The sequence below is a fragment of the Paenibacillus thailandensis genome, from assembly GCF_042685365.1.
GTDB classification, from domain to species: domain Bacteria; phylum Bacillota; class Bacilli; order Paenibacillales; family Paenibacillaceae; genus Paenibacillus_AP; species Paenibacillus_AP thailandensis.
On the sequence record NZ_JBHUMY010000001.1, the window covers coordinates 528731 to 586401 of the forward strand.

Annotated in this window: 52 protein-coding genes and 1 riboswitch (2 of these 53 running past the window's edge); of the genes, 11 read left to right on the forward strand and 41 right to left on the reverse strand. The window is 54.6% G+C overall.

What is annotated here, in order from left to right:
• From ACFSW5_RS02370 to ACFSW5_RS02390, 5 genes are all read right to left on the reverse strand, one after another.
• On the reverse strand, nt 1-1089 hold the 5' portion of the coding sequence (locus ACFSW5_RS02370) for an FAD-binding protein (protein ID WP_379269331.1). Its footprint begins 540 nt before the window's first position; only the first 1089 of its 1629 coding nucleotides appear in the window; the start codon lies at nt 1087-1089; its stop codon lies beyond the left edge, outside the window.
• 76 nt (nt 1090-1165) lie between these two features.
• Nucleotides 1166-2068 carry an ABC transporter permease gene (locus ACFSW5_RS02375; RefSeq protein WP_379269333.1) on the reverse strand — a complete coding sequence of 301 codons (903 nt, stop codon included), beginning with the start codon at nt 2066-2068 and terminating at the stop codon, nt 1166-1168.
• A 17-nt stretch (nt 2069-2085) separates the two neighbouring features.
• Complete coding sequence (locus ACFSW5_RS02380) at nt 2086-2898, reverse strand: ABC transporter permease (RefSeq protein WP_379269336.1); 813 nt, start codon at nt 2896-2898, stop codon at nt 2086-2088.
• 123 nt (nt 2899-3021) lie between these two features.
• A complete protein-coding gene (locus tag ACFSW5_RS02385; protein WP_379269338.1) occupies nt 3022-3798 on the reverse strand; it encodes an ABC transporter ATP-binding protein in 777 nt (258 codons plus the stop codon).
• A 417-nt stretch (nt 3799-4215) separates the two neighbouring features.
• Entirely contained in the window at nt 4216-5232 is a 1017-nt protein-coding gene (locus tag ACFSW5_RS02390; protein ID WP_379269340.1) for an SDR family oxidoreductase, read from the reverse strand.
• 213 nt (nt 5233-5445) lie between these two features.
• Between ACFSW5_RS02390 and ACFSW5_RS02395 the strand changes: the two genes are divergently transcribed.
• Nucleotides 5446-6399, forward strand: coding sequence for a D-2-hydroxyacid dehydrogenase (locus tag ACFSW5_RS02395; protein WP_379269342.1), 954 nt, complete (start codon nt 5446-5448; stop codon nt 6397-6399).
• Between the two features lie 164 nt (nt 6400-6563).
• Here ACFSW5_RS02395 and ACFSW5_RS02400 read toward each other — a convergent pair whose 3' ends face one another.
• The 5 genes from ACFSW5_RS02400 to ACFSW5_RS02420 form a co-directional block, all read right to left on the reverse strand.
• On the reverse strand, nt 6564-7463 hold the full coding sequence (locus ACFSW5_RS02400) for a transglutaminase family protein (protein WP_379269344.1): 900 nt from the start codon (nt 7461-7463) through the stop codon (nt 6564-6566).
• The gene (locus tag ACFSW5_RS02405; protein WP_379269346.1) at nt 7460-8458 is read right to left on the reverse strand and encodes an alpha-E domain-containing protein; all 999 of its coding nucleotides are present in this window, start codon (nt 8456-8458) and stop codon (nt 7460-7462) included. The genes ACFSW5_RS02400 and ACFSW5_RS02405 overlap by 4 nt, the downstream gene beginning before the upstream one ends.
• A gap of 21 nt (nt 8459-8479) precedes the next feature.
• Nucleotides 8480-9940 (reverse strand): circularly permuted type 2 ATP-grasp protein, encoded by a 1461-nt coding sequence (locus ACFSW5_RS02410; RefSeq protein ID WP_379269348.1) that lies wholly within the window; start codon nt 9938-9940, stop codon nt 8480-8482.
• 211 nt (nt 9941-10151) lie between these two features.
• Entirely contained in the window at nt 10152-11153 is a 1002-nt protein-coding gene (locus tag ACFSW5_RS02415; protein ID WP_379269351.1) for a protoglobin domain-containing protein, read from the reverse strand.
• A gap of 295 nt (nt 11154-11448) precedes the next feature.
• Complete coding sequence (locus ACFSW5_RS02420; RefSeq protein WP_379269353.1) at nt 11449-13344, reverse strand: PrkA family serine protein kinase; 1896 nt, start codon at nt 13342-13344, stop codon at nt 11449-11451.
• A 241-nt stretch (nt 13345-13585) separates the two neighbouring features.
• On the opposite strand from ACFSW5_RS02420, the gene ACFSW5_RS02425 reads away from it, so the two are divergent.
• Nucleotides 13586-14293, forward strand: a complete 708-nt coding sequence (locus tag ACFSW5_RS02425; RefSeq protein WP_379269355.1) for a DUF2161 domain-containing phosphodiesterase — start codon at nt 13586-13588, stop codon at nt 14291-14293.
• 350 nt (nt 14294-14643) lie between these two features.
• On the opposite strand, the gene ACFSW5_RS02430 is transcribed toward ACFSW5_RS02425, so the two are convergent.
• The gene (locus ACFSW5_RS02430) at nt 14644-14889 is read right to left on the reverse strand and encodes an AbrB/MazE/SpoVT family DNA-binding domain-containing protein (protein WP_379269358.1); all 246 of its coding nucleotides are present in this window, start codon (nt 14887-14889) and stop codon (nt 14644-14646) included.
• Nucleotides 14890-15016: 127 nt separating this feature from the next.
• Nucleotides 15017-15481: a tRNA (uridine(34)/cytosine(34)/5-carboxymethylaminomethyluridine(34)-2'-O)-methyltransferase TrmL gene (trmL, locus tag ACFSW5_RS02435; protein ID WP_379269361.1), complete on the reverse strand. Its 465-nt coding sequence runs from the start codon at nt 15479-15481 to the stop codon at nt 15017-15019.
• Between the two features lie 198 nt (nt 15482-15679).
• Here trmL and ACFSW5_RS02440 point away from each other — a divergent pair, with 198 nt between their 5' ends.
• A complete protein-coding gene (locus ACFSW5_RS02440) occupies nt 15680-16402 on the forward strand; it encodes a response regulator transcription factor (protein WP_379269365.1) in 723 nt (240 codons plus the stop codon).
• A 200-nt stretch (nt 16403-16602) separates the two neighbouring features.
• On the opposite strand, the gene serC is transcribed toward ACFSW5_RS02440, so the two are convergent.
• Nucleotides 16603-17688 (reverse strand): 3-phosphoserine/phosphohydroxythreonine transaminase, encoded by a 1086-nt coding sequence (gene serC, locus ACFSW5_RS02445; RefSeq protein ID WP_379269367.1) that lies wholly within the window; start codon nt 17686-17688, stop codon nt 16603-16605.
• Nucleotides 17689-17824: 136 nt separating this feature from the next.
• Here serC and thpR point away from each other — a divergent pair, with 136 nt between their 5' ends.
• On the forward strand, nt 17825-18409 hold the full coding sequence (thpR, locus tag ACFSW5_RS02450; protein WP_379269370.1) for an RNA 2',3'-cyclic phosphodiesterase: 585 nt from the start codon (nt 17825-17827) through the stop codon (nt 18407-18409).
• Nucleotides 18410-18751: 342 nt separating this feature from the next.
• Here thpR and glnA read toward each other — a convergent pair whose 3' ends face one another.
• From glnA to liaF, 10 genes are all read right to left on the reverse strand, one after another.
• Nucleotides 18752-20176 carry a type I glutamate--ammonia ligase gene (gene glnA, locus ACFSW5_RS02455; RefSeq protein ID WP_379269373.1) on the reverse strand — a complete coding sequence of 475 codons (1425 nt, stop codon included), beginning with the start codon at nt 20174-20176 and terminating at the stop codon, nt 18752-18754.
• A gap of 245 nt (nt 20177-20421) precedes the next feature.
• Nucleotides 20422-21483 (reverse strand): 3-deoxy-7-phosphoheptulonate synthase, encoded by a 1062-nt coding sequence (gene aroF, locus ACFSW5_RS02460; RefSeq protein ID WP_379269375.1) that lies wholly within the window; start codon nt 21481-21483, stop codon nt 20422-20424.
• Nucleotides 21484-22065: 582 nt separating this feature from the next.
• On the reverse strand, nt 22066-23028 hold the full coding sequence (locus tag ACFSW5_RS02465; protein ID WP_379269378.1) for a 4-hydroxy-3-methylbut-2-enyl diphosphate reductase: 963 nt from the start codon (nt 23026-23028) through the stop codon (nt 22066-22068).
• An 18-nt stretch (nt 23029-23046) separates the two neighbouring features.
• Nucleotides 23047-24564 (reverse strand): sensor histidine kinase, encoded by a 1518-nt coding sequence (locus tag ACFSW5_RS02470; protein ID WP_379269380.1) that lies wholly within the window; start codon nt 24562-24564, stop codon nt 23047-23049.
• A gap of 6 nt (nt 24565-24570) precedes the next feature.
• Nucleotides 24571-25245: a response regulator transcription factor gene (locus ACFSW5_RS02475; RefSeq protein ID WP_379269829.1), complete on the reverse strand. Its 675-nt coding sequence runs from the start codon at nt 25243-25245 to the stop codon at nt 24571-24573.
• A gap of 85 nt (nt 25246-25330) precedes the next feature.
• Entirely contained in the window at nt 25331-26962 is a 1632-nt protein-coding gene (locus ACFSW5_RS02480) for a S1C family serine protease (protein ID WP_379269383.1), read from the reverse strand.
• Between the two features lie 522 nt (nt 26963-27484).
• The gene (locus ACFSW5_RS02485) at nt 27485-27895 is read right to left on the reverse strand and encodes a YugN family protein (protein ID WP_379269385.1); all 411 of its coding nucleotides are present in this window, start codon (nt 27893-27895) and stop codon (nt 27485-27487) included.
• Between the two features lie 66 nt (nt 27896-27961).
• Nucleotides 27962-28627, reverse strand: a complete 666-nt coding sequence (locus tag ACFSW5_RS02490; protein WP_379269387.1) for a response regulator — start codon at nt 28625-28627, stop codon at nt 27962-27964.
• A complete protein-coding gene (locus ACFSW5_RS02495) occupies nt 28617-29657 on the reverse strand; it encodes a sensor histidine kinase (RefSeq protein WP_379269390.1) in 1041 nt (346 codons plus the stop codon). Before ACFSW5_RS02495 ends, ACFSW5_RS02490 begins: the two co-directional genes overlap by 11 nt.
• 7 nt (nt 29658-29664) lie before the next feature.
• Nucleotides 29665-30726 carry a cell wall-active antibiotics response protein LiaF gene (gene liaF, locus ACFSW5_RS02500; RefSeq protein WP_379269392.1) on the reverse strand — a complete coding sequence of 354 codons (1062 nt, stop codon included), beginning with the start codon at nt 30724-30726 and terminating at the stop codon, nt 29665-29667.
• 295 nt (nt 30727-31021) lie between these two features.
• Between liaF and ACFSW5_RS02505 the strand changes: the two genes are divergently transcribed.
• On the forward strand, nt 31022-32314 hold the full coding sequence (locus ACFSW5_RS02505) for an ammonium transporter (protein WP_379269395.1): 1293 nt from the start codon (nt 31022-31024) through the stop codon (nt 32312-32314).
• 102 nt (nt 32315-32416) lie between these two features.
• Here ACFSW5_RS02505 and ACFSW5_RS02510 read toward each other — a convergent pair whose 3' ends face one another.
• From ACFSW5_RS02510 to metA, 15 genes are all read right to left on the reverse strand, one after another.
• Entirely contained in the window at nt 32417-32791 is a 375-nt protein-coding gene (locus ACFSW5_RS02510) for a hypothetical protein (protein ID WP_379269397.1), read from the reverse strand.
• 183 nt (nt 32792-32974) lie between these two features.
• Nucleotides 32975-33103: a hypothetical protein gene (locus ACFSW5_RS02515; RefSeq protein ID WP_379269399.1), complete on the reverse strand. Its 129-nt coding sequence runs from the start codon at nt 33101-33103 to the stop codon at nt 32975-32977.
• Between the two features lie 64 nt (nt 33104-33167).
• Nucleotides 33168-33746: a 3D domain-containing protein gene (locus ACFSW5_RS02520; protein ID WP_379269401.1), complete on the reverse strand. Its 579-nt coding sequence runs from the start codon at nt 33744-33746 to the stop codon at nt 33168-33170.
• Nucleotides 33747-33801: 55 nt separating this feature from the next.
• Nucleotides 33802-35739 (reverse strand): threonine--tRNA ligase, encoded by a 1938-nt coding sequence (gene thrS, locus ACFSW5_RS02525; protein ID WP_379269404.1) that lies wholly within the window; start codon nt 35737-35739, stop codon nt 33802-33804.
• Between the two features lie 444 nt (nt 35740-36183).
• The gene (locus ACFSW5_RS02530) at nt 36184-37122 is read right to left on the reverse strand and encodes a putative sporulation protein YtxC (protein WP_379269406.1); all 939 of its coding nucleotides are present in this window, start codon (nt 37120-37122) and stop codon (nt 36184-36186) included.
• Nucleotides 37123-37239: 117 nt separating this feature from the next.
• Nucleotides 37240-39411 carry an outer membrane protein assembly factor BamB family protein gene (locus ACFSW5_RS02535; protein ID WP_379269409.1) on the reverse strand — a complete coding sequence of 724 codons (2172 nt, stop codon included), beginning with the start codon at nt 39409-39411 and terminating at the stop codon, nt 37240-37242.
• A 165-nt stretch (nt 39412-39576) separates the two neighbouring features.
• Complete coding sequence (gene allB, locus ACFSW5_RS02540) at nt 39577-41031, reverse strand: allantoinase AllB (RefSeq protein ID WP_379269411.1); 1455 nt, start codon at nt 41029-41031, stop codon at nt 39577-39579.
• Between the two features lie 79 nt (nt 41032-41110).
• Nucleotides 41111-42229: an ABC transporter substrate-binding protein gene (locus ACFSW5_RS02545; RefSeq protein ID WP_379269413.1), complete on the reverse strand. Its 1119-nt coding sequence runs from the start codon at nt 42227-42229 to the stop codon at nt 41111-41113.
• Between the two features lie 76 nt (nt 42230-42305).
• Nucleotides 42306-43163: an ABC transporter permease gene (locus ACFSW5_RS02550; protein WP_379269416.1), complete on the reverse strand. Its 858-nt coding sequence runs from the start codon at nt 43161-43163 to the stop codon at nt 42306-42308.
• Complete coding sequence (locus tag ACFSW5_RS02555) at nt 43160-43915, reverse strand: ABC transporter ATP-binding protein (RefSeq protein WP_379269418.1); 756 nt, start codon at nt 43913-43915, stop codon at nt 43160-43162. The genes ACFSW5_RS02550 and ACFSW5_RS02555 overlap by 4 nt, the downstream gene beginning before the upstream one ends.
• 130 nt (nt 43916-44045) lie before the next feature.
• On the reverse strand, nt 44046-44720 hold the full coding sequence (locus ACFSW5_RS02560) for a GntR family transcriptional regulator (protein WP_379269420.1): 675 nt from the start codon (nt 44718-44720) through the stop codon (nt 44046-44048).
• A gap of 434 nt (nt 44721-45154) precedes the next feature.
• Nucleotides 45155-46291 (reverse strand): cyclic dehypoxanthinyl futalosine synthase, encoded by a 1137-nt coding sequence (gene mqnC, locus ACFSW5_RS02565; protein ID WP_379269422.1) that lies wholly within the window; start codon nt 46289-46291, stop codon nt 45155-45157.
• Nucleotides 46292-46545: 254 nt separating this feature from the next.
• On the reverse strand, nt 46546-47712 hold the full coding sequence (locus ACFSW5_RS02570) for a trans-sulfuration enzyme family protein (RefSeq protein WP_379269424.1): 1167 nt from the start codon (nt 47710-47712) through the stop codon (nt 46546-46548).
• A 3-nt stretch (nt 47713-47715) separates the two neighbouring features.
• Nucleotides 47716-48876, reverse strand: a complete 1161-nt coding sequence (locus tag ACFSW5_RS02575; RefSeq protein WP_379269427.1) for a PLP-dependent transferase — start codon at nt 48874-48876, stop codon at nt 47716-47718.
• A 26-nt stretch (nt 48877-48902) separates the two neighbouring features.
• The gene (gene metA, locus ACFSW5_RS02580) at nt 48903-49820 is read right to left on the reverse strand and encodes a homoserine O-acetyltransferase MetA (RefSeq protein WP_379269430.1); all 918 of its coding nucleotides are present in this window, start codon (nt 49818-49820) and stop codon (nt 48903-48905) included.
• Nucleotides 49821-49945: 125 nt separating this feature from the next.
• Nucleotides 49946-50052, reverse strand: a riboswitch (SAM riboswitch).
• 221 nt (nt 50053-50273) lie between these two features.
• Between metA and ACFSW5_RS02585 the strand changes: the two genes are divergently transcribed.
• From ACFSW5_RS02585 to ACFSW5_RS02605, 5 genes are all read left to right on the forward strand, one after another.
• On the forward strand, nt 50274-50420 hold the full coding sequence (locus tag ACFSW5_RS02585) for a hypothetical protein (RefSeq protein WP_379269432.1): 147 nt from the start codon (nt 50274-50276) through the stop codon (nt 50418-50420).
• 89 nt (nt 50421-50509) lie between these two features.
• On the forward strand, nt 50510-51445 hold the full coding sequence (gene corA, locus ACFSW5_RS02590; protein WP_379269434.1) for a magnesium/cobalt transporter CorA: 936 nt from the start codon (nt 50510-50512) through the stop codon (nt 51443-51445).
• A gap of 162 nt (nt 51446-51607) precedes the next feature.
• On the forward strand, nt 51608-52510 hold the full coding sequence (locus ACFSW5_RS02595; protein ID WP_379269437.1) for a LysR family transcriptional regulator: 903 nt from the start codon (nt 51608-51610) through the stop codon (nt 52508-52510).
• A 79-nt stretch (nt 52511-52589) separates the two neighbouring features.
• On the forward strand, nt 52590-53399 hold the full coding sequence (locus ACFSW5_RS02600; protein ID WP_379269439.1) for a histidinol-phosphatase: 810 nt from the start codon (nt 52590-52592) through the stop codon (nt 53397-53399).
• 276 nt (nt 53400-53675) lie between these two features.
• Nucleotides 53676-53984, forward strand: coding sequence for a winged helix-turn-helix transcriptional regulator (locus ACFSW5_RS02605; RefSeq protein ID WP_379269442.1), 309 nt, complete (start codon nt 53676-53678; stop codon nt 53982-53984).
• Nucleotides 53985-54186: 202 nt separating this feature from the next.
• Here ACFSW5_RS02605 and sdhB read toward each other — a convergent pair whose 3' ends face one another.
• Genes sdhB through ACFSW5_RS02620 form a run of 3 tightly spaced genes read right to left on the reverse strand, consistent with a single transcriptional unit; the run spans nt 54187 to nt 57432 of the window.
• Nucleotides 54187-54951: a succinate dehydrogenase iron-sulfur subunit gene (gene sdhB, locus ACFSW5_RS02610; RefSeq protein WP_379269445.1), complete on the reverse strand. Its 765-nt coding sequence runs from the start codon at nt 54949-54951 to the stop codon at nt 54187-54189.
• Between the two features lie 21 nt (nt 54952-54972).
• Nucleotides 54973-56721: a succinate dehydrogenase flavoprotein subunit gene (gene sdhA, locus ACFSW5_RS02615; RefSeq protein WP_379269447.1), complete on the reverse strand. Its 1749-nt coding sequence runs from the start codon at nt 56719-56721 to the stop codon at nt 54973-54975.
• Between the two features lie 39 nt (nt 56722-56760).
• Complete coding sequence (locus ACFSW5_RS02620) at nt 56761-57432, reverse strand: succinate dehydrogenase cytochrome b558 subunit (RefSeq protein WP_379269449.1); 672 nt, start codon at nt 57430-57432, stop codon at nt 56761-56763.
• A 223-nt stretch (nt 57433-57655) separates the two neighbouring features.
• On the opposite strand from ACFSW5_RS02620, the gene ACFSW5_RS02625 reads away from it, so the two are divergent.
• On the forward strand, nt 57656-57671 hold the 5' portion of the coding sequence (locus ACFSW5_RS02625) for a LysR family transcriptional regulator (protein ID WP_379269452.1). It continues 881 nt past the right edge of the window; 16 of the gene's 897 nt are visible here — the first part of the coding sequence; the start codon lies at nt 57656-57658; its stop codon lies off the right edge, out of view.

A 57671-nucleotide genomic window follows, 5' to 3' on the forward strand; every position in this document is an offset into this window, starting at 1 on the left:
GCTGCCGCCTCCCGTGAAACCTCCGCAGATCAGCTCCCGGGTCGCCGCGTCTCCCGCCGCGTACAATCCCGGCACCGAGGTGGCGCAGCTTTCGTCGACGATCCGGATGCCTCCCGTTCCGCGGACGGTTCCTTCCAGTCGCAGCGTCACCGGGAACAAATCGTTAAACGGATCGATGCCCCTCCGGTCAAACGGCAGGAAAAAGTTCGTCTGATTGACGCGCAGCAGCGGCTTCAGCTCCTCGGATGCCAGATCGAGCTTCGCGTAAACTTGACGGCCTTCCATCAGCTTGCGGGCGATAACCGAACGGCCCCGCTTCGAACCAGCGCCTTCGACGGGAGTTCCGTCCTCGTAATAAAAGGAAGCATACGAATAAAATGCGGTTTTCGTTACGGAGGAGAAGGTCGGGCAAATGGCATAAGCGTTCGAAAACTCCATTCCCGACAGTTCGGCCCCCGTCTCGGCCGCCAGCAGATAGCCGTCGCCCGTAAGCACGTTGCAGCCCAGCGCTTTGCTCAGAAAGGCGCAGCCGCCCGTCGCGATGACGACGGCTCCCGCTTCGACCATCCAAGGCGTGCCCGTTTGAATCTGTACGCCGGACGCGCCGCCAACGCCGTATTCGTCGACAAGCAGCTCCAGCGCAGGGCTGTGGTCCAAAATTTTTACTCCCGCTTTTTTTGTCAGCTTGCGCATCAGCTTCATATATTCGGGTCCTTGCAGCCCCCTCCGGTGAGGACTGCCGTCATCCTCTTTCGGAAACGGATATCCCTCGTGCCCAAGCCGGTTCATATTTTCGTAAGTCTTCTCCAGCACCCGGTCCATCCACCGGTGCTCCGCCAGCCGGCCGCCCATCTCGTACCGGCTCGCTTTCGCTTCCTCGCGCAAGCGGGCGTCGGGCTTGACGTACCATACGCCGGTCCCGGAAGGAGCCGTCGCTCCGCTCGAACCGCAATATCCTTTATCCGCCAAAACCACCTTTGCCCCTTTGGCGGCCGCCGAGACGGCAGCCCATGTTCCCGCCGGCCCGCCGCCGAGCACCAAGACATCCGCCTTTAACCGTATCGACCCGTTTACCGTTCCGATTGCCATGACTTGAGTCCTCCTCGCGTTTATAATCGTTTGAATATTCAGTTTCTTAACGGGACCATGCAGCAGCCCCGCAATGTTATCCCTTGTAGCTGTCGCGCCATCTCAAAAGCCGCCTCTCCAGCCCTCTCATAAGCGAGTCGATCAGCTTGCCTACGACGGCAAAAATAATAATGCCGACAAAAATGACGGTCGTTTCCGAGTTTTGCTTTGCTTCGTTAATCAGGAACCCGATGCCCGATTGCGATCCGATCAGTTCGGCCACGACGAGGCCGATCCAAGATACCGCCAGCGACGTCCTCACGCCCAGCAAGATGTCCGGAAGCGCGGCAGGCAAGACGAGCCGCGTAAGACGCCGGAACGGGCTGAAGCTTAACACCTTCGCCACCTCGAACAACTTGTTGTCGACGTTGCGAATGCCCAAAAACGTATTAATATAAAGCGGAAAAAAAGATCCGCTGACGATAATGGCGATTTTCGACGTTTCCCCGAAGCCGAACCATAAAATGATGAGCGGGGCTACCGCCAAATGCGGCACCAGCCTCAAAACTTGAATGCTCGGATCGAGCACATATTGCGCCTTACGGAACAAGCCGGTAACGATTCCAAGCAACAGACCCGATGCGCCCCCGATCAGAAAGCCTAAGGCGGCGCGTCCCATGCTGACGAGCAAATGATGCAGCAGCTGCTCGGACAGCGCAAGCGCCGCGAACGTGCGCATTATTGCGGCGGGCGACGGCAAAAACAGGAGCGAAATGAGCCCGGCGGACACGGCGATTTGCCAAAGGGCGATAACCAAAACCGGAATTGCCGCTCCCGCGGCCGCGTCTTTCAGCGCGGACGCCGCCGGCTTCGGCCGTCTTCCCGCTAACGGAAGAGGCGTCGGTTTGACCCCGCTGTATTCGCCATGATCAGAGACGGTCTCTTCTGCCGGCTCTTTCTTCGCGCGCGGGCGAACGGCCGTTTCGATCGCGTTGCTCATGTTGCCGATCTCCTTTCTTATCCGTTATACCGGTCCTTCCACCTCAGCAGCCGTCGCTCGAGCAAAGCGAGCAGCGAATCCGTAAACAGACCGAGAACCGCAAAAATAAAAATGCCGACAAATACGACGGGAGTATCCGCAAACTGCCGGGCATCCGACATCATGTAACCGATGCCGGAGGTCGAGGCGATCAGCTCCGCCACGACGAGGCCCAGCCAGGAAAGGCCTGCGGACAGGCGGGCTCCAAGCATCATGTTCGGAAGCGCCGCCGGCACGATCAGCCTGACGATTTGCTTGAAGCGGCTGAAGCCAAGCACGCGCGCGACCTCGAACAGCTTGTTGTCGACGTTACGGATGCCCAGAAACGTGTTGATATAAAGCGGGAAAAACGCGCTTTTGGCAATAATCAGCACCTTCGACTCCTCGCCGATGCCAAACCACAATATAAACAAAGGAACGACGGCCAGGCTGGGAATCATCCGAATCATTTGGATGGAAGGGTCAAGCAGCTTCTCGGTTCGCTTGAATAAGCCTACGGCAATGCCGAACGCAAGCCCAAGCGAGCCGCCTAACGCGTAACCGGACATAGCCCGAAGGACGCTAATCCGGATATTTGCCCATAAATCGCCCGTCGACGCAAGCGAAGCTGCAGTCTTCGCAATCGTATAGGGCGTCGGAAAGAGCAGCTGCGAAATATACCCGAAATGTCCAAGCGCCTGCCATAACGCCAGTACGGCGACCGGCACGATTAGCGCCAGCCCCGCGAGCGTCCATTTGCCCGGCGTCTTGTCGTGCGCTGTGCCTGCGCCGGACACGGCGGGATTGCCCATACCTATCACCGCTTTCGTATTGGAATGGTTTAATCGAAAAACAAAAGAGGCACTCTCTTTTCCAAAAAAGAGAATGCCTCCGTTCGAACGGTAGACTCGCGATACGATGCTATTCGAAATGTTTTATATGCCGGCGCCGTCCGTAAACGTCTCGTCCTCCGCCTGTTCGAACCGGCTTAATACTTTAAGGCGCAGCTCTTGGAAGGAAGGCGTCGCTTTTTTGCGCGGATACGGAAGGCCGATGGGGACGATGGCGCTGATTTCCCCCGGCCGCGGCTTCAAAATGACTACACGGTTGCCCAAAAACACGGCCTCGTCGATATCGTGGGTCACGAAAATCATCGTCGTCTTGTTAGTCCGCCAAATATCGAGCAGCGCTTCCTGCATATGCGCTCTCGTAAAGGCGTCCAGCGCCCCGAACGGCTCATCCAGAAGCAAAATTTTCGGCTTGCGGAGCAGCGCCCGGGCGATCGCGACCCGTTGGGACATTCCGCCCGACAGCTCGCGCGGATAAGCTTTTTCGAAGCCCTTCAGCTTGACGAGCTCGATCAGTTCATCGACTTTGCGCCGGACTTCCTTGTCTCTAAGCGACAAATCCGACGCGATATTTTTCTCCACCGTAAGCCAAGGAAACAGCCTATGCTCTTGAAATATAAAGCCCTTGTCGATGCCCGGTCCCGCGATCTCCTTTCCGGCGAGCCTCACCATGCCCGAATAACCGGTATCCAGGCCCGCGACGATGCGCAGCAGCGTGCTTTTGCCGCAGCCGCTCGGCCCGATGACCGTGACGAACTCGCCTTCCGCGATGTCCAGGTTCACGTCGTGCAGCGCGCGGACCGGGCCTTTGCCCGTTTCGAACGTTTTGTTTAACGCGCCGATTTCCAGCAGCGTAGCCCCCATTTCAACTCCTCCGATCGCTGAATGTAATTTCTCCAAAACAAATTCATTGGCTTGATACGGCAATGCCTCTGTTTCGTACAGTCAGCAAGGTGAACGGCAAGCGGGGCAAACGGCGTCGGGACAGCGAGAATGGCCGCTACTGTCGCGCCATCGTTTAAACCAACTTAATTCATAGGAATAATTGATATTGAATTTATCATGCTCAATGCCCGCTGTCAATAACGTTTTTAATTATTGCCGAAGACGCTGGCTAACCCAATGAATCGGCGTTCATTCCAAATTCCGCCTCGCCGTCTTCACGCTTCCGTATACGTTCTCCCCGGCTTAACAAACGAAAAGAAACCGGACGCGGTTAACCCTCGTCCGGTTTTCGATACATTCGGCATAACGCAATTATGGCCGTCGCCGTTCAACCCCTCAGCCTTTAATCGAGGCCAACGCCTGGTCCAGCGCATCAATGACCCGATCGCACCATGCGTCGAATTCGGGATCCTCGATTTGAAGCTCGGGATGCTCCAATATGTTGCTGACCGTCCGCTTGATCCCCTGATCGAGCCGCGTCGTCGCGACGAAATCGGGAACAAGCCGCTTCAGCTTGGCATTGTCGAACACGACCGAGTTGGCCTTGTCCCCGAGCAGGCTGCCCCTCAGGTCGTCTTTGCTGCAGGCGGCTAGGAACTCGGAGGAGACGTGCACCGCGTTCAGCTTGACGCCAAGCGCGTCCGCAATCGTTTCGTAAATTTGATTCCATGTGACCGTTTCGTCCGACGTGATATGCACCGATTCTCCGATCGCATGAATATTGCCCATCAGACCGATAAAGCCTTTCGCGAAATCGCTGTTGTGCGTCATCGTCCAGAGCGAGGTGCCGTCGCCGTGAATGATGACCGGCTTACCCTCCAGCATGCGTTTCGCTACCTGCCACGAGCCTTTGCCGCCGTGAACCCCGAGCGGAATGGAACGTTCGTCGTACGTGTGGCTCGGCCTTACGATCGTGACGGGAAATCCGTTGTCCCGGTATTGGCGGATCAAATACTCCTCGCAAGCGATCTTGTTCCGCGAATAAGCCCAATACGGATTCGACAGCGGCGTCCCTTCCGTAACGCGGTAATCGGACAACGGCGTCTGATAAGCGGAAGCGGAGCTGATGAAGATGAACTGCTTCGTTTTGCCGTTAAACAGCCTGAAGTCCCGTTCCAGCTGGCTTGGTTCAAACGCGATAAAGTCGGCGACGACGTCGAAGGACAGGTCGGCGATCAGCTCGGCTACGCGGTTCTCGTCGCGAATGTCCGCCTGAATGACCTTGGCCCCTTCCGGCAGCGCCCCGCTGCGGCTGCCTCTGTTCAACAGGTACAGGTCGCAGCCTTGCGACAGCAATTGCTTCGTAATCGCCATGCTGATCGTGCCCGTTCCACCAATAAATAGCGCTTTCATAAACAAACACCTCCGCCTGGTATGTAAAAAATATGAACAACGTCCACCCACTGATACCATAGCACGCTGAAGCGCCGAAGACAATCGCCCAAAAAGTTTATGCCGCCCGTCCCCGTTCTTCTGGTAAACTAGTAGCAATTGCAGTCTTATTACAGGCAAACCGCGTCAAACCGATACGCGGCTTGCAACCTTACGTACAAGGAGGCCATACGCATGAGAACGTTAATCGGAATGCACGGCTTGACCGCCGCGGAGCAGGATCGGATCAACTCGCTCGTCCCAGGCTGGCGCACCGTCTACGGAAGGCCGGACGAAATTCCGCGCGAGCTGTTCCGGGAAGCCGAAATCGTGTTCGGCTGGTGCCCGGCCGTTGCGGAGGAAGGGCTTGCGGCAGGCTCCAAGCTGCGCTGGGTGCAATCCTGGTCGGCAGGCGTCGATACGCTCCCGCTTCAAGCGCTGGAGGAGCGCGGCATTATTTTAACCGGAGCGAGCGGCGTACACCCTGTGCAAATGACCGAGACGGTTTTTGCGATGCTGCTTGCGTTCTCGAGAAACTTGCATAATGCCGTACGAAATCAAACGAATGGGAAATGGGATAAAAGCGGATCCTACGGCGAACTGGCGGGCAAAACGATCGGGATCGTCGGGGCGGGCGCCATCGGCACGGAAACGGCCCGCATCGCCAAAGCGTTCGGCATGGCGACGGTCGGCGTGCGACGGTCCGGCTTGCCTCAGCCGAATTTCGACCGGATGCTGGACGCCGGCGGACTGAACGAGCTGCTTGCGGTTTCCGACGTTGTCGTCAACATATTGCCGCAAACCGCCGAAACGTCAAAGCTGTTCGGCAAGGAGCAGTTCGCCCGAATGAAGCGGACGGCGATCTTCATTAACGTCGGACGGGGCAAAGCCGTCGATACCGGCGCTTTGGCCGAAGCGCTGCGCGAAGGCGTCATCGCGGGAGCGGGCCTTGACGTGACCGATCCGGAGCCGCTGCCGGAAGACCACCCGCTGTGGAGGATGGATAACGTCATCATTACGCCCCATATCGGCGGCATGAGCGACCGTTACAAGGAAAAGGTAACGGCGATATTCGCGGAAAATTTGCAGGCCTATTTGACCGATGGCCGGCCTGTCCGCAATGTCATCGACTATCGTAATCCTTATTAATATCCCCTCAATAGCACTTTCCCGTGCAGACGTTTGCCGAAATCTCAATAGCCAGGGCCGTTGACGGCCCTGGCTGCTTATTTTCTGTATCGGATTAAAATTCCCTCTCGCATAAGCTATTCGCTCTCTCTATCTTCCACTCTCCGCTCTCTATCCGGCTCTCTCTAGTCCTCTTCTTTTCGGACATCGACCGTTACTTTCAGCGTTTGCCCGCCGTTGCCGCGGTAAACTCCTTTTACCGGCACGATGTCTTTATAATCCCGGCCGTGCCCCAGCTTGACGTAACGTTCGCCGACCGGCGTCTCGTTGGTCGGATCGAAGCAGCACCAGCCAAGCCTCGGTACGTAAGCTTCGACCCAGGCGTGCGACGCCTGCTCGAAGTCGGCGGCGCCTCCTTGCAGATCGCCCACGAAATGATAGCCGCTCACATAACGCGCCGGCACGCGCCGCGCCCTGCAGCAGGCGATCATCAGATGGGCGAAGTCCTGGCATACGCCGCGTTTGTTTTCGATCAATTCCGCCGCTTTGGTCTTGACCGTCGTCGCTTCCGGATCGTAAACGAAATCGCCGCGAATTTTGGCGGACAGCGCCGAAAGCCATTCCAGCACGCTGATCTGCTTCTCGTCAAAGGCCGGACGCTCCGCGGTTACGCTGTCCGCGAACCGTTCGACCGAAGGGGTAACGTTCGCGTATTCCGTCGGAAGCAAAAATTCCGCGAAGCGGTTTTGCGCCTCTTCCCCTTTCAGCCACTCCCATCCCTCGCCCTGCGGGTTGCCCCGCAGAACGGCCGCTTGCGCCTCGGGCTCGGGAGCGGCATTCGTTACGACCGTCATTTGCGTCCGGATCGTTAGTCTACGGTGCGGGTCGTTCACCGAAAAGGCGTGAACCCGGTTGCCGAAATAATCCTCGTAGCTGAACAATGAGGCGTTCGGCTCGATCCAGATCGCCTGCTGGTAACAGGACTGGCGTTCGTTCGTGCACGGCGTCAGCCGGATTTCATTGACACTGTCCGTAACCGGGTTCTCGTATTCGTATTGCGTCACATGCGAGATGCTTAGCTTCACGCGGTCGCCTCCCCCATTCGAAAAAAGGTTTTGGCAAACGCCGCCCCGAGATGGCGGCTTGCATCGGCCAGATGGGCCACGATCGCACCCGCCCCGTCCAGTCGGATATCTTCGCGTTCCAGACAAGCCAAATCCGCTTTTACTTTGCCGACTTGCCGAATGATGCGCTCATGGGCGGCGCGAAGCTGCCCATCCTGCAGCTCGATTCGCCGCATATGATCCTCCAAAGCATGGATGGCGAAATAGACGGAACGGGGAAACGCGGGATGCAGGACAAGAAATTCCGCGATCGTCTCCTCCGACACCGCATCCGCGCAATATCGGCGGAAAGGCTGGTAAGCGCCAAGCGACTTCAGAACGGCCACCAAATAGGCATAACCGCCGGAAGCGTTCCGGCTCTCCAGATCCGAAGCGAAGACGGCCGCTTTCATGATCCGAAGCGTGTTCTCGGCCCGTTCGAGATAACGGCCGCATTCGATGAAATGCCATTCGTTCTCGCGGGGCATGACCGACTGTCCGAAGCCTTGGAACAATGCCGCCCATTCCTTGATCCGGCCGAATAACAAATGCGGCGATTCCCGCATCATATTTTCCGGCTCCTTGTCCCTCAGCCACAAATAAAATCCGTTAACGGCTTCCCAGAGCTCCGCCGGAACTTTCTCCCGGAGCGTCCGCAAATTGCCCCGCGCATGCTTGACGCAGCATAACAGCGAGTTCTCGTTGTCCTTGTCCAGCGCGACATAACGGAGGACGTCCTGCTCCGAATAAGACCCGTATTGCCGCTCGTAACGCTCGCCGCTGCCAAGCGCCTCCACGATGTAGGCCCATTTGACGGAAACGTTCCCGGTCGCCGCTTCCGCCGGCTCGCCGGCGCCGCCCGCCGCCCCGTCATCCGCTTGAAGATGATAATGAACGTCGATCAGCCTTGCGTGGTTTTCCGCCCGCTCCATATAACGTCCGGTCCAAAACAACGCCTCGGCATTCCGATTAAGCATTCCGATCCCCCCGTTCGTTTCTTAACGATTCAGCACCCAAGTATCCTTAACCCCTCCGCCTTGCGAGGAATTGACGACGAGCGACCCTTCCTTCATCGCGACTCTCGTTAAGCCGCCGGGTATGACATGAATATCGCCGCCGGCCATCAAGGCGAACGCCCGCAAATCGATATGACGCGGCTGCATACGTCCGTCCGCCATGACGGGCGCCCGCGACAGCATCATCGTCTTCTGGGCGATATAGCGGCCCGGCTCCTTGCGGATCGCTTCCGCGAACATGCCGATCTCCTTCGCCGTCGCGGACGGCCCGATCAGCATCCCGTAGCCCCCGGACAACGACGTTTCCTTCACGACGAGCTGCTCCAAATGACCGAGCGCGTACTCGCGGTCTTCCTTGCGGGATAAAAGGTACGTCGGCACGTTGTCCAAAAGCGGCTCCTCGCCCAAATAATAACGGATCATGTCCGGGACGTAAGCATAGACGGCTTTGTCGTCCGCCACTCCCGTTCCCGGCGCATTGGCGATGGCGACGTTGCCGGCCCGGTAAGCGTTCATCAAGCCCGGAACGCCCAGCAGCGATTCCGGGTGAAACGACAGCGGATCGAGATAATCGTCGTCGATGCGGCGGTAAATGACGTCCACTTGCCTTAAGCCCCTCAGATCGCGCAAATAAATTTTATGGTCTTTGTACACGAGATCGCGCCCCTCGACCAGATGGACGCCCAGCTGCTGCGCGAGAAACGTATGCTCGTAATAAGCGGAGTTATAGGCGCCGGGCGTCAACAGCACGACAAGGGGATCGCGGTTTCCGTTTGGTGCCAGGGCGCGGAGCGAGCTAAGGAAGCAATTCAAGCTTCTGTCGATGCTTTGGACGGATGTGGAAAGGAACAGCTCGTGGAAAATTTCGCTCATGATCGTGCGGCCTTTAAACAGGTAGGAGAAGCCGGAAGGCGACCGCAAATTGTCTTCCAGAACGAAATACCGGCCTTTCTCGTCGCGGATCAAATCGATGCCGGACGCCGTAATGTACGTCCCGAGCGGAATGTCGAGCCCGGCCATCTCCGGCCGGAAATAAACGTTGGATACGATCATGCTGCGGGGAATAATGCCGTCCGCTACGATGCGCCCGCTGTGGTAAATGTCGCGAATGAAGGCGTTAAGCGCTTGAATCCGTTGACGGATGCCGCGCTCGACGGTTTCCCATTCCTGCTTCGGGATGATGCGGGGAATGTAGTCGAACGGGATCGTCCGCTCGAGCGGGTCGCTTTGGTTCGGGCTGTAGAGCGTAAACGTGATGCCTTCCTCCATCATTCGCCGGTTAAGCGCGTTCCGGCGCAAAGCCAGTTCGGAAGGCATCATTCGATTGAACAGCCGGTGCACGGAATCGTAATGCGGACGAACCGATCCGTCTTGATCGAACATTTCGTCGTAGAAAGAACGAGAATCGTAACAATGCAATTGCGACGGTTTGGCGTAAGACATCGATGCCGCCTCCTCCGGGTAATCATCGCCGTGACGGGGTTGACGGTTAGTACCGGCAACAAAATGTTAACATTTATGACGCGATACTGCAGAAATGTACGTTTATTTAGGTTCATCATACTAAATTCTGAATTTTATGTCAATTTAATTGACACAAAAAAGAGCTTCCCTTTTGCAGAGAAGCTCCGATCTTTCCGCGCCGCCATGGCCCTTATTTGTTCAGCTGCTGCAGCTCTTTCGTCACCTTGTCCACCATGGACACGAACGTTGCCAGCTCCCTCGATTTTGCCGCCTGGTTGCGCGCCTCGACGGATGTCTGGTCGGATTCCCGCCTAACGGCGAGCAGTTTCTTCTCGATTTCCTCCAGCTTCGCCTGAATGCTCTCCTGCGCCGACTTGGAGGATGCGGCCAGCTTGCGGACCTCGTTCGCCACCACCTGGAACCCTCTTCCTTCCTCTCCCGCCCGTGCCGCTTCGATCGCGGCGTTAAGGCCAAGCAGATGCGTCTGCTCCGAAATTTCCCGAATAAGCGATCCCATCTCGGTTATGCCGTCGATCTCTTGGCGCAGCTCGCCGAGCAAGCCGTTCGTCATCTCTTGGGAATCGGACGTCGATTGGGCCGTCGCGGCGATCATTTGCGCCCCCTCGTCCATCTCCACGATCAAACCCGCCAATTGCTCGACCGCCTCCGTGACCGTCTTCAGCATGGACGTTTTCGATTCGGCCAGATCGCGGATTTGCTTCTGCTCGCATCGGTTATACGCTTCGAGCACGAATTGCGAATCGAGATTAAACATTTTGCTCAGCGCATGGACAACCTTCGTCCACTTATCCGGAATCGCCCGCTCCAGCACTTCGCACGCGATGTCCAGGTACGTCATATAAGTGCCGAGATACCATGAAGTGGACAAGCCGATGCGCGAATGGATGGAGCCGATCCGAATCCGGTTGTCGATAAACGCGTCGTCAATCACCCCGTCGGCCAGCGACAGCCAGTAGGCGCGCTGCGTTTCCTTCAGCCGCTCGATATTGCTGAACCTGTCGATCAGCTCCATCAGCTCCGGCTGGGCGCCGACGTTTTCGTAGAAACGGCCAACCACCTCTTCGACCACTTGCTCGAATACCGGCCTGCATTGCGCAAGCAGCTGAAGATCCTGTTCCGTAATTCCGGTGTATTGAAGCTGCTTCAATCGTTCGCCGCTGACAGTAATCATCTCTTTTTCCCCTTTGGCTTTTACAAATTGTTAACTCGTTCTTATCATTATATCGGAAATAGGACCAAGAACCTATAGATAACCGATAAAAAGATGCAAAGACGGCAAGGGGGCCCACCTCCCTGCCGTCAAACTTCGCCGCAAATATTAGATTGCACTCGCTAACGCATTAAAGCGAGTCGGAGTTTTCAAGCGGCAAATAAGCTTGCCGCTCGCTTGCGAAGCGAGCTCGCTCCGCAAACCGCGTCGCCCTCGCGTCTTCGCGAAATCCCCGATAAGGGTTAAGAGATTAAAATTAACGGTTCAGCAAGCTGCCGACGTACCGAAGCAATTCGTTGGCGCAGATCGGGCAATAGCCGTGTTCGTCGATCAGCCGTTTCGTCACCTCGTTCATCCGCTTCAGCTGGCTTTCGTCCGGCGTTTTGGTCGAAGTCGTAATTTTGACGATATCTTTCAAATCGGCGAACAGCTTTTTCTCTACCGCCTCCCGCAGACGCTCGTGGCTCGTAAAATCGAACTTTTTGCCTTTGCGGGAATAAGACGAGATCCGGATCAATATTTCTTCGCGGAACGCTTTTTTCGCGTTTTCCGATACGCCGATTTGCTCTTCGATGGAACGCATAAGCCTTTCGTCCGGATCCAGCTCTTCGCCGGTAAGCGGATCTTTGATTTTCGTCCAGTTGCAGTAGGCTTCGATATTGTCCAAGTAATTTTCGAAGAGCGTCCTCGCCGACTCCTCGAACGAATAGACGAACGCCTTCTGCACTTCCTTCTTCGCCAAGCTGTCGTATTCTTTCCGGGCGACGGAAATAAAGTTCAAATACCGCTCGCGCTCATCCTTCGTAATCGACGGGTGCTGGTCGAGGCCGTCCTTTAAGGCGCGCAGCACGTCAAGCGCGTTGATGCACGACGTATCCTGCTTGATAAGCGCGCTCGAAATGCGGTTGATGACATACCGGGGATCGATTCCGGTCATCCCTTCCTCGATATATTCGTTTTGCATTTCCTTCAGGTCGGCGTCCTTGAAGCCCTCCACTTCCTCGCCGTCGTACATGCGCATTTTTTTGACCAGATCCATCCCTTGCTTCTTCGTCTCCTTCAGACGGGTAAGAATCGAGAAGATGGCGGCGGACCGGAGCGCGTGCGGAGCGATGTGGATATGCCTCATGTCGCTTTGGCCGATCAGCTTCGTATATATTTTCTCCTCCTCCGAAACCTTCAGGTTATACGGAATCGGCATGACGATCATCCGGGACTGCAGCGCTTCGTTTTTCTTGTTGCTTATAAACGATTTGTATTCCGATTCGTTCGTGTGGGCGATAATAAGCTCATCCGCGCTGATGAGCGCAAATCGGCCCGCCTTGAAATTGCCCTCCTGCGTTAAGGAAAGCAGGTTCCACAAAAACTTCTCGTCGCATTTCAGCATTTCCTGAAATTCCATCAGGCCGCGGTTCGCCTTGTTTAATTCCCCGTCGAACCGGTAAGCGCGCGGATCGGACTCCGAGCCGTATTCCGTAATCGTCGAGAAGTCGATGCTGCCGGTCAAGTCCGCAATATCTTGCGATTTTGGGTCCGAGGGGCTGAACGTGCCGATGCCGACGCGGTTTTCTTCCGAGATAAGAACGCGTTCGACCAATACGTTCTGAATATCGCCGCCGTATTCGGTCTTTAAGCGCATCTGGCAGCTCGGGCACAAGCTTCCTTCGATCCGGACGCCAAGCTCGGCTTCGACTTCGGAACGCAGCTCATGCGGTATAAGATGAAGCGGCTCCTCGTGCATCGGGCAGCCTTTAATCGCGTAAACCGCGCCGCGCTGCGTCTTCGAGAACTTCTCGAGCCCTTTCTTCAGCATCGTCACAATCGTCGATTTGCCGCCGCTGACAGGCCCCATGAGCAGCAGTATCCGCTTCCGGACGTCCAGCCTTCTGGCTGAGGAATGGAAATATTCCTCCACCAGCTTTTCGATCGCCCGGTCGAGGCCGTAAATTTCCTGCTCGAAAAATTTGTACTTTTTACGTCCTCCGGCTTCTTCGATACCGTACGATTCAATCATTTCATACACACGCGCATGAGCTGTCATGGCCGGGGACGGATCTTTCTTCAACAGGTCAACATATTCTTTGAACGTGCCGGTCCATGCCAGCTTCTCGTTCTCTGTCTGATATTCCGCAATCCGTTTAAAAATGTCCATGAAGCGCCTCCTCCCATCGCATTCCGCCGTCATTTCTCCGCCCGGGATAACGATCTATCGATCTTTACGAGTGGACTCTCCAACATCAAGTGAAGTATTACATAACTATGCGTAGACAGGTCGGAAATTGACCATTATTTTTGTCCTCGATTCGCCATGATGCGACAATGCGAGACTGGTGAGCGAACCTATCCGATTTGCTATAATAATAGAATGTTTACGCCCGGAAGGAGGGCCCGAAGTGGCTGTACGCAAGGAAGAGGAGCTATACTTGCCGATTAAGGCGTTCTATGAACAACAAGGGTATATCGTCAAAAGCGAGGTGCTTCATTGCGATTTGGTCGCCATGACACCGGACGGAAGCGAAACGGTTATCGTGGAGATGAAAAAAACGTTCAATCTGGCTTTGCTGCTGCAAGGCATCGAACGGCTCCGCATCAATGACCGCGTCATGCTTGCCGTCGAGCGGAACCGCAAAAAAAGCGGGGCCCACAACCAGCGGTTCGGCGATATCGCCGAGCTGTGCCGCATGCTTGGCATTGGCCTCATGACCGTCACCTTCTTCAAGACAAAACCGGCCGTCATCGAAGTGCTGTGCGAGCCCGGAGACGAACCGGTCAGGCGCGCAAGGCCGAAACGGCAATCCAAGCTGCTGCAGGAGTTCCGGGAGCGGTCCGGCGATTACAATGTCGGCGGCAGCACGGGGCGCAAGCTTGTCACGGCTTACCGGGAGAAAGCGCTCAAGCTGGCGCATGCGATGCATGAGGCCGGTCCGTTGTCGCCGAGCCGCGCGAAGGCGTTGACCGGCAATCCGCGCTGCGCAGAATTGCTGCGGCACAACTATTACGGCTGGTTCGAGCGGATCGAACGGGGCAAGTACGGGTTGACGCCGGAAGGGACGGCGGCTTTGGCGGAATACGCCGACGTGATCGGCAAGCGGATTCCGTAATTTCATTTCCATCGTTTTCTTTTGGCGGAACGTTGGGTATAATATAGGCAGTTCAATGGAGGTGTCTAACGCGATGAGCATCAACTTTATTATCGTGATGACGGTGTTTGTGTTGATTTTGACCGCAATTTGTACTTCCTCTTACAACGACGACAAAACAAAAGGGCTTTAAGCCAAGACAAGGAGAAGCGCCGCTCCGGGCGCAACCCCGAAGGACAAGCCTTCTCCCGTCAAGGCGCTTGAACGTGCGATACAAAGAAGCCTCCGGACGCTGGGCGCGTCTGGAGGCTTCTTAGTTATTGAAGCGGCGTATAAAGGCCGCATCGTATTCGAAGGTTAGTATACGAAAACTATTTCAGATAAGCCATCTCGCTTAAACATTGCGCGCACAAGTGGCGCTCCTTGAATTCGGATACTTCGTCCATCGAACTGCAAAATACGCATCTTGGGCGGTAACGCTCCAAAATGATATGGTCGCCTTGCACTAAAATTTCCACCGGATCGCCTTCGTTCATCTGATAACGTTTGCGCAACGATTTCGGAAGCACAATCCTTCCCAGTTGGTCTACTTTTCTCACTACTCCTGCTGGTTTCATCTTTTCCACCTCTTTTTATGTCTAGATTTGCAAGCCGGCTCCAGTGAAACCTTTGCATTTAACCTTTTCGATTGCCGTTTCCCTTTTTCCTTCCCTTAAAGCCAAAAAAACTTGCCTTTGCGTATTTTTAACTCATGCCGGGAAAGCCGTTTTGCCTCAGCGCTTCAAACAATATAATAGCTGCGGAATTGGAAAGATTCAGCGATCGGACTTTGTCGGTCATCGGCATCCGGATGCTTGTCTCCGGATTGGCTTCCAGCAGCTCAGCCGGCAGCCCTTTCGTCTCCTTGCCGAATACAAAGAAATCTCCGTCCCGATATTGCAAATCCGAGTAAACTTTGGATGCGCGGGTGCTCGTGTAAAAAAAACGGCCCTCGGGATTCGCATCCAGCACTTCCTGGAACGAATCGTGATACTCGATATGTACCGCATACCAATAATCCAGTCCCGCCCGCTTCAACGTCTTGTCGTCGGTATTGAAGCCCAGCGGCCGGACCAGATGCAGATGCGTGCCTGTCGCTGCGCAGGTTCGTGCAATATTGCCTGTGTTAGCCGGAATTTCCGGCTCAACCAATACGATATGAAACGCCATTCCCTCCTATCACCTCTAACGAACTATTATACACGAAACCTGCTATGTATACGAATTAAGTCCGTTTTTCGTTTCAATGCCACTTTTTACACACGCTTAACGTTATCTTAATCTTCGCATGAATTTGGACTTCTACAATGGTGCTATCATCGAACCAACCAGTATAAGAGTGGACTTTAGAACAAAGGAGACCATGAGATGAAGAAGAAAATATTGGTCGTTGACGACGAGCCCTCCATCTCCACCCTTATCGAATTTAATTTAAAGCTTGCAGGCTACGAAGTCCGCTGCGTTCACGACGGAGAAGCCGTCTTCGAATGGCTGAAGCCGTTTCGTCCCGATTTGATCGTGCTTGATCTGATGCTGCCCAAGATGGACGGCATCGAAGTATGCAGGGAGCTCCGCAGGCAAAACAATGCCGTTCCGATCGTTATGCTTACCGCGCTGCAAGATGTCAGCGACAAAATCGCCGGCCTGGACAACGGCGCCGACGACTATATGACGAAGCCGTTTAGCCCGCAGGAGCTGATCTCCCGCATTCAGGCCATTTTCCGCCGCGTCCAGGCGCTGCCCGGTACAAGCGAAAATGCCGTATACGAGATCGGCAAGCTTACGGTGAAAGCCGAGCAGCGGGAAGTGCTCGTAAACGGCAAGCCGATCGAGCTGACGCCGAAAGAATTCGAGCTGCTCTTGTTCCTGTGCGTTCACCGGGGCAAAGTGCTGAGCCGCCAACAGCTGCTTCACGGCGTTTGGGATTACCACTTTCTCGGCGATACGCGCATCGTGGACGTGCATATTAGCCATCTCCGCGACAAAATCGAAAAAAACACGCGCATGCCGGAATATATTACGACCGTTCGCAACGTCGGGTACAAGCTCAACATCCCCGCGATGCCCGACTCGTCGATGGCGCAGGCGTAACCGCCTTGCCGGCGATCGTTACACCAGTTTCGAAAAAAAACCGCCTGGTCTTCCTTTTTGCGAAAAGGAAGACAGGCGGTTTTTAATATAAGGATTTATAAATGATTTCCTGATAATCGCCCTGTATTTCTCGTCTCGCCGAAACGGTTCTTCCTTTGACAAGGACGGCGAAGCCGTTTGTGCTTGCGCGGGAATGACGTTTAGCCGTGGCGCTTCTGGAAGTCCGCCATAAATTCTACAAGCGCCTTGCAGCTTTCAAGCGGCACGGCGTTGTAGGTGGAAGCCCGCAGGCCGCCGACGTCGCGATGGCCCTTCAAGCCCGAGAACCCTTGCTGCTCCGATTCCTTGACGAACAGCTTCTCCAGCTCCTCGGAATGAATGCGGAACGTAATGTTCATCGCCGAGCGGCTGTCCGGCTGCGCAACGCCGCGATAGAAGCCTCCGCTTTGGTCGATGGCGTCGTAAATGAGCTTCGTCTTATCGCGGTTGTATTGGTCGATTTGGGCTACGCCGCCTTTGGACTTGATCCATTTCAGCACCAGTCCCACCATGTATACGGAGAAGGACGGAGGCGTATTATAAAGCGAATTGTTTTTGGCGTGCGTTTCGTAACGGAAAATGGCCGGGATCGATTTCGGGCTTCTTTCCACGAGATCGTCGCGAATGATGACGACCGTTACGCCGGAAGGGCCCAGGTTTTTTTGCGCACCCGCATAAATGAGTCCGAATTTGCTAACGTCGATCGGACGGCTTAAAATATCGCTCGACATGTCCGCTACGAGCGGCACGTTGCCGGTGTCCGGAAATGCGGCAAATTGCGTTCCGCCGATCGTCTCGTTGGACGTAAGGTGCAGGTAGGACGCTTGCTCCGGAACGTCGATTTCCGACAGGCTTGGCATGCGCTTGAAATCGTCGGATTCCGTCGACGCGGCGATAACCGTCTCGCCGATAAGCTTCGCTTCCTTGATCGCTTTGCCCGCCCAGTTGCCCGTATGGACGTATGCGGCCGGACGGCCTTCCTGAATCAGGTTCATCGGAATCATCGCAAATTGCTGGCTTGCCCCGCCCTGCAGGAACAGCACCCGGTAGTTGTCGGGAATGCTCAGCAGTTCGCGCATAAGCGCTTGGGCTTCGTTGTTGACTTGCTCGAACAGCCCGCTGCGGTGCGACATTTCCATGATGGACATGCCTGCGCCCTCGTATTCGACAAATTGTTCCTGCGCTTGCTGAAGAACCTCAAGCGGAAGAGCAGCCGGACCGGCGTTAAAGTTATAAGCTCGTTTCATTTCCGTTACCACCTTTATCGTATTCGAATAGCGCCATAGCATGAAAATATGATATGGCTATAATAGCAATTTTAGAGCATACGTTCAATACCAACTCGTATAAAAAACGAATAAAAGTCGAACGGAGGTTAGCATTTTGTACGAAAATATTCGGATTTTCACTGCAATCGCTTTATCTGAAGACGCTCGGCGCTCCATTTCCGCCCTTGTCCCCGAATGGCAAATTAATTTATCTTTCGATCGGTGGGTATACCCCGAAGACTGGCATTTGACGCTGCATTTTATCGGAGACGTTCCCGTCTCCTCTCTCCCCCTTGTCGAAGAAGCGCTGCGAGAGGCATGCTCCGAACAACCTAACCCGTTTCAGCTGGAGATTAACGGTCTCGGAACGTTCGGGAAGCCCGATCGGCCATCGGTCCTATGGCTTGGTTTGTCGTCGCTTCCCGAAGAGCTTCCGAGGCTTCACGAGGCGCTTGGAAATACGCTGGCGGACAAGCTTGGCTTTACGCCGGAGAAGCGCCCGTACGGGCCGCATGTCACGTTAGCTCGCAAATATACGGGTGCAGCTCCTTTCCAAGACGGCCTATTGTCCGGTTTCAACGACAAGCTCAAGACGAACGCCGTCTCATGGAACGTCGACGGTATCGTAGCCTATCGTACCCATATGGGCCGCAAGCCTATGTACGAGGAGGTTGCGCGGGTCATGTTTCCCCAGGCCTAAGGCGGGTCCTGTAGGGATCCCAATTTTCGCCAATCCTCTCCAAGGACCTCCAACCACCAAATCATGATATAAACGGACTGGAAGCGTGTCCCGCAGGGACACAAGCGCTCATAGCACGAAGTGGATGGACTGGCGTCTCTGGTGAAGGTGTCGTTCCCCTTTTGGGGTGTCCAGAGGGGCAAAGCCCCTTGGGGTCCCCCTTACGACAAGGGGGATTTAGGGGGTTGGGAGCCCTTTGATTTAGAGGGTTGGGAGCTTTAGGACTCGCGCTTATCATGAAAAAACGGGCTCCCGATTGGGAACCCGCTTGGTAACATTATCATTTGTACGTATGAGTGCTGATTAGCAATCGAAGTACAGGCTGAACTCGTGCGGATGTACACGGATATCAACCGATTTCGCTTCTTGGCGTTTGAACGCGACATAGTTGTCGATGAAGTCTTGCGAGAATACGCCGCCTTCCGTCAAGAATGCGGAATCCGCTTCGAGAGCGTCAAGCGCTTCGTTCAGAGTGCCAGGCACGCTGCGGATTTCTTTCTTCTCTTCGTCGGAAAGCTCGTAAATGTTTTTGTCGTATGGACCGTAACCAAGAGCGGTTGGGTCGATTTTGCGCTTGATGCCGTCCAGACCTGCCAGCAGCATCGCTGCGAAAGCAAGGTAAGGGTTAGCCGTGGAGTCCGGCGTACGGAACTCGATGCGGCAGCCTTTAGGCGTAACGGCTGCAACCGGGATACGGATGGCAGCGGAACGGTTGCCTTTCGAGAATACAAGGTTAACCGGCGCTTCGTAGCCAGGAACAAGGCGTTTGAACGAGTTCGTGCTTGGGTTCGTCAACGCGATCAGTGCCGGAGCGTGATGCAGAATGCCGCCAATGTAGTGCATGGCCATTTCGCTCAGGTTTGCGTATGCGCCTTTTTCATAGAACAGCGGCGAATCGCCGTTGAAGATCGATTGGTGAACGTGCATGCCGCTTCCGTTGTCGCCGAACAGCGGTTTAGGCATGAAGGTCGCCACTTTGCCGTACTGGCGGGCAACGTTGTGAACGATATATTTATATTTCAGAAGGTTATCTGCTGTTTTCGTCAGCGTGTCAAAGCGGAAGTTGATTTCGGCTTGACCGGCCGTTGCAACTTCATGGTGATGGCGCTCTACGCGAAGGCCGGCTTCTTGCATCAGGCGAACCATTTCGCTGCGGATATCTTGTTGAGCGTCTACCGGAGCTACCGGAACGTAACCGCCTTTAACGCCAACTTTGAAGCCGAGGTTGCCGCCTTCTTCTTTGCGGGCCGTGTTCCAGGCAGCTTCTTCGGAATCAACCGTATAGAAGGACGTGTTCATCGAGCTTTCGTAACGAACGTCGTCGAAAATAAAGAATTCGGATTCAGGAGCAAAAAACGCTGCAGTACCGATACCAGTCGTTTGCAGGTATTCTTCCGCCTTTTGAGCGATGCTGCGAGGGTCGCGGTCATAACGCTCGCCGTCCGGCGTGTAGATGTTGCACATTACGTTCAGGGTCGGATGGTCCGTGAAAGGATCCACGTATACCGATTCCGTATCCGGCATCATAACCATGTCGGATTGCTCGATGCCGCGGAAGCCCGGGATCGAAGAACCGTCGAATGCTACGCCGTTAACGAACGTTTCCGCATCCACTTCCGTAGCGGGAAGCGTAATGTGGTGAGCGCGGCCGGAAAGGTCCACGAAGCGGAAATCTACAAACTGAATGCTGTTTTCTTTAATTGTGTCCAAAACGCTTTGAACTGACATCAGATAGTTCCTCCATTTCCGAACATTTGCTTAGTTTCGAACGTGAATTGTTCAATTTTTGTTCAAACCATTGAGGCTATTATAAAACTACGAACTTTACGCCGTCAATAGCTATGTCAGGTATTTTTTATCGGCGTGTAAGCTATACTTACAAGTTTTTGCATGCCGGTTCGGCCGACCGGCAGCAAACGTCAAAAAGACCGCAACTCCCTGCTGCGCAAGGGGTTGCGGTCCTTCAGACCGGTTTAAGCTTTCCAAGTCGCAAACGCTTCCGCGGGTTCCTTCGCCGTCGAAAATTGCTTTCCTACGATCGGAGCCAGCTTTTCCAAATCCTTCAACAGGTTGGCGAATTGGTCGGGGAACAGCGATTGTACGCCGTCTCCGGTCATCGAATTGTCCGGATCGGTATGCATTTCGATAATCAGTCCGTTGGCGCCTGCGGCTACCGAAGCTTTAGCCATCGGCTCCACCAGCTCGCGGCGGCCCGTGCCGTGGCTCGGGTCGGAGATTACCGGCAAATGGCTAAGCTGCTGCAATGCCGGAATAGCGGCCAGATCGAGCGTATTGCGGGTGTAACTTTCGAACGTTCGGATTCCGCGCTCGCAGAGCATGACATTCGGGTTGCCGCCGGCAAGAATGTACTCCGCCGCGTTCAGAAACTCGTCGTAAGTGGCGCTGAAGCCTCTTTTGAGGAGCACCGGAGTTTGAATCGTGCCAAGCTTGCGCAAAAGATCGAAGTTCTGCATGTTGCGCGTGCCGACCTGCAAAATATCCGCGTATTGCGCGCATATGTCCACATATTCCGGCGTCATGACCTCGGTGATCGTAAGAAGGCCGTGCTTTCGGCCCGCTTCGGCCATCATCTCCAGGCCTTCCACGCCGATGCCCTGGAAGCTGTACGGCCCCGTGCGAGGCTTAAACGCTCCGCCGCGCAGCACCTGGCCGCCGGCCGCTTTGACGAGGCGGGCGATCTCGTCGATCTGCTCCGGCGATTCGACCGCGCACGGTCCACCCATTACGACAAGATTGCTGCCGCCGATCTTCACGCCTTTAATGTCGATGATCGTATCGTCGGGATGGAAATCGCGGCTCGCCAGCTTATACGATTTCGATACTTTAATGACTTCTTCCACGCCTTTCATTTGACGCAGATGCTCCCTCAGCGTCGGTTCGGCTTTGCCGATAATGCCGATTACGGTACGGTCCGTCCCTCTCGACACATGCGGCTGTACGCCGTTTTTCTCAATATATTGAACGATTTCCGCAATTCTTTCTTCCGAAATATCCGGTTTCGTGATAACGATCATCGCGATCTCTCCTTTTTGTCACTTCAACGCTTATACGCTTTTAAGCTTTTATGCTTTTATCCACTAAAGAAAATATAACCGACTTTCAGCCATTAGTCAATAAGAAAAATGATGGCAGCTGATTACACCTCCATTGTTCTCCGAAATGTTCGCTTCCTCGCTTACCCGGCGGCAAGAGACGATAGCTAAATGAACTCCGGCTGCGATAAATGGCGCCGAGCCAAAAAGAACTTAGTATTACGTTATATGCGGCGAAACGGAAACGAACTGTGCAACCGTTTATCGGCTGCAAGGTTTGTGGCGATCCGATTGGCTGTAACTGCGGGGAGCGAGCTGCGTGCAGTCAAGGAAATAATAGCGAGAGAGGATAGTCAGAACGGGAAAGCGACAGTTATGATTTACCGCCCGACTGTATAGATGAAGGCATCTCGCGGTGCAAAAAAAGGCGCCCCTCAATCGAGGACGCCTTTCTCAGGTCCGCTGCGGTTCCATCGTAAATACCGGTTAACGTTTTCGGCCCGGATTACCCCGCCGCTTCAGTCGGAACAACCGGACCGAACGGTCGATGACAGGAGGTCTCGGTTACGACGATGAAGAAGCCGCGTTTTTCGTTTTAACGGCCGGCAGCAGCTTGTTGAAGTTAACGGTGCGTTTGATTTCCCATGTAGCCGGATTATTATGGTCGTATTGCTCCAAATAGGCGATGACTTCCTTCGTAATCGGCGTCGGAGTCGAGGCGCCGGACGTGACGGCAACCCTGTCGACGCCTTTCAGCCACTCTTGCTTAATCTCCGTTACGTCCGCCACGCGGTACGCTTTGACTCCGGCAATCTGCTCGGATACTTGCGCAAGCCGGTTGGAGTTATTGCTGCGCGGGTCGCCTACGACGATGCACAGCTGCGCTTCGCCGGCCTGGCTCGCCACCGCTTCCTGGCGCACTTGCGTCGCCAGGCAAATTTCGTTGTGAACTTCCGCATGCGGAAACTTCTCGAGCAGCAGCGAAATAAGATGGCGAATATCCCATTGGGACATCGTCGTCTGGTTCGTGATGATGATCCGGTCGCTGTCCAGCTCGAGAGCTTCGATTTCTTCCTCGCGCTCGATCAGATGGACATGCTCCGGAGCGATGCCCATCGCGCCTTCCGGCTCCGGATGCCCTTTCTTGCCGATGTAAATAATTTCGTATCCTTCGGCTGTTTTTTCGCGGATAAGATCATGCGTCTTCGTTACGTCCGGGCAAGTCGCGTCAACGACCGTCAACCCTTTGTCCCGGGCCTTCTTCCGAACCTCCGGCGAAACGCCGTGCGCGGTAAAAATAACGGTTCCTTTATCAATCCGGTCCAGCAGCTCCAGACGGTTAGGACCGTCGAGCGTAATAACGCCTTCCCGTTCGAAGGCTTCCGTGACGTGCGCATTATGAACGATCATGCCTAATATATGGATCGGGCGCGGCAGCTCCAAGTTTTTGGCCGTTTCAAGCGCCATGACCATGGCGTCGACAACGCCGTAGCAATAGCCGCGCGGCGATATTTTAACGATTTCCACCTTTGCTACACCTGCTTTCTATCCGTTTGGACGGTCGGTTCTTTCTATTATAGACGATTGCGGACCATCCGAAAAGGCGACCGGCAGCCAGATCGTAAACGTCGATCCCGCTCCTGCGCGGGTCTCCACTTCAACGGAGGCGTTATGCTCGTCGAGAATCCACTTGGCGATCGACAGGCCGAGGCCGGTACCGACCGTTTTGCCGCGCGATTCGTCCGCACGGTAGAACCGGTCGAAAATATGCGGCACTTCTTCCGGATCCATCCCGATGCCCGTATCCTTGACGACGATTCCGGCGTGGCCTTCTTTCGTTGTCGCGCTAAGCTCCACATGTCCTTCGGGGGTATATTTGAAAGCATTCTCGATAAATATGAAAACGAGCTGCAGCAAATAATCGTGATTGCCCCGCACCACGACGCCCTCGAGCGGGCTCAAGTCGCCGACGATCCACTCGGCATTGCGCGGAAGCAATTGCGCTCTTCGGGCCACTTCCTCCAGCAGCGGGTAAATTTCGACGTTGTCCATCTCCATCTGGTAGCCCGCGTCGGCCCGCGCAAGCGAAAGCAGATCGTTGACGAGCGTGGACATCCGCCTTGCTTCGGCGCTAATGTCCTGCATCGCTTCCAGCGACAGTTCAAGCTGCGTTTGGTCGAGAGCAAGCTGCGAATGCTTTAATTCGGCCAACCGGCCGGAACCGGACTGCTTCCACATCTTCTCCAGCAGCTCGATATTGCCCCGGATCGTCGTCAGCGGCGTACGCAGCTCGTGCGAGGCGTCGGATACGAACCGGCGCTGCATTTTGTACGACTCGTCCAAATTGTTGTAAGCGTGCTCCAGCCGAGCGAGCATGAAGTTGAGCGTATGCACAAGCCTGCCGACTTCGTCCCGCTCCGAACCTTCGAGCGGAATGCGGACGCTAAGGTCCGAGCCGCCCTGGATGCGTTCGGTCGCTTTCGTCACCCGGTCGATCGGCTGCAGCGCCTTCCGGGCGAGGAACAAGCCGAACGTAAAAGCGATAATTAACACGATCATAGACGAAAGGGTCAAAATGGTTCGCAAGTTGGCCAGCATATTTTCTTCCGGCCCCGAATAGGCCCCGACCTGCTTAAGCACCGCCAGCGTCCCGTCGCTTTTATAAAGAGGCACCTGGTAAACAAAAAAATCGAGATATTGGTTTCCGACTTTCGCTTTTACTTTTTGAAAGCCCTCCTCCAAATTTTTAGAATCTTTCGAATATGGAAAAACCATTTTGTAAGCCTGCATATTGTCGGAAGTATACACATCATTTGACTCAAAATAGACCAATTGCAAATACATATCCCTGCCAAGCTGACCGGATAACGTCAACTGCGGCACGGACAAAAACGGGTTAGATTGCAGCCCTACCTGTATCGACTCGGCCTGCTTCTTTAATTCGCCTTTCAGTTCAAAGTACGTATTCCAGTTCACCAGCACATAGATGGACACGGAAAAAATAAAGAGCGTTGCCGCCAGCAAGCTTGAATACCATAACGTAAGCCGAAGCCGAATGGTCATGAAAGATCAGCCCTCTCCGCGAAGCACGTAGCCGGTGCCCCGCACCGTCTGGATGAGCCGGCTGCCGCCGCCATCCTCCAGCTTCTGGCGGAGCATCGCGATATAAACCTCAAGCACGTTGGATTCGCCGCTGAAATCGTAGCCCCATATTTTTTCCATAATGGAATCTCGGGTCAATACGCGGCGCGGATTTTGCATAAATAAAAGCAGCAAATCGTATTCCTTGGCGGTCAGATCGATTCGTCTGCCGTCGCGGATCGCTTCGCGCGAATCCTGATCGAGAATCAAATCCTCGAAAACGATCCGGCTCGTCGATTCCTCCGGCTTCTCCGCCTTTCTCCGAAGCAGCGCCCGGACCCGGGCGAGCAGCTCCTCCAGCGCAAACGGCTTCACCAAATAATCGTCCGCGCCCAGATCAAGCCCCTTTACCCGGTCGACCACGTCGTCCTTCGCCGTCAACATCAGAATCGGCACCGTGCTTCCGCTTTCGCGGACGCGGCGGCACACTTCCCAGCCGTCCACCTGAGGCATCATCACGTCGAGCACAAGCAAGTCGGGATCATGGGTCATCAGCGTCTTCAGCCCTTCCAGCCCGTTCGCCGCCGTCGTGACTTCATACCCTTCGAACGCCAAGCTCCTTCTTAATAAGGAAATGATTTTTTCGTCGTCGTCCACGACCATCACATGAGGTCTCAACGCCAGTTTCCTCCTTTATATCGACAAACAGCGCAGAGCTGTGCGCTCTGCGCTGCCGGTTCGCTACCGATCACTCTACATTAAACTTGTTTTTGTCTCCGATTTCAACCTTCAAATCCGTCTTGTTGCCGTTCCGCAAAATGTTCAGCGTAATGGTGTCGCCTACTTTATGCTTCTGAATTTCCGTGATCAGATCCGAGGTCGAGTCAAATGTTTTGCCGTCAATGCCGAGAATGACGTCGTATTGGCGAAGATCGGCTTTATATGCCGGCGAGTTGAACGTAATGGCGGTTACGATCGAGCCTTCCGCCTTATCCATGCCAAGCTGCTTCGCAATCTCCTCCGTCACGTCCCCGAGCGTAGCGCCGATAAACGGCACCGGCTCTTTCTCCACTTCCTTGCCGTTCTTCAAGTCTTCCAGCACTTCCGTAATCGTGCTTGTCGGAATCGCAAAGCCGATGCCTTGCGCTTCCGTGCTGACGGCGGTGTTGATGCCGATAACCTCGCCTTCGGTGTTCAGCAGCGGACCGCCGGAGTTGCCCGGATTGATGGACGCGTCGGTTTGCAGCAAATGCTTGTAATTCCGCGTGCCGTCCGTATCCTGGATCGTAATCGGGCGCTCTTTGGCGCTGAGCACGCCGGCCGTAATCGTATGGTCGAAGCCGTACGGATTGCCGATGGCGACTACCCAGTCGCCAATATTGATGTCGTCCGAGCTGCCGAGCGGCAGAGTCGGAAACGCTTTGTCTCCGGTAATTTTAAGCACGGCGAGGTCGAGATCGAAGTCCGAACCGAGAAGCTCGGCGGTAAACGGCTCGTCGTAGCCTTGAACCGTTACCTCGATTTTGTCGGAATCGCCCACCACGTGCTGATTCGTCAAAATATAACCCGACGACTCAAAGAAAAATCCGGTTCCGACGCCGCTTTCTTGAAGCTGGCTGTCGCCGCCTTTCTCCTGCTCCTGCGAGGAATCCGGCACGCCGAAAAACTGGCGGAAAAACGGATCGTCCAGCAGGCTGCTGCCTTGCCGATTCGAAGCATTGACGTAAGTCGTAATTTTGACGACCGCCGGCGATGCCGTTTCGAACAGCTGCGCCAGATTATCCGGCCGCGCGGCGACGGCCGACGCATTCGTGCTGCTTGTTCCGGTCGCTTTCTCGCTGTTTGCGGAAGTCGAAGCGCCCGACAATGCCGTGTTCGCTCCGCCGAACCAGTTATAGAAATCGGAAGCCCACATAAGCGCGCCGACCAAGACGACACCGGCCAGGAACGACGCAAAAATCGAACGGAACGAAGACTTGCGTTTCGGCTCCCGCACCTGCCAGCCGCCCCGGTTGTAGTTCGGATTCGGCGTGATGCTTCTCAGCTGAACCGGAGCGGACGAAGCTGCCTGCCTTTCTTCGCCGGCATAGACGGCATCGTCATTGCCGATTCCTTGCGATTGCGCCGCCGGTTGCGGTTCGCCGCCTGCGGGACTGCCGGAAGGGCCGCCCTCCGAACGGACGGACGAATAACGGCCGTCGTTGCCCGTTAAGCCGTTCGACCCCGATTTGAAAGGACCGTAAGAATAATAATAGGAAGGCTTGCTTTGCGAATCGGAGCCCGTTTGCGTCTCGCCGCTGCCGCCGTCGTCATGCGCCTCTTCGCTGCCAGCTTGATTTTTGAAAAATTCATCGTAGTCGTTATTTCTGGAATCGCTCATCTTTAACCCCTCCGCATTCACTGACTTTGAGCTGTTGGATTCAGGTTTCTTTGTAGTTCTATCATGCACATTCTACCTTAAAACAAACTTAAAAGGAATTTAAACCAAAATAAAAAAACCTCTACCGAGGCAATTCGGGGACGAGCAGCCGCGCTTAGAGGTTGGTTTTTATGCCGATCGGAACGTTTTCACGCTGCCGCCGTAAAAACGAATCCTTCCGATGCGGTAAAAAAACCTCCATCGAGGCAATTCGGGGACGAGCAGCCGCGCTTAGAGGTAGGTTTTTATGCCGATCGGAACGGTTTTACGCTGCCGCTGTAAAAACGACTTTCCGATGCGGTAAAAAAACCTCTACCGAGGCAATTCGGGGACGAGCAGCCGCGCTTAGAGGTTGGTTTTTATGCCAATAAGAATTTGAGTTCCTGAATCACCTTGGGAACTTTCACATTCTTATGCGGTAAAAAAACCTCCATCGAGGCAATTCATGGACGAATGACCGCGCTAGAGGTTGGATTTGAGCCTTTATCGGGAAAAAGCGGCTTCGACCTCGGATAAAACGCTCCGCGCTTTATCGAGCCATGCCTGCTCCACCTTGGCGTCGGGATTGACCGGGGCCTGAAATTGGTCGAACATCGCTCCGAACAATCGGACCGAGCCTTCCGGATCGTTTCCTTCATTATACAAATGCTTCAGCACAAAAGGCTGCCCGAACCGGATCGTCGCGTTGCTGTCGCCTTCCGGATCGATATTGCCGCGGACGACGGCAAAAGGAATGCGCAGCCATACTTTATGGTTGTCGTCCAACTCGCGGTCGAAGGTGCCCTCGTTATATTCCCAGCCGCCCCCCAGCGAAAAACGATAATTGTGCAGCCGCTCCTTAGCCTCCGCAAATTCACGGACGCTTCCTTCTATAGCCGACGATATCGGGACCAATCGAATCGCTCCTTTACCTTATTAACCGAATAATAGGTAAAGTATGTCCGATTGCCGCAGCCGTTATTAGTTTTTGACCCAGCCTTTGCGGTGGGCGTATACGGCCAGCTGCGTCCGGTCTTCCAGGCCGCATTTCATGAGCAGGTTGCTGACATGCGTCTTGACCGTCTTGATGCTGATATGCAGCTCTTCGCCGATATCTTTATTCGTCCGCCCCTCCGCGATAAGCAAAAGAACTTCCTTCTCCCGCTCGGTCAATCCTTCGTCCGCGCCTTGAGCGGCATGCTGGCGCAAGCCTCTCGTCAACGCCTGCGATACGTCCGCCGTCATGACCGGCATCCCTTTAAAAGCGCCGTTCAGCGCATAAATGAGTTCCTCCGCGGAAACGGTCTTCAGCACATAGCTGACGGCCCCCGCTTGAATCGCCTCGAATACTTTGTCGTCCTCCAGAAAGCTTGTCAGCATCACCACTTTAATCGATGGATAACGGGCCGCGATCTCGCGCGTAGCTTCGATTCCGTCCATGACGGGCATCATCATGTCCATCAGAATCAGATCGGGACGCTCCTCTTCGGAAGCCGCTTCCAGCTGCTTGAGGGCATCCTGCCCGTTGGCCGCTTCGGCCACGATCTCGAAACTGGGCTCCAGCATCAAATAAGTGCGTAGTCCCGTACGAACCATATCATGGTCGTCCGCAATCATGATTTTGTACGTTCCGGCTTTAGCGTTCATGGGATAAGCTTCCTTTCCATATTTTCGGAATCGTTACCTTTACTTTCGTTCCGCTTCCCGGTTTGCTAATAATTTCGGCCGTGCCGCCAAGCTTCTGCGCCCGCTCCTGCATCGTCGACAGCCCGTACGAGGCGCGCTTCACCTCATCCGGCCGGAAGCCCAAGCCGTTGTCCTGCACCGTCATGACGATTTGCCGCTCGCTTTCGGCAAACGTCAGGCTGCAGCGGTCGGCGCCGGCATGCTTGACGACGTTCGCCATCGCCTCCTGAACGATCAGAAACAGCTGATGCTCCTTCGCTTCGGAAAGCCGCTCCTCGATGCGCCAATCCAGCTCGCCTTGAATGCCGTTCTGCCTGCAATAATCCGGGAACCATCTGTCCAGCGCTTCCCTGATCGTCCGGTTCTCCAGCTCCATCGGCCGGAGCTGGGCGATAAAGCCGCGCATTTGCTTCTGGGCCAGCGTCGACATGTGAATAAGCTGCTGCAGCACTTCCCCGGCTTTCTCTTCGTTGATTTGAAGCAGCTTGGGCAGTGAGCTTGCGGACATATGAATCGCGAACAGCTGCTGGCTGACGGTATCGTGCAAATCCCTGGCGAGGCGCTTCCGCTCTTCCAGCACGGCCGCCTCGTTGGAGGCCGCCTCGAGCATAATTTGCTCCTCGCCCGTTTTTTGCAGCCACTTCATCCGCTCTTCCAGCACGCTTGCCAGCTCGTTAAATTCCCGGTTTGCGCCTGCCGCCGCAAGCTCCCCCGTCTCGGGCAGCCGAAACTCGTAATTGCCGTTGGCCAATTGTTTAAACGCCAACTGAAACGCATCGATTCTCCGGTAGACGGTCTGGCTGAACCAGTAGCCGCAAGCCGTGCTCACAAGAAGCACCGCTCCGCCGGCGGCCCATATCGCTTGCGCCGCTCTGCCTTCGCTTACGAGAAACGACCAGACGGCAGCCCCGATCAATGCGGAGAGCATCGACGAAAGCGCGAATTTCCATATGATTTCCCACTTGCCGCTGCGAAGCAATCGGACCATCATGCTTTCGTTACCCTACCTTCGTTACGCGCACATCGCCCAGGAAAGTGCTGACGACGAGCTTGATTTTTTTGTCCGTGTCCTGATACCGGGGAGAGTGAATGTTGACCGAATGGAAAAGCCCGCCTTCCTTCTGGCCGAAAATCTTCACGTCGCCCGCAAAAGCGCTGGAAACGACCTGCACGCCGACATCCGGATCGTTCGGAATATAAACCTTCACATCACCTATAAACGTAGAAATGTTAATTTTTGTTTCGCCGGGGTTGATTTGCGCTTTGGTCAAGTCCAGCGTCGTATCTCCGATAAAATGCGAAATATTGAGCGGCTTCAGCTCCCAGTAGCCATCCCCGATATGAATGTCCCCGATAAACCCGGATTTGTTCAGGGTCCCGGGATCGTAGCTCCAATACTCTTCCTTATATGCATGCTTATGGTGATGCTTGAATTCATGCTTCATCTGCTTGACCTGATGCTTGAACTGCTTCTTCCGCTGCTTCCAATCGTACGTCTCGTCTTCATGCGCATATTCTTCGGTTCGTCCTCCCGCAAAAGGCTCCTCATCCCGCGCGCCGCTTGTCTCATCCTTCGGCCTCGTCGGGTCGGGGTGAAGCGGCGGAGCCGGAGGCACGTCGTAATCGTCGTCGAAGCGGTCGCCGAAACGTCCGTAAGGCCGCCATTCCTCGTCGTCCGGCCGTGTTTCCCTGCGGCTGGGCCGCGGCTTCCACAGCATTTTGATCCCGATCAAAATAATCGCGACAGGCCACAAATTCATGAAAATTTCGCCGAGCGACCAAGCGAACCAGCTCAGGTTATGCCCCAGAAACACGACGCCGAGCAATATAAGGAAGATACTGCCGAAAGCCGAGCCTTCCCTGGAAAACAATCCGTTAAAAAGCCCCGTCAATCCGATCAATATTAAAATAACCGGCCAGAACGTGGAGATAATATAAGCCAAATTTAAATCTCCAAGCTCAAACTGAACATATCCGGTTTGCCTGAGCAAGAACAAAACGCCGATCGCAATGACGATCAAGCCTATCATGATTCGGTTAAACGAAAACCGGCCTTTCACATGACTTCAACTCCCGTAACGTAAATTCTTTCGGTCAGACGTTCCGACGCAACGGTTTATACGTTGTTCCGGTTTAATTCCAGTATAGCCAAGGCTGTCTATTTCCGTAAGGGGACCCCCGATTGAAATCGCTCTCGGTCCAGGGACGGAGGGAACGACAGTCTTTACCAAAACCGCAAAAGAAATCATTAAAACCTTACGTATCATGTCAAGTTATAGGAGGTAAAACGTTGACTTTGCTGCCAACCCTACTTATAATGATGAACGAATTCGTCGAATGGGAGTTGTCATCATCGTGGAACTAATAGAGCTTTCGAAAGGGCTGGACACCGTCTGGGTCGTCCTGACGGCTGCGATGATTTTGCTGATGGAGGGCGGCTTCGCCCTGCTCGAAGCGGGATTCGTCAGACAAAAAAACGCGGTCAGCATCATTATGAAAGTATTTGTAGACATCGTGTTTGGCGCGCTGGTCTTTTATGCGTTCGGTTTCGCCCTGATGTACGGTGCGGACGCCGCGGGCTTGATCGGCACAAACGGCTTTATGCTGAGAGGGGACTTGTCCCATATCAGCTTGAACATTAGCCATGAAACGTATTGGCTGTTCCAATGCGCGTTCGTTATCGCCGTTATCTCCATCGTCTCCGGCGCGGTCGCCGAAAGGATCCACTTCCGCGCGTATATTTTGCTTACGATCGCGATGACCGGCTTGATCTATCCGCTCGCCGGCCATTGGGTATGGGCCGCAGGCGGCTGGATCGGCAAGCTTGGCATGATCGATTTCGCCGGCTCCGCCGTCATTCATGCGCTGGGCGGGTTCGCCGCGCTGGCCGCCGCCTTATTCATCGGGCCGCGAATCGGCAAATTCGGCAAGGACGGCAAAGCGAACATCGTGCCGCCTTCCAATCTGCCGCTCGCTTCGGTCGGCGCCTTCATATTATGGTTCGGCTGGTTTGGCTTCAACGCGGGAAGCACGTTAAGCGCAACGAACGAGTCGATCGGCCATATCGCCGTCACAACGATGCTCTCCGCAGCGGCCGGCGGAGCCGCATGCATTCTGTTCACCATGTTCCGCTACAAAAAAGCCGATCCGCCAATGGTCATTAACGGCTCGCTTGCAGGACTCGTCGGCATTACGGCCGGATGCGCCTTCGTATCCGACGGAGCCGCCATTCTGATTGGCGCCGTGTCGGGCGTTGCGATGGTGCTCGTGACCGAATGGCTGGAACGCCGGCAAATCGACGACCCTGTCGGCGCCTTTGCCGTGCACGGCGTAAGCGGCAGCATCGGCACGCTTGCCGTAGGCTTGTTTGCGTTACCGGAGCTCGCTTCCGGCGTCGGCCGCGGCTATTACGGATTGCTCTACGGCGGAGGCTGGAGCCTGCTTGGCGTGCAGGCGCTTGGCCTTGCCGTCGTCGCCGCCTGGGGGTTTCTCATGTCGTGGGCTGCCCTTTGGCTCATTAACCGCGTCGTCCCCGCCCGCGTTTCGAAGGACGAGGAGCTTGTCGGGCTGGACGTCGGCATTCACGGCGTTCCCGCATACAGCAGAGAGCACGGCTTTATCGATTTGGATCAGTTGAAAGGTAACTAGCCGCTCGGAACGTTCAACTTGGCGGCAAACGAACACAAGCCGCCCCGATCGCCGGGGCGGCTTGTGTTTTTTGGGGGGGGGGGCGACACGAAAGCCTTCATTTTATTCCAGATGGCGAGCCAGATCGTCAGGCAAACTCACCATATCTCCTGGAGCGGAACCAAGCTGAATGGCACGGGCGTTCTCCAGCTCCATCCGCAATTCCCGGACCTTCTCCATCGGCTTCTTCACAAAATGAATATACTCTACGGCCAAATGATGGTCCGGCTTCTTGCCGGATAAGAAACGTCTGAGCGTGGACATGGACTGATAAGCCCGATCCTCGGCCAGGCGGCGTTTTTCGTAACGTTCCACCATTTGCTCGATCTCTGCGATTTCTTGCTCTTTCTTGGAAATATAAGCATCGATAAAAGGCAGCACCTCGGCTGCGATTCGTCGGTTCGAAGCGTTGTATCCGGATGCTAAAGGTTCGTTCATGTCAAATCACCTATCTCAATATGTGATTAATGATTACATAAGCAATCATACAATAGAAATAGGCGATTTGAAAACTGTTTTTTTGGCTAAAAAGATGTAAGCGGCATCAACCAAGCCGCCTCCATACGGCTTCATACGCAAAGAAAGGAGCCCCTCATCAGGCTCCTTTCCGCCGGAATCCGGTCACGGATTATTGCGCCGGTCCTTTATTTTTTTCTCGACGTTTTTCGGATTGTTGCTCGTGTTCGTGTTTCCCCACACCTCTGCGACTCCGGTTAATTCGTCGAGCTTGCTGTTTTTATGTTTAGCCATGCGGCTTTCACCTCCTCGGGCGATTCGTGCGCGTAATGCCAAGGGCTCATGCTGGCGGAACCGTCTAGGACCTGACGTCATCCTGCGGGATCGGCAAACCGGCCTCGACCGCTTTATTTAAGTCGTTAAGCCGTTTTTGAGACAGCTTGCCGTTTCCGAGGTCGATGATTTTTACCGTTACCGTCCGTTTGCCCCATTGCTTGTACACCTGCTCGACCGTTTCGAAATACAGGTCGATTTTCGGCCCTTTGATGGCCGAGCCCGTATCCGCCACGATGCCGTAGCCGTAGCCGGGGATAAACAGCAAAGTGCCGATCGGAAACAGCTTGGGATCGGCCGCTATCGTCGATACCCGGTCTCGGCGGACTTTAACGCCGGAGTAGGTAATGCCGTACTGCGGATGGCCCGGGCGCTTGCCCGTCGACTCCACGCCCGCGGTATAGCCCGTGGCCACGACCGTGTATGACGCGTTCTCGTCCGGCTTGCCTGCTTCCTTGGCCTCCGTCTGTCCGTTATGGCGGACGCCGTGCGGATGGAGCGCGGAGGCCTCTGCCGACGCCGCAAAAACGGCAAACACGAGCAGCACGGCCGCCATGCGCGGCAGGCCGGTTTTTCTAACCGCAACAAAAAAGCTTGTCACCATTTGGGCAGCTTCCTCCTCAGAAGAAATCATACCCAAACGGCGCAAGCTTCATTCACTAGATTTGTTTCGTGCGGATTTCATCGTTCATGAGCGCAATCAAATCCTCGACCGGCTTCGCTCCGATATCGCCTTCGCCCCGCTTGCGGACAGATACCGTGCCCGTTTGCGATTCGTTTTCGCCGACGACAAGCATATACGGTATTTTCTCCAGCTGCGCCTCGCGGATTTTATAACCCAGCTTCTCGTTGCGCAGGTCGCTTTCGGCGCGGATGCCTCCCTCGAGCAGCTTGTCTTCCACCTCGCGCGCATAAGCCTCGTAAGCGGCCGATACCGGAATGACCCTCGCTTGAACCGGCGACAGCCACAGCGGCAGCGCGCCGGCGAAGTTCTCCAGCAGGAACGCGGTCATCCGCTCCATCGTGCTGATGATGCCGCGGTGAATGACGACCGGACGATGCTTATTGCCGTCATTGCCCACATATTCCAGCTCGAAGCGTTCAGGCAGCAGGAAGTCAAGCTGCGCGGTCGAAAGCGTCTCCTCCCTGCCGAGCGCCGTCTTGATCTGCACGTCGAGCTTCGGACCGTAAAAGGCCGCTTCGCCTTCGGCTTCGAAGAACGGCAAGCCCAGCTCTTCTACGACTTCGCGAAGCATGCGCTGCGACATTTCCCACATCTCGTCGTTCGGGAAATATTTCTCCGTATCCTTCGGATCGCGGTACGACAGGCGGAAGCGGTATTCCTTAATGCCGAAGTCCTCGTACACTTTACGGATCAAGTTCACGACGCGCGCGAATTCTTCCTTGATTTGGTCCGGACGGCAGAAAATATGGGCGTCGTTCAGCGTCATCGCGCGAACCCGGTGAAGGCCCGTGAGCGCGCCGGACATTTCATAGCGGTGCATCGTGCCGAGCTCCGCGATTCGGATCGGCAGATCGCGGTAGCTGCGCATATCGCTTTTGAACACCATCATATGGTGCGGGCAGTTCATCGGACGAAGGACGAGCTCTTCGTTGTCCAGTTCCATCTTAGGGAACATATCCTCGCTGTAGTGCTCCCAGTGGCCGGACGTCTTGTACAGCTCCACGTTGGCCAGCACCGGCGTATAGACGTGCTGGTAACCGAGCTTCTCCTCCAGGTCTACGATGTAGCGTTCCAGCGTGCGGCGGACTTTGGCGCCGTTCGGCAGCCAGAGCGGCAGCCCTTGGCCGACTTCGCGGGAGAACGTAAACATTTTCAGCTCGCGGCCTAGCTTGCGGTGATCCCGCTTCTTCGCTTCTTCGAGGAAGTGCAGATGCTCTTCGAGCTGCGATTTTTTAGGAAACGCCGTACCGTAAATTCGCTGCAGCATTTTGTTCTTCGAATCCCCGCGCCAATACGCGCCCGCCACGCTGAGCAGCTTGAACGCCTTGATCCGCCCCGTCGAAGGCAGATGCGGCCCGCGGCACAAGTCGAAAAACTCGCCCTGATGGTACATCGTAATGACCGAATCCTCCGGCAAATCTCGGATCAGCTCAAGCTTCAGGTTGTCGCCGAGTTCGGTGTAAATCGCAATGGCTTCTTCGCGGCTGACGACTTTGCGGCGGATATCCAAATTTTCTTGAACGATCTTCTCCATTTCCTTCTCGATCTTGACCAAATCTTCAGGCGTAAGCGATTGGTCCATGTCGATATCGTAATAGAAGCCGTCCTCGATAACCGGACCGATGCCCAGCTTCACGTTCGCGTCCTTGTACAGCCGCTTGATCGCCTGCGCCATCATATGCGCCGTGCTGTGACGGTATACTTCCAGCCCTTCGGGCGTTTCCACCGTAATGATGGACACTTCCGCATCCTGCTCGAGCGGCGTGTAGACGTCGACCACTTTGCCGTTCACTTTGCCGGCAATAGCGTTTTTGCGGAGTCCCGGGCTAATCGAACCGGCGATATCTTCTATCGTCGCGCCTTTTTCATACTCTCTGACCGCGCCGTCAGGCAACGTTACTTTGATGCTCATCATTTCCATCCTCCCGATAATAAATCGACTATAGCCGGCGGAGACGGCACAAAAAAAAGCACGCATCCCCGCAAAGGGACGAGTGCTTGTCGCTTACCCGTGGTTCCACCCAGCTTCAACCGCTTCCGCCCGCAGCATGCGCCGCGTCAATGACAGACCGCAGTCCTTTCCTATTCTGTAACGGGAATTCCCGGCGCAGCTTACTAACCGGACCTCTCATCCGTCCGCGTTCAACTGCACGGCTACAAAGGGGTATAGTTGCGCCGCTCCGGAGAATCTTGCAGCCGTTGGATTCTCTCTCTGGACGGACTTAAACGCAAATACATGTCTTTGTCATGGCCTTTGCTTCAAATTTCGTCTATACGCAAAATTATAGCGGCGGCGGACGGTTTGGTCAAGCGGATGAAAGCGCGGCAATCCTTTCCGGCAAGCGGCGGCGGGACTTCAGGACTGCGCATTATCCATTTCGTCCAGACGCTTGGCGCACGAGGCGCATTTCACGCATAGCTGGACGCGCCGGTCGAATATCGATTCGATCGTGCGGATGACCTGCGCCTCCGGCTGCCGGGTGTGGATCGTGATCATTTTCGGCGATACCGATATAAGCGAGCTGATGACCATGTCCTCGATATTGATTTCGGTCTCCAGCATTTCGGCTACGACCCGGTCCGTATGGGGCTTCGCCTCAAAGCGTTGAAACCGTTCGTTGTACATTTCAAACTCATGGCCGCCTTTATGAACCAAATGGATCTCGGGCACCTTCGTTTCCTGCAGGCATACGAAATATTTCAACAACGATATAAATTCCTGATATTGCTTGTCAAGCACGTATTCGTCCATGGCATACTCGACGATTTCGTTTAATTCGGACCGGTACGCTTGAAGCCGGAAATCGATTAAGCCCGTCAAATTTACGAGCGTATGCTCCCGCAAATAAAGCTCGATCTCGTCCGCTACTTTCGCCTTGCGCCGCTTGGCGTCCGCATCGCGAAACTTGACGCCGAGTCCATCCGTCTCCGTTCCGTACAGCAGGTCTTGGCAATATTTCGCAAGCACGGCCGCTTCGTTGTCCCAATTGCGGTATTTGCGCTGGATCAATCGGTTCAGAACTGCCGATTCCAGGTACGTCACGAAATATTCGGCCAAAGCTTGAGCGGCCGTGCGGTAAACGGCGGCGCCATGCTCCAGCAGCTTAAACTCAGGGAGGACGGCCCGGCAATCAATACGCCTTTTGTCCGGCGATAGCTCGAATCGAATGATTCGGGTGCCTCCCGCTTCGCGGATTGTATGTAAATCCTCGGCTGCGCGTTGGACCAGGAGATTGTGCAGCTCCCCGAGATCTCCTTCGAATCCAGAGCCCGGCATGACGGCAAACAGTTCCATGAGCTCACCCCTTTCATCCCTAACAGTATATGGTCCCGTTAAAGGGGATATACGATGAAGAAGATGGGTTGAAAGGGAGGCCCGTTCCGGTAATTCCGGCTTACGTCACTGAGCAAGCTATCCTTCCGGATTTTCCAGCCTCATGAAATATCCGTTGCCGCCGCCGATATAAAGCCCGCCCCGGTCGGCATTGATCATTCCGTTTCGCTGCTCGTTTTCGCGCAAATCCGGATAACCGAGAATGGTCATGCCAACGCGTCCTTTGAACGCCCCGTCGCTTTTGCCGACCTGCAGTAAATCGGATCCGTATGGAAACAAAACCGTGTCTTTCAGAACAAACGGCCGTGCAGCGAGTGGGTAGCCGATGTCCTGAACCGGTTCGCTCCGTATCGGCATCCGCCAAACCGGTTTGCCGTCCGACAAGCGTAAGGAAGCAGGTGCCCCGTTCCATATAAGATATATACGGTTCCCTTCTATTGCCGCGCTCCCGCCTTTCCCTTCCAGCGACCAAAGCTTTCGCCCGGCGGAGCCGTCATAAAGCTCGGTGTACGTCCGATTTTCATTATCCGGCCCAGCGCTTTGCCTCTCAATAAGCAAATAACCGTCGCCAATCGCCGTAACGCGCTCATCCTGCATCGGATAGCGGGAAAGCTCCTTTCCGCTCTGTAAATCAAGCCATACGAAATCGCGGCCGAGAAGCAGCCATTTGCGGCGTATGGGAGAAGGCCGGAATAGATCGATTTCCGGTTCCAGTACAAAGGATCCATAAACGATTTCCCGGAGAGCGGGCTCGATGTCTTCGAACGTCCATGCCGTTTTCCCCGTCATCGGGTTCAGCGCCAGCAACGTTCGGCCCTGAAGCGCAAGAACATAGGGAGCCCGCCAGCGGCTTCCGTTTAGCACCTCATACGTTTCGGAGAAACGCCTCTGCCATAAAATCGTTCCGTCCTTGTCGTTGATCGCCGTGATGCCGTCATTGCCATAAAAAACAATCGCGCCCTTCGTGCCCGCTATGCCGCTGTATTCCTCGTTCCAATCGTTGCCCGGCTCGTAAACCCATTTCACCTTTCCGTCCCGCAAGCCGACTTGCCGAAGGCGGGTAACGTATTCTTTTCGCCCGGGGTCATAGCGGGTCAGCACCGCCGCGGCATCGCCGGAGGCGGATAGAAGCGCGTCGCTCCCCCCGAAGCCGGCGTCGATCTGCCACAGCTTATCGCCCGATTCCCGGTCGACCGCAAATATGGCAGAAGCGTTATGCATTCCGCTGAAACCGCCGTCGTCGCCTTTCAAGAGCAGCGTATTCCCGTTTGCGCCCAGCAAAAAGTTGAAATTCAAATCATATTGCCGGCTCCACTTCACTTTCGGCCGCACCGACGGCGGGAAGGCGATGGCACGCCGTTCATATTGAAAAAGATCCCGGTAGAACGAATAACCTATATCTTCTTCTCCTCCCGAAGGCAGCAGCCACCTCACGCGCTCCAGCTTCCCCTGCTTGGAGAACGATGCGATCAAGTGGCCGTCCGGACGCTCATAACGCCAGCTCTCACCGGTCCGCAGCGGTTCCGGAGGACTGGTCAAGCTCTCGGACGGCTCGATTATATCGGGCTCCCCAAGCAGGACAGCCGCAGCCGCAGCCTCCATTCCGCGATACAGCATCGCTTCCGTGAAATGTTTTGCCGTCCCGGTCGGCAAGGAGGAAGATGCCGCCATCAGCCCTTCTTGCAGCTTCTCTTCCTTCTGTACGTCTACATCCCGAACCCACAGCAAATAGGGATACAAACGCCTTTCATCGGGATAAGGTCCGCGAGATTCGAGCATAAGGCCGATCCAATCGTTCCATCGCATGACGGAGAACCATGCGTTGTCGTCTCCACCCAGCTTGCGGCTGCTATTCGGCGCGATATGCATATTCGACCCGGACTTCAGCCAAATGCGCGACGGATGAACGTAATAAGCCGTCCGCGCTTCATCCGAGGCATACCATGCGGGCAGCCATACATCTCCCTGCTCAAATGATTTTGCCGCTAGAAAATCGCCGGACGCTTCCGAAACCGTATAGACGTCTCCGACTTCGCCGTAGTCATCCGCCCCCTTATCGAGTACATCCGGATTGCCGAACCATACGGGAGCGGCAGCCTTCAGCGTAACCGATTCGCCGGCCCGGAAAACCGCCGCTCCCTGAGACGCTATCGGTTCCGGCGAAGATAGGGGAAGCGTCGCAATTCCTGCAGCCGGATTCGAAAAAGGCGGGAGCGAATCGTTTGCCGTCTCCAGATACGTCTCGGACATTCTCCCGCCGCCCCAGTAATACCCGTTCCAAATCAAAATGGCGAGTGCCATAATAACAAACAGTAAACGCGATACGAAACGCCGGCCCGTCATAGGAACCCAACCCGCTTTCATCCATTTATTTACTGTTAGACGAAGACGGTTTACAAAGGTTGCGGATAAACTTTAGGTTTGTATGATCCGGTCGGAAAGGGCGGCAGATGAACGCGAAGAAAACTGTCGAGTCGTGCCCGTTTGCGATACATCCGGCTTTATCCAGCGCCCAGTCATGGGACCCGACGGACCGGCATCGGCTTCGTAAACGAACTTGCCGCGCAGCAGCGTCGCGGCCACCTTGCATTCAAACCGGAAGCCTTCGTATAAGCTATGCGGATGCCGGTAATAGAGAAGGTCCCGGCTAAGCACATAAGAGCTTTCCGTATCGATAATGACCAAATCCGCTTCGAGCCCTTGCTCGATCGCCCCCTTCCTCCCCCTCAGCCCGAAACGCCTTGCGGGGTTTTCGGATAGCAGCTTCGCCAATTGCGGAAGCGGAATGCCGCGTTTTTTCCACCCTTCGCCAATCATAAGCTCAAGCGTTTGCTGCGCGCCGGCAATGCCGCCCCATGGCCCAAAATAATTCCCGTCCGGCACGGCCTTGAGCTCGGGAGGACAAGGGGAGTGATCGGAAGCGATCATGTCGATGCGATCTTCCGCGATCAGCCTCCACATTTCCTCGCGCTCCTCGGCGCTTCTAAGCGGAGGGGAGCATTTGGCTTCTGAGCCGATGCGAACCGCATCTTCCGCCGTAAACGCCAAATAATGCGGGCACGTTTCCAGCGAAACGTCAAGCCCGCTTCGCTTCGCCTCCGTAATCAGGCGAACAGCCCCGGGCGTGCTGATATGGACAAAATGCAAGGAACAGCCTGTCTTCGCCGCCAGCTCCAACGCGTATCGCACGGCTTCCGTTTCCGCTTCGGGCGGGCGCGATTCCAAATAATCGCGCATCGTTACCGCTCCGGCCTGCTTTTTCGATTGAGCCAGCCGGGAGACGATAGGCTCGCTTTCGGCGTGCAGCGCCAATATACGGTCCATGGCTGCGATCGTTTCCATCCCTTCGACCAATGTACGGTGGTCCACGTTCAGGAAACTGCCTTCCCCGGTATCGGACGGCGCCGACAGGAACGCCTTAAAACCCGCGACACCCGCTTCCGCGAGCGGACGCAAGTCGGCTGCGTTACCGGGAACAAGCCCTCCCCACAGCGCGTAATCGACGTATGAGCCGGAATCGGCCGCCGCCTTCAGCTTCAGCCGGAGCGCCTCCTCGGTTACGGTCGGGGGGATCCCGTTTAACGGCATATCGATAAACGTCGTGCACCCGCCTGCAGCAAGCGCCGCCGATCCCGTCTTGAATCCTTCCCAATGCCCGAGCCCGGGTTCGTCCAGATGGACATGGACGTCGATCGCACCCGGCATGACGAATTTGCCGGAGGCGTCGTACACCTCCTCCGCCAACATCCTGTCCAGCGAATCGGAAACCGCCGTTATGAGCCCCCCTTTAATGCCGATATCCGCAATGACAACCCGATCCGGCAGCACAACGCGGCCTCCGGCAACAATAAGTTCCCACTCTTTAGTCATTCTGTGATCTCCTCCCCGCTGATTTTCATCCTGACGCAAACAGCCCCGGAGGTTAAAGCCGGGGCCGCCGCCAGCGCCGCTAAGGGGCAAGGCTCGAATCGATCTCCTTAAGCAAGCTCAAATCCATATAGGATGAAACTTCGGGCACGGATTGAATATTTCCGGTAGACAGCAAATAATCCATGACGCCTTGGCCGTTGCTGCCGTTTAAGAAGGTGTCGCCCGCTTCCATCGTATATACGTTGCGGCTCATAATGTCCGTCAGCTCCGCCTCCGTCAAATGAAGCTCGGGCGCGAGCAGCTTGACCGCTTCCTCCCTGTTGTCGTTAATATAAGCGGTCGCCTTGTTTAAAGCCCGAAGAATGGCTTTAATCGTATTAGGATTTTTCGCCAAGTAGTCGTCCGTTGCTTGGATGGTCGTATGGACGCTCATCCAGTTGACGTCGCCTTGTTTCTCCGGCAGCTCCGACTTGGTGCCGCTGAACAGGAAATGGCCGCCCGCGTTGATCGCTTTCGTAATAAACGGCTCCCAAGCCGCCATCGCGTCGATATCGCCCTTCTCGAGCGCAACGACCGCGTCGCTTGGCGCCAGATTCACGTACTTGATTTTGGAAGCGTCGACGCCAAGCTCCTTGGCCATGTTGTCGATGGCGATTTTGACGTCAGCCCCGCTCGGAATGCCGATCGTTTTGCCCTCTAAATCCTTCGCGCTTTCGAGCACCAGGTCTTTACCGCCGACGACGGCTTGCGTACCCGCGATTTGCGCTAGAGGAGCCACGATTTTAACGCCAATCCCGTTGGATTTCAAAATAATGTCCATAAAGTTCGTCTGAATGCTAATAGGGGCGCTGCCTCCCGATACCATCGGGCCGATATCCGGACCGCTTTCGATCAGCTGGCTCGTTACGTCCAGTCCTTCTTCCTTGAAATAACCCAACTTGTCGGCAATAATTTGCTGCGACGATATTTGTGCGTCGCGAACTCCCACCAGCGTCACCTTCGTCGTTTCCAATTCCGGGGCGCCGGTCTCGGCGCTCGCAGACTCGGTCGGAGCCGCCGAGGCCGGAGACTCGGAGGATGCCGGGGTGTTACCACCCGAGCTGCTGCCCGCGTTTCCGCCGCATGCGGTTAAGGTTACCGTAAGAATAAGCGAAGCAATTAACGACAAGCCGAATTTTCTTTCCTTTTTCTTTACCATGTCTCTCCACCCTCTACTCTTCTTTTTATGGTCTTGCCGGTAACAAAGCCGATTTCGCCATTGTTAAGCGCCGGGGTTATTTACCCAAGGCGTCGCGTATTCCTCCTTTCCGCCAAGACATCACCCTTCTCTCGACCAGCTTCAACAGCTGCGAGAACAGGCTGTACTCGAGGCCGATTAATACGATGGCCACAAACATGTTCGATATTTTAAAATAATTGCGGGCATCCACGATAATATAGCCAAGCCCCGAGCTGGCCCCCATCATTTCCGAAACGATGAGCGCCGAGAAAGCTAACCCGAGTCCTACCTGCGAACCGACCAAAATGTTCGGAATTGCCGAAGGCAATATGACCCGGGTGAAAATTTGCCGCTGCGAAGCCCCTAGGCTTGTGGCCGAACGGATGAGGAGCGGATTTACCGACTTAAGCCCATCAAGCGTATAGGTCAGCATTGGCACAAACGTCGTCCATGCGATCAGTAACACTTTCGGAAATTCTCCGATCCCGAACCAAATAATAAACAATGGAAGCAGCGCAAGCGCCGGTATCGGCCCCGTCAAATTCAGAAGCGGCGAAATCCAAAACTCGACAATCCGAAAACGGCTCATAAACATCGCGATGGCGATAGCAGTCACAGTGCCGAGCAGAAACCCTTGCGCGATGCGGAGTGTGCTGGACCATAAGCTGTCGGCGATGATACCGGTTTGCGCCAATTGCCATCCGTTACGAATGACTTCCGTCGGAGGCGGGAAAAACAGCGGATTAAACCAATGCGCCGCGATGTTCAAACGGGATAGAATTTCCCACAATAGAAAAATCGCGATATAAGGAACGAAGGAGCTGAACGTCCAAGTTTTGTTTTTGCCCCGGAGCTGCATTTGGGCGGAGTCGGCCGCTCCGGTCCGGCGGATTGCCGTTTTTGCTTGGCTCATGAGCTCACCTCCTGTACCGCTTCTTCCTCCCCGTCCATCAGGACGGATTCGATCTCGGTCATCAGCCAGCCAAACCGGCTGTCGTGGAACGACCTCGGGTGCTTCATGCCTACCTCAAGCACGGAGGCGATTTTGCCGTGCTTCATCACAACGACGCGGTCGCCGAGCGAAATCGCTTCGCTGATGCTGTGGGTGACGAACAGAACGGTGGGCTTGACCTCTCTGCATATTCGCAGAAGCTCGCGCTGCATGACGTCCCTGGTCAAAATGTCGAGCGCTCCAAACGGTTCGTCCATCAGCAGCATGTCGGGCCCGGCCGCCAGCGCTCTCGCGATTCCTACCCGCTGCTTCATCCCTCCGGACAACTCATGCGGATAATGCTTGGCATAGTCATCCAAGCCTACGAGGCTTAAATAATGCCGCGCGCGCTCTTTGGCTTCTTTTTTGTTCATCCCTTGCACTTCCGGGCCAAATGCGATATTGTCCAGCACGTTATACCACGGAAACAAGGCATGCTCCTGGAACACGACCCCCCTCTGCTTCGACGGACCTTTGACCGGCTTGCCATCTACCGCAATCGTCCCGCTATCCGGGGCGATAAAGCCCGCTACCATGTTCAGCAGCGTCGATTTGCCGCACCCGCTATGCCCCAATATGCAAACCAACTCATGAGGCTTCACCGTCAAATGAATGTGATCCAGAACCGTCCTGCCGTTAAAGCTTTTGTTCACTCCGTCCACGACCAGTTGCATGGGTTACCCCTCCCTTTTGAGCTTTCGCCCCCGTTTCTCGATCTTGCTTACGTAAATAATTGGATATTCTATTGCACTCGAAATTACATCCAAGATTGTATACAATGCACTCCCAAAAAAAGGGGATCCTTCAGGCCAGCCGCGGCTTGAAAATATCCGCAAGCGTGCCGGGCTCCTCCCAGCCTTCGCCGTAATCCAACGCTTCCTCCAGCTCTTTTAGATGAACGGCCATTAATCTGGCCGCTTTATCCTCATCGCGCGACTGGATAGCGCCGAGAATGTCTTTATGATGGTGGCAATGCGTCGGTCTTCGTTGCCCGTAAAACGCGATAATGACGTAGGAGAGCGATACGAGCTCCTCCAAATATTTGCTGTAATACGAGTTGCCGGACAGCTGCGCGATCCGGATATGGAAATCGCCCGAGATGCGGAGCGCTCCGAACAAATCGCCGCGGCCGTTCGCCTCCATCTCATCCTTCAGCATTTGTTCCAGCTGCTTGCGCTGGGTTTCGTCCATTGTGCGGCATAACCGTCTGATGGCGGCGTCTTCCACCACCCTTCTCATTTCGAATACTTCCTTCGATTCGCTGACGGTTGGGCACCATACGAAAGTGCCTTTGTAAGGAACGACAGATACAAGCTTTTCCGTCGCAAGCCGCCGAAAAACGTTACGCACCGGCGTGCGGCTTACCCCAAAAGACTCCGCGATCACCTCTTCAACCAGCTGCATGTTCGGACGAAGTCTCTGGTCAATAATGGCTTCCTTAATGGCTTTATAAATTTCCGCTTCGGAAGGCGGGATCATTGTCGATTCCTCCTCGCGCTGCCGCGCTTTGATCTGCCTCCATGGTAAAACAGCGATACCTTCACGTAAATATACATAACGCAAATTCCGCCCGTTTTAGTGAAGCCTAACGAATAATACCGCTTACATTTAGCGGATTGCACAATAAGAGGTTCTAATTTTGATGAAAATATAACATTTTTATGACACAAAACTAACACCGATACTTAGGTGGCCGTCAGACACTTTTACTCGGACAGGTCAAAGCGTGCCGAATTATCCGGCTCCTGCCAAAAACGGATCGTCTGTCCGCTACCAGCGACCGGCGGTTTATCCTTATCCAAGCAGCGGATCGGCGGCTCATCCTGTCCTCCGGGAATTCGCCCGGCGAAATATGCGAAAAAAGGCATCTCATCCGGGATAGCCCGATGAGATGCCTTGTGTCCATAATTGTATTAATTTTGCATAATAAAATCTTTCTCAACCGTGTCGCTTTCGCTGAACACTTTCAAAATTTCGTACTTCGTATTGCGCTGCGCCGGCGTCTTGCCCGCCGCCCGAATAATATCGAGCGTGGAGCTAATGTTCACCTTGTGCGTCGTACCTGCGGCCGATACGACGTTCTCCTCGATCATCGTGCTGCCGAAATCGTTGCAGCCGTAATGAAGCGACAGCTTGCCGATTTCCGGTCCCATCGTCACCCAGGACGATTGGAAATTGTCGATATTGTCCAGCATGATGCGGCTGATCGCCACCATCTTCAAATATTCTTCCGGCTTCGATTTCTCGCGCTTCATGTTCGTGTTGTCCGGCTGGAACGGCCAGCAGATGAACGCCAGGAAACCTTTCGAATCGTAGCCGTTCGCGATGCATTCGTCCTGCGCGTCCCGAATGCGCAGCAAATGCAGCGCCCGCTCCTCCATCGACTCCCCGAAGCCGTACACCATCGTCGCCGTCGTGTTCATGCCGAGCTTGTGGGCCGTCTTCATCACGTCCATCCAATCGGTCCACGAGCCCTTCAGACGGCTGATTTTTCTCCGCGTCCGGTCGTCCAATATTTCCGCTCCGCCTCCCGGCAGCGAATCAAGCCCCGCTTCGTGAAGCTGCCGAACGACCTCTTCAAGCGACAGCCCGTTCGACACATCCTTCATCTTCTGGATTTCGGCCGGCGAAAACGAGTGCATCGTAATGTCCGGAAAATGCCGTTTAATTTCGCGCAGTACATCCAAATAATAGGTGAAAGGCAGGTCGGGATTCGTGCCGCCTTGCATCAATATTTCCGTACCGCCGACGTCGACGGTTTCCTGAATTTTTTTCAAAATCGTTTCGTTTGGCAAGACGTAGCCTTCATCGGAGCCTGGCCTGCGGTAAAAGGCGCAAAACCTGCAGTACACGTCGCATATGTTCGTATAGTTAATGTTGCGGCCGACGACAAATGTCGTCACCGGCTCCGGATGGCGCCGGAGCATCAGCTCGTTGGCGACTTTTCCCATTTTTTCGATTTCGTCGGACTCCAGAAGCTGTATGCATTCCTCCAGCGATATGCGTTCGCCTTGCAGCGCTTTGTCTAGAATTGAATCGATTTGCGGCATTTTAAAAATTCCTCCCCTGCCCATAACTAAAGCCTTCTCATAAGCAGAAACGACTTGAATAGAGCGTAGCTGATAAATCCTTATGTTTACAACAATCGTAACATACTTTCCGCTCCCGTGCTAGAAGAGGGCAATTTCCGTCGTGTACAGAAGAGCTGAGGCAAGCGCGAAATCCCGGCGGATAAGCACGCGACCGCAAAAAAAGTTCCCGGCCGCAGTGTGGCCGGGAGCTTCAAAAATCCGCTATATGCGGGTCACCCGCGCAGCGCTTGTTCCAAATCTTCCATCAGATCCTCGATGTCCTCGAGGCCGACGGAATAGCGGACGAGGCCGTCCGTAATGCCGCGCTCGAGCCGGACTTCCTTCGGCATTGCGGCATGCGACATCATGGCCGGATAAGACAGGATGCTTTCCACCGCGCCGAGGCTGACGGCGACAAGCGGCAGCTTCACTTTGTTCAGCAGCCTCTTGGCCCGCTCGCCGCTGCCGACGTCGAACGATACGACCGCGCCGTACCCGGAAGATTGGCGCTCATGGATCGCCCGGCCGGGATGATCCGGCAAGCCCGGATAATAGACGCGCTCAACCTCCGGATGGCGGCTCAGCCAATCGGCCAGCTTGCGGGCGCTGCGTTCGCTATGCTCCATACGGGCCTGCAGCGTCTTCATGCCGCGCATGAGCAGCCACGACTCCTGCGGCGCAAGAACGGTGCCGAGACCGTTCTGCAGCTGCTTCAGCCGCCGGCCGGTGTCTTCGTCGGCGGCGACGGCCAGCCCGGCCAGCACGTCGCTATGCCCGCCGAGAAACTTCGTTGCGCTGTGAAGCACGACATCGACGCCAAGCTCGATCGGCCGTTGATGATACGGCGTCATGAACGTGTTGTCGAGCATCGTGAGCAGGCCGTTCCCCTTCGCCCACGCCGTCACTTCGGCAATATCCGTAATTTTAAGCGTCGGATTGGAAGGCGTCTCCATAAATACGGCTTTCGTATTCGGCTTAAGCGCCGCTTTCACTTGTTCGATATCGGTCATGTCGACGAATGTCGTCTCGATATTCATCCGCGACAAGATCGTCGTTAGAAGGCGGTATGTACCGCCGTATACGTCTTCGGTCACAATGACGTGATCGCCGGCCGACAGCAGCATGAACGCCGTCGATATCGCCGCCATGCCGGAGGCAAACGCGAAGCCGCGATGGCCGCCTTCCAGCAGCGCGATATATTGCTCCAGCGCTTCGCGGGTCGGATTGCCCGAACGGCTGTAATCGAATTCGGGCGGGTTGTGTATATCGTGATGATGGAACGTCGAAGCCTGGATAATCGGCGTGCTGGATGCGCCGGACGTTTCGTCGATCGCGCCCGCGAAATGCAGCAGCTTGGTCGCAAATCGGCGGTTGTCTTCGTTGCCGGTCATTTCGCTCATCGGTTACGCCTCCTCGACTGCCCGTTTCGCGGCCGCAAGCGCCTGCTCCAGATCGGCGATCAGGTCGTCGGCATGCTCGATGCCTACCGAGAATCGGAGCAGACGGTCGTCCACGCCGATCGCGCGCCGGATTTCTTCCGGAATGTCGGCATGCGTCTGTACCGACGGATACGTCATCAAGGACTCGACGCCGCCGAGGCTTTCCGCGAACGAAATCAGCTTAATGCTGGACAAGATATGCTCCACATAGCGGGCATCCTTCAGCCGGAACGAGAAGATGCCGGTGTTGCCCGAAGACTGGCGGTTCTGAATGTCATGCCCCGGATGATGCGGCAGCGCCGGATAATACACGTGTTCGACGGCCGGATGGGCCAGCAAATATTCGGCGATTCTCGTCGCGTTGTATTGATGGCGCTCCATCCGCAGCGCCAGCGTCTTCATGCCGCGCATGAGCAGCCAGCTGTCCTGCGGTCCAAGCACGGCGCCGATGGAATTGTGCAGAAACGCCATCTGCTGCGACAACTCCTGGCCTTTCGTTACGATGAGACCGGCCAGGACGTCGTTATGTCCGCCCAAATATTTCGTTGCGCTATGAATAACGATGTCGGCGCCAAGCTCGAGCGGCCGCTGGAAGAACGGCGTCAGCAGCGTGTTGTCCACGATCGTCAGCAGTCCTTTCGATTTCGCCCAAGCCGCGACGCGTTCGATATCGGTAATCATCATAAGCGGATTGGTCGGCGTTTCGATCAATACCGCTTTCGTATTCGGTCTACACAGCTCCGACATGGCGTCGATGTCGTTCGTATCGACGTAAGAAGCCGTTACGCCGAAGCGGCTCATAATTTTCTCCAGCAGCCGGTACGTGCCGCCGTACAGATCAAGCGATACGATCAAATGATCGCCTTGGCTGAAGTAGGCGAAAATCGTTTGCAGCGCGGCCATGCCGGAGCTGCAGGCGAACGCAGCGTCGCCGGATTCAAGCGAAGCGGCCGCTTCCTCCAGCACGGAGCGGGTCGGGCTTTTGGTGCGGGCGTAGTCAAAGCCGGTGCTTTGCCCGAGCTTCGGATGACGGAATGCCGTAGATTGATAGACCGGGAAGCTGACCGCTCCGGTCACGGGCTCGTTAACCGAGCCGATTTGCGCCAATTTGCTTTCGATTCTCATACTTAGACGACTCCCTTATCCGAATTTTAAATGCCGGCGCCAAGTTCATACGGCGTTTGCTGATAGACGTAATAGTTCAGCCAGTTGGAAAACAACAAGTTCGCATGGGCGCGCCACGTCGAACGCGGCGTTAGCTCGGGATTATCGCCCGGGAAATAATTTTTCGGCAGCTGGATATGGAGCCCCTTCGCCTTATCCCGATCATATTCGTACTTTAACGACAACGGATCGTACTCCGAATGGCCGGTGACGAATATTTGCTTGCCGTCGCGCGTGGCGACGATATAAATGCCGGATTCCTCGGACGCCGACAGTATTTCCAGCTCCTCGTTCGCTTCGATATCTTCGCGGCGCACTTCCGTATGACGGGATTGCGGCACGTAGAACAGCTCGTCGAAACCGCGCAGCAGCTGAACGTTTTGTTTCTCGACGGTATGCGGGAACACGCCGAAAATCTTCTCGTCGAGATTATATTTCGGTATGCCGAAATGATGGTACAGCCCCGCTTGGGAAGCCCAACAAATATGGAACGTGGACGTAACGTGCCGTTTGCTCCAGTCCATAATTTCCTGAAGCTCCTCCCAATAATCGACTTGCTCGAAAGGCAGCTGCTCCACCGGGGCGCCCGTGATGATCATGCCGTCGAAATATTCGTTTTTCACGTCCTCGAACGTCTTATAGAACGTTTCCAAATGCTCGGAAGGCGTATTTTTCGATACGTGCGTCCGAGGATGCAGCAAGACGAATTCGACCTGCAGCGCCGTATTGCCGATAAGGCGAAGCAGCTGGGTTTCCGTCGTTTCCTTCGTTGGCATCAGATTCAAAATCGCGATCCGCAGCGGGCGAATATCCTGATGAAAAGCGACGGTTTCGTCCATGACGAAAATGTTCTCGTTTGTTAACACTTCTTTGGCCGGCAAGTTGTCCGGAATTTTTAATGGCATGGCTGACACTCCCTATACCGAATATGGTGAAAAGCTTCTGCGATGTCTTCGACGATGAGCGGCGGCCTAAAATAAAAGGCCCTTTCCCGCAGAGAGAAAAGGCCGTATTTACATACCGTTTGCCTCTCTCATCTCTCAGAAACGCTTGTTTCCGCAAGAATTAGCACCGTGCATGTTCATGCCGGTTGCCGGGCTTCATCGGGCCAGTCCCTCCGCCTGCTCTTGATAAGAAAAGTATTGGTTATTCAATTGATGACCGAATGCAAAAATAAAGCTGTTAGACATATGCCTAACCATACTTTAATGGATTCCGCCGCCGCCGTCAAGATGGGAAAAGCAGAGCCGGAGCCGTCTTTAATTTTGTCTTGAATGTAAAGCTGGCCCGGGAGTATACTAGACAAGAATTGCGGTATGAGGCTTTATTCAATTCGACAAGCAAAGGAGTGGAACACGATGGAAGGCGACAAACCTAAGCCCCAAAGCCAGAACGTTTCGGCCAGCTCCGACCAGGAGCTTATTCGAATATGCATGCTGCCGGGCTGCGACAACCCGGTGCCGTCGCTTTTATCGCTGGCGTCCATTCCGCTCCTTGCGGAATAATCCGGACGCATCGGTAAACGGCCGACCGGCATCCTTTTGTTCCGTCCGGCAGCTTCTTTGCCTTATGGAATGAAAGGAAGTGTTAACCGATGAAAATCCGTCATGTAAACAACGGCGTATTCACTTTGATCGACGACATTGATACAACGCTTGTCCCGGCACCGGAAGGGTTCTATTGGATCGACGCCGATGTCGACGACCTTGCGCTGCTCCAGCCTCTGTTCAATCTGCACGACCTGGCGGTGGAAGACTGCCTGAACGAAGAAGAGCAGCGGCCGAAGCTTGAAATTTACGAAGGCCATTATTTTATTGTCGTAAACAGCATCCGCTTTGACGACGAAGAAATTTTTCTTCGCGCGCTGAACATTTTTCTCGGACGCCATTATATCATTACCGTTACCAGACAAAAGATTAACGAGCTGCGTACGCTCAAGCCCATTCTATGGGAGCAGGAAGTGAGCCGGCCCGATTATTTCCTTTATTATCTGATCGACCTTGTCGTCGATAACTATTTTATCGTCGGCGACCGGATCGACGACCGCATCGAACAGCTGGAAGAACACATTCTGATGCATACGAAAAAATCGCACTTGAACGAAATTATCGGTCTGCGCGGCGAAATCTTGTGGCTCCGCAAAATGCTCGGGCCGCAGCGCGACGTGATCGGGGCGCTCAACAAAAAAGAACTGCGGTTAATTGACGACCAGCTACAGAAGTATTTCGGCGATATTTACGAAAATGCCGTTAAAATATCCGAAACGTTCGATACGTACCGCGATTTGATGGGCAACTTGCGCGAAGCGTACCAGTCCAGCATTTCCGCCCGGGCGAACGAAATTATGCGCGTATTTACCGCGATAACGACGATTTTCATGCCGCTCACGTTCATTACCGGCATTTACGGCATGAACTTCGATTATATACCCGGCATGCATTCCCGGGGCGGCTCGCTCTTGCTGCTCGGTTTTATGTTTTTGCTCGGCCTCGGGATGTTTTATATTTTCCGCAAAAAAGATTGGCTATGAACCGCTTTGTTACACGAAACGCGCAGAGCTCCGGCATCCGGAACCGCGCGTTTTTTGCTTGCGAATAAAGCTGATATCGTTTACATTTCCGCTTTTGCCGTATCGGCTTGCTTCCTATATAATAGATAATGCCGCTGATTTAGCGGCAAAGGGGGGATGAATATGAATATAAGCCAGCTGGAAACGCTCCTCACCATTTCCAAAACGATGAGCTTTCGCAAAGCGGGAGAATTGCTCAATCTGACCCAGCCTGCCGTATCGGCGCAAATTAAAAGTCTTGAAGACGAATTCAAGACGATCCTGATCGACCGCAATCAGCCGGTGACGCTGACCGACAACGGAAAAGTATTTCTTGAGCATGCGGAGAAAATATTAGCGATTGTAGAAGAGCTGAAGCAGCGGCTCGACGACATGAACCAAACGCCGCAAGGCCATATTTTGCTAGGCACGACCTCATCCATAGCGATTCAAATTTTGCCGCGGGTATTGTCTTATTTCCAGAACCAGTTTCCGCTGATCAAAACGACCATCCACTCCATGCCGTCCGTCCAGGTCATGTCCAGCGTCGAGAATGGCACCGTAGATATTGGCATAACCTATCTTACGGAAAAAACGCCCGGCGTCGATTCGTCCATTTTGTATTACGACTCGTTTGTGCTTGTCGTTTCTCCTCATCACCCGATGAGCGCCCTCAATATGACGACCGTGGAGTCGCTCAAGGACACTCCGCTTATTATGCTTGCGCCGGATACGCTCGGCCGGCGGTTCGTCGACTCCATCTTCCGCAAAAACAATGTCGAACCGAATATCGTCATGGAGCTGTCGAGCAGCGAAGAAGTGAAACGGATGGTCGAAATCAATCTTGGCGCAGCCGTCGTATCCAAGCTGTCGATCGCTAACGAGCTGCGGCTCGGAACGCTCAAAATCATTAAAGTGAACGAATTCGAAATCGCTCATCCCGTCGGCGTCGTGTACAAATCGGGACGGTATTTGAACACCGCCATGCAGCAGTTTCTAAACGACTTGAAAGGGATGCCCGAGCATCATTTTATAAGCAGCGAATAATCGCTTCGCAGCAGGCTTTTTGTTCGAATCCCGATCCTTCGGGATATATTCGCAGAAACCTTTTGAAAGGGGACTTATGATGAAATTCGATCTTCATACCCATCACGAGCGGTGCGGACACGCGGACGGCACGATCGAAGACTACATAAAGGCGGGGATCGACGCCGGCCTGCAGGTTATCGGCATTTCGGACCATTCGCCTTATTTCGGCAGCGAAGAGGATCAGCCCTTCCCGAAAATCGCCATGGCCAAAAGCGCCCTGCAAGGCTACATCGACGAGGTGCTTCGGCTCAAGGAAAAATATAAAGGGCGCATCGAAGTGCTGCTCGGCATGGAATCCGATTTCTTCCCCGATTATGCCGAGATATACCGGGATGTATATGCCAAGCAGCCGTTCGATTATTTGATCGGCTCGGTCCATCATGTGCGGGGCATAAGCATCTTCAACAAAAAAAGGTTCAAAGGGTTGAACGAAGAGGAGCAGCTAAACGAGAAGCGGGAATATTACTCGCTCATCAAGCAATCCGCCTTAAGCCGAATGTTCGATATATTGGCTCATATCGACGCCATGAAGGCCTATTACCCCGCTTTCTCGGATATTCCCGCCCACCGGGAAATCGACGATACGCTGCAGACGATTGCGGAATGCGATATTGCGATCGAGATCAACACGTCCGGCAAAATGAAGGACGTCGGCGGCTGGTATCCGTCCGACGAGATTTTGGAGCGGGCCTGCCATTTCGGCGTGAAGGTCACCTTCGGTTCGGATGCGCATGTGCCGAGCCGGGTCGGCGACGAATTCGAGCTCGTCAAGAAACGGCTGAAGGAGATCGGCTTTAAGGATTGGGTCTATTACCGGAACCGGAAGAGAGTCGTCGTTCCGCTGTAATCGATCCGTCGTCCGCCGAAGCCCCTTATAGAGAAAAAAAGAACCGGCGCTCCGGCGCCGGCTTCGAAAGAAAGCTCTATAAAAAAAGGGGGTCTTGGCTATTATCATAACCCAGTAATGTTTTGGGACGATAACAGCATTGTTTCATTTATGTAACAAAAACCTCCCTCCTTTCTTTGGATCGTAAACGGCGCCAACTTATACAACCGGCGAAATATACTTACTTTTCTACAGCGCATATGTTACAATTAGAACATCAGAAACGGGGTGATGGGGTTGGACTATTCCACAATGTGTCCGAAATATGAAGCCGCATCCGATCTTTTAGGGAAGAAATGGACAGGCCGACTGATACGGGTGTTGCTTGGCGGCCCTAAGCGGTTCAAGGAGATTAAAGAGCAAATTCCCGAGATGAGCGACAAAATGCTGACGGACCGCATGAAAGAGCTTGAGGCCGAAGGCATTATTAAACGCAACGTTTACCCGGAAATGCCGGTTCGCATCGAATATGAGCTTACCCAAAAAGGCAAAGAGCTTCAGCCGGTAATCGAAACGATACAACGTTGGGGCGAAGCCTGGATGTAAAGATCGAAGCCGATTTACTTGAAAGACGGCTTATGTGGTGAAAGCATAGAGATCAAGTTCCTTTACGGAGCTTGGTCTCTTTGTTTGTATTGACATTTCCTGCATTCTCATTTATGATTAGTGATAATCATTATCAATTAATGGCGAAGGAAAGCCCTTTGGCCTTCTTGCCGCCAAAGGGCTTCGTTATTTTTAAAGGCAATTATTTCGTAAACCACTGCTTGAACAAATGTTTGGTCGTATCGCGGTTCATGGCCGCAATGGAAGTCGTAAGCGGAATGCCTTTCGGGCAGGAACGCACGCAGTTCTGCGAGTTGCCGCAGCCTTCGATGCCTCCGTCCTCCATCAGCGCTTCCAGACGCTCTTCCTTGTTCATCTCGCCCGTTGGATGGGCGTTGAACAACCGCACCTGCGATATAGCGGCCGGACCGATAAAGCTCGAACGGTCGTTGACGTTCGGGCACGATTCGAGGCATACGCCGCAAGTCATGCATTTGGCCAATTCGTACGCCCATTGGCGCTTCGATTCGGCCATTCTCGGACCCGGACCCAGATCGTATGTGCCGTCGATCGGAATCCAAGCCTTAACGCGCTTCAACGCGTTAAACATCCGTTCGCGATTGATAACCAGGTCGCGGACGACCGGGAACGTGCGCATCGGCTCCAGGCGGATCGGCTGCTCCAGCTGATCGATCAGCGCGCTGCACGCCTGGCGCGGTTTGCCGTTAATGACCATGGAGCATGCGCCGCATACTTCTTCAAGGCAATTCGATTCCCAGTTGACCGGCGTCGTCCGGGAGCCGTCGGCTTTGACCGGGTTGCGCTGAATTTCCATGAGCGCGCTGATGACGTTCATGTTGCGGCGGTACGGAACTTCGAACTCCTCTTTATACGGCGCCGAATCGGGACTATCTTGGCGGGTTATGATAAATTTGACCGTTTGTTGAGCGGTTGCTGTTGTCGCCATCGTGATTCTCCTTTCCTGCCATTAATGTTTGTTGGAAGTGTAATCGCGCTTGCGCGGCTTAATGAGCGATACGTCGACTTCTTCGTAGCTGATCTTCGGCCCTTCCGGCGTCCAATCGGCGATTGTCGTCTTCAGGAACTCTTCGTCGTTCCGTTCCGGGAATTCCGGCTTGTAATGCGCCCCGCGGCTTTCGTTGCGGAGAAGCGCGCCGAGCGTCATCGTCTCGGCAAGCTCCAGCATATTCCACAGCTGGCGGGTGAAGGCGACGCCCGAGTTGTTCCATTGGCTCGAGTCGTTTACGTTAATGTTGCGGTAACGCTCTTTCAACTCTTTGATTTTGTTGATCGTTTCTTCAAGCTTCTTGTTGTAGCGGACGACTGTCATATTGTTGGTCATCCATTCGCCCAGCTCTTTATGAATGACATAGGCGTTTTCGGTGCCGTTCATCTTCAGAATGCTTTCGTACTTGTCCGTTTGCTCTTTCGCCGCGCGGTCGAAGACAGCGGACGAAACGTCCTCGGCCGATTTTTTGAGACCTTTAATATATTCGACCGCTTTCGGGCCGGACACCATGCCGCCGAAAATGGCCGACAGCAGCGAGTTGGCGCCCAGACGGTTAGCGCCGTGATATTGATATTCGCATTCCCCTGCCGCAAACAGGCCCGGGATGTTGGTCATCTGGTTGTAATCGACCCATAAGCCGCCCATCGAGTAGTGAACGGCCGGGAAAATTTTCATCGGCACCTTGCGAGGGTCGTCCCCCACGAATTTCTCGTAAATTTCGAGGATGCCGCCGAGCTTGACGTTCAGCTCCTTCGGATCTTTGTGCGACAGGTCGAGATAAACTTTGTTCTCGCCGTCGATGCCGAGCTTCTGGTTGACGCATACGTCGAAAATTTCGCGCGTCGCGATATCCCGCGGCACGAGGTTTCCGTAGGCCGGATATTTCTCCTCAAGGAAGTACCAAGGCTTACCGTCCTTGTACGTCCAGATGCGTCCGCCTTCGCCGCGCGCCGATTCCGACATGAGCCGGTTCTTGTCGTCGCCCGGGATGGCGGTCGGGTGAATCTGGATCATTTCGCCGTTCGCGTAGCGTACGCCTTGCTGGTATACCGCGCTCGCAGCCGTACCGGTGTTAATAACGGAGTTCGTCGTTTTGCCGAAAATAATGCCCGGTCCGCCGGAGGCGAGAATAACCGCATCGGAACGGAACGCTTGCACTTCCATGGAACGCAGGCTTTGAGCCGTTATGCCGCGGCATACGCCCTCTTCGTCCAGGATAGCGCCCAGAAACTCCCAATGTTCGAACTTCTTGACGAGGCCGGCCGTTTCCCAGCGGCGAACCTGCTCGTCTAGCGCGTACAGCAGCTGTTGGCCGGTCGTGGCACCGGCAAACGCGGTACGGTGATATTGCGTGCCCCCGAAACGGCGGAAATCGAGCAAACCTTCCGGCGTACGGCTGAACATGACGCCCATCCGGTCCATCAGGTTAATAATGCCCGGAGCCGCTTCGCACATCGCTTTGACCGGCGGCTGGTTCGCGAGAAAGTCTCCGCCGTATACCGTGTCGTCGAAATGCTCCCAAGGCGAATCGCCTTCGCCCTTTGTATTGACGGCGCCGTTGATGCCGCCCTGCGCGCAGACCGAGTGGGAACGCTTAACCGGAACGAGGGAGAATAAATCGACATGAACGCCTGCTTCTGCTGCTTTAATCGTGGCCATCAGCCCGGCGAGGCCTCCGCCGACGATAATGATTTTATTATTAGCCATTAGCTTTCGCTCCTTCTCTTCAAAACTAACCGATATTCACTAACCGATATTCATGAACAAGTTAGCTGCGGACGCCGCTTCCGCGAATTCTTCGCCCGTAAATGCAGTGATCGACAAAATAAACAACAGCGATACGATGACGAAGATGACCATGCAAACGTACGACGAAACGCGCTGCGCGCGCGGGCCGATCGTAATGCCCCAGCTGATCAGGAATGCCCACAGGCCGTTGGCGAAGTGGAACGTCGCCGCAAGTACGCCGATCGTGTACAGCACGATAGCGACAGGATTAGAGAAAATGCCGTGCATATGCATGCCGAGCTCTTCGTGCGTCACGTTGCCGAGCGCAACCTGGAACCGCGTATCGTAGACATGCCACAATACGAAAATGAACGTAATGATCCCGGTAATCCGCTGAAGCGTAAACGCCCAGTTGCGGCTGTATTGAAAGCGGTTGTTGTTCCAGTTGGACTGGTACGCCATGTACAAGCCGTAAACGCCGTGGAACAAGAGCGGCAGGAAGATGCCGAAAATCTCCAGAAACGTCACGAGCGGGAGACTGTTGAGAAAGCTAACCCCTTTATTAAACCCCTCCGGTCCGTCCTGGAATGCCATGTAGTTCGTGAGAGCGTGTTCAATGATGAACAGGCCAAGCGGAATCACCCCGAGCAGCGAATGGATTTTCCGAGGCAAATACGAATTTCCCTTCATAAAATCGCCTTCTCCTTTCATGTTGTGCAGCTTTTAGTTTCTCATTTTTTCCAAATAAAACTTTTCTCATTTTAACCCCGGCCCGTACCCCCGTCAACAAATATTGACACAGTTTAGCCACACTTCACATGGTACTCCTTTTATGCTTATAATGGAATTGCTTATTATTTATAATTTCTTATAACAATAAAGCATAAGGGATTCGCACAAAGGAGCCATCGCGATGCTAGACGAATTAG

Coding starts and splice junctions, on each gene's coding strand:
- ACFSW5_RS02375 (WP_379269333.1), bottom strand. CDS start 2,068: ATGAGCAACGCGATCGAAACGGCCGTTCGCCCGCGCGCGAAGAAAGAG.
- ACFSW5_RS02380 (WP_379269336.1), bottom strand. CDS start 2,898: ATGGGCAATCCCGCCGTGTCCGGCGCAGGCACAGCGCACGACAAGACG.
- ACFSW5_RS02385 (WP_379269338.1), bottom strand. CDS start 3,798: ATGGGGGCTACGCTGCTGGAAATCGGCGCGTTAAACAAAACGTTCGAA.
- ACFSW5_RS02390 (WP_379269340.1), bottom strand. CDS start 5,232: ATGAAAGCGCTATTTATTGGTGGAACGGGCACGATCAGCATGGCGATT.
- ACFSW5_RS02395 (WP_379269342.1), top strand. CDS start 5,446: ATGAGAACGTTAATCGGAATGCACGGCTTGACCGCCGCGGAGCAGGAT.
- ACFSW5_RS02405 (WP_379269346.1), bottom strand. CDS start 8,458: ATGCTTAATCGGAATGCCGAGGCGTTGTTTTGGACCGGACGTTATATG.
- ACFSW5_RS02410 (WP_379269348.1), bottom strand. CDS start 9,940: ATGTCTTACGCCAAACCGTCGCAATTGCATTGTTACGATTCTCGTTCT.
- ACFSW5_RS02415 (WP_379269351.1), bottom strand. CDS start 11,153: ATGATTACTGTCAGCGGCGAACGATTGAAGCAGCTTCAATACACCGGA.
- ACFSW5_RS02420 (WP_379269353.1), bottom strand. CDS start 13,344: ATGGACATTTTTAAACGGATTGCGGAATATCAGACAGAGAACGAGAAG.
- ACFSW5_RS02430 (WP_379269358.1), bottom strand. CDS start 14,889: ATGAAACCAGCAGGAGTAGTGAGAAAAGTAGACCAACTGGGAAGGATT.
- trmL (WP_379269361.1), bottom strand. CDS start 15,481: ATGGCGTTTCATATCGTATTGGTTGAGCCGGAAATTCCGGCTAACACA.
- ACFSW5_RS02440 (WP_379269365.1), top strand. CDS start 15,680: ATGAAGAAGAAAATATTGGTCGTTGACGACGAGCCCTCCATCTCCACC.
- serC (WP_379269367.1), bottom strand. CDS start 17,688: ATGAAACGAGCTTATAACTTTAACGCCGGTCCGGCTGCTCTTCCGCTT.
- glnA (WP_379269373.1), bottom strand. CDS start 20,176: ATGTCAGTTCAAAGCGTTTTGGACACAATTAAAGAAAACAGCATTCAG.
- aroF (WP_379269375.1), bottom strand. CDS start 21,483: ATGATCGTTATCACGAAACCGGATATTTCGGAAGAAAGAATTGCGGAA.
- ACFSW5_RS02470 (WP_379269380.1), bottom strand. CDS start 24,564: ATGACCATTCGGCTTCGGCTTACGTTATGGTATTCAAGCTTGCTGGCG.
- ACFSW5_RS02475 (WP_379269829.1), bottom strand. CDS start 25,245: ATGGTCGTGGACGACGACGAAAAAATCATTTCCTTATTAAGAAGGAGC.
- ACFSW5_RS02480 (WP_379269383.1), bottom strand. CDS start 26,962: ATGAGCGATTCCAGAAATAACGACTACGATGAATTTTTCAAAAATCAA.
- ACFSW5_RS02490 (WP_379269387.1), bottom strand. CDS start 28,627: ATGAACGCTAAAGCCGGAACGTACAAAATCATGATTGCGGACGACCAT.
- ACFSW5_RS02495 (WP_379269390.1), bottom strand. CDS start 29,657: ATGATGGTCCGATTGCTTCGCAGCGGCAAGTGGGAAATCATATGGAAA.
- ACFSW5_RS02510 (WP_379269397.1), bottom strand. CDS start 32,791: ATGAACGAACCTTTAGCATCCGGATACAACGCTTCGAACCGACGAATC.
- ACFSW5_RS02515 (WP_379269399.1), bottom strand. CDS start 33,103: ATGGCTAAACATAAAAACAGCAAGCTCGACGAATTAACCGGAGTCGCA.
- ACFSW5_RS02520 (WP_379269401.1), bottom strand. CDS start 33,746: ATGGTGACAAGCTTTTTTGTTGCGGTTAGAAAAACCGGCCTGCCGCGC.
- thrS (WP_379269404.1), bottom strand. CDS start 35,739: ATGAGCATCAAAGTAACGTTGCCTGACGGCGCGGTCAGAGAGTATGAA.
- ACFSW5_RS02530 (WP_379269406.1), bottom strand. CDS start 37,122: ATGGAACTGTTTGCCGTCATGCCGGGCTCTGGATTCGAAGGAGATCTC.
- ACFSW5_RS02535 (WP_379269409.1), bottom strand. CDS start 39,411: ATGTCCGAGACGTATCTGGAGACGGCAAACGATTCGCTCCCGCCTTTT.
- allB (WP_379269411.1), bottom strand. CDS start 41,031: ATGACTAAAGAGTGGGAACTTATTGTTGCCGGAGGCCGCGTTGTGCTG.
- ACFSW5_RS02545 (WP_379269413.1), bottom strand. CDS start 42,229: ATGGTAAAGAAAAAGGAAAGAAAATTCGGCTTGTCGTTAATTGCTTCG.
- ACFSW5_RS02550 (WP_379269416.1), bottom strand. CDS start 43,163: ATGAGCCAAGCAAAAACGGCAATCCGCCGGACCGGAGCGGCCGACTCC.
- ACFSW5_RS02555 (WP_379269418.1), bottom strand. CDS start 43,915: ATGCAACTGGTCGTGGACGGAGTGAACAAAAGCTTTAACGGCAGGACG.
- ACFSW5_RS02560 (WP_379269420.1), bottom strand. CDS start 44,720: ATGATCCCGCCTTCCGAAGCGGAAATTTATAAAGCCATTAAGGAAGCC.
- mqnC (WP_379269422.1), bottom strand. CDS start 46,291: ATGCCGCAAATCGATTCAATTCTAGACAAAGCGCTGCAAGGCGAACGC.
- ACFSW5_RS02570 (WP_379269424.1), bottom strand. CDS start 47,712: ATGAGCGAAATGACCGGCAACGAAGACAACCGCCGATTTGCGACCAAG.
- ACFSW5_RS02575 (WP_379269427.1), bottom strand. CDS start 48,876: ATGAGAATCGAAAGCAAATTGGCGCAAATCGGCTCGGTTAACGAGCCC.
- metA (WP_379269430.1), bottom strand. CDS start 49,820: ATGCCATTAAAAATTCCGGACAACTTGCCGGCCAAAGAAGTGTTAACA.
- ACFSW5_RS02585 (WP_379269432.1), top strand. CDS start 50,274: ATGGAAGGCGACAAACCTAAGCCCCAAAGCCAGAACGTTTCGGCCAGC.
- corA (WP_379269434.1), top strand. CDS start 50,510: ATGAAAATCCGTCATGTAAACAACGGCGTATTCACTTTGATCGACGAC.
- ACFSW5_RS02595 (WP_379269437.1), top strand. CDS start 51,608: ATGAATATAAGCCAGCTGGAAACGCTCCTCACCATTTCCAAAACGATG.
- ACFSW5_RS02600 (WP_379269439.1), top strand. CDS start 52,590: ATGAAATTCGATCTTCATACCCATCACGAGCGGTGCGGACACGCGGAC.
- sdhB (WP_379269445.1), bottom strand. CDS start 54,951: ATGGCGACAACAGCAACCGCTCAACAAACGGTCAAATTTATCATAACC.
- sdhA (WP_379269447.1), bottom strand. CDS start 56,721: ATGGCTAATAATAAAATCATTATCGTCGGCGGAGGCCTCGCCGGGCTG.
- ACFSW5_RS02620 (WP_379269449.1), bottom strand. CDS start 57,432: ATGAAGGGAAATTCGTATTTGCCTCGGAAAATCCATTCGCTGCTCGGG.